Here is a 57671-nt window from a genome sequence, read left to right on the forward strand (position 1 = left end):
GTCCCCGGGGGGGCCCCCGGCCGCGCCCCCGGCCCGGGGGGGGGGGGGGGGCGGGGCCCCCCCCCCCCCCGGGGGCCGGCCCGGCGCCCCCCCCCCCCGCCCCCCCCCGGCCCCCCCCCCCCCCCCCCCCCCACGCCCGTTCGTCTTCCCAGCGACAGAGCCAGAAGGGCATCCACCGGTGCGCAAAGAAGCAGAGTTCACCGCCTTCGCCGAGGGCGGTGCAACCCGTCTGCGGCAGATCGCCTACCTGATGTGCCGGGACTGGCACCTGGCCCAGGACCTCACCCAGACCACCCTCACCAAGATGTACGTGGCGTGGCCCCGGATAACCCGGCGGGACACCGACCCGTTCCTCTACGCCCGCAAGGTGCTGCTGAACAGCCTGCTCGACCACAAGCGGCTGCGCAGCACCGGCGAGGTGGCCACCGACAAGCTGCCGGAGCAGCCGGACACGCCGGACGCCACCGCCGTGCGGCTCACGCTTCTGGACGCCCTCGCGCAGCTCCCGCGCCGCGACCGGGCGATCCTGCTGCTGCGCCACTGGGAGGACCACAGCGTGGAGGTCACCGCCGAGATCCTCGGCGTGAGCACCTCCGTCGTGAAGACCCAGAGCATGCGCGCGCTGGCCGTACTCCGCTCGCACCTGGGCGAGGACCGCGAGCTGCTCTTCTCGTGAGCAGCCCTCGGCCGAACGGCAGTGCGGTCACGATTCGGTATCGCGGGGCTGATTTGCGCGACGTGCGCAGTCTGGCGGTCTAGAACAAGGCCATGTGGCTCGTCTTTCTCGTCCCGGCCTGCGTCGTCGCCGTGGTCTCCTGTCTGCGCCTGATCCGCACCGCCGCAACGGCGGACGCGCTGGCCGGCCCGCAGGACGAGGAACCCGCCGAAGCGGTCGGGATCGGGCTGTACGAGACCGCGTACCTGGCCGGCGGGCCCGAGCGGGTGGTCGACCTGGCACTGGTGCTGATGAGCGGGCGCGGCCGGCTGCACCTGGCGCACACCGGCTGGACGACCGTGGTGGACCCGCAGGGCCGCAGCCGCCTGGAGCGGGCGCTGATCGGTGAGATAGGTCCGGACGGCCAGTGCCTGACCGCGCAGCTGCGCGAGAACCTGGCCGCGCACCGCACGGTGCTGGAGATAGGCAGCCGGCTGGCGCTGGCCGGCCTGGCCACTCCGGCGGCGATCCGGGAGAGCGTCGTCCAGTCGCTGCGCCAGGTCCGGCAGGCGCTGCTGCTCTCGGTGGTGCTGATGGTCGCGGCGATGTCGCTGACTGCGCCCGGGGGCCGCGAGACCACCGCCGCCGCGCTGGCCTGGTTCTCGCTGCCGCTGGTGCTCACCACGGGGACGCTGCTGATGGCCCGGGTGGACGTCCAGCCGTACACCCGGTGGGCGGCGCCGGCCGGGCAGGAGGTGCTGGAGGCGGTCCGGCTGCCGCAGCGCCTGAGCGGGCCGGGCGAGCGGGTGCAGGACGAGAAGCGGCTGCTCACCGCCGTGGCGATGGGCGGTCCCGCCGCCGTCCCGGACGCCCGGCTGCGGGCCGCACTGCGGCCGCTGCGGCGCTGACGGACAGCTGCCGCAGCGGCCGGGCGGGGTGGATCAGACCAGGCCGTTCAGCAGTTCGGCGACCGGCTTGCGGCGCCCGGTGAAGAACGGCACCTCCTCGCGGACGTGCAGCCGCGTCTCGGAGGCGCGCAGGTCGCGCATCAGGTCGACGATGCGGTACAGCTCGTCCGCCTCGAAGGCCAGCAGCCACTCGTAGTCGCCCAGTGCGAACGAGGCGACCGTGTTGGCGCGGACGTCCGGGTAGCCGCGGGCCAGCTGGCCGTGCTCGGAGAGCAGCCGGCGACGCTCGGCGTCCTCCAGCAGGTACCACTCATAGCTGCGGACGAACGGGTAGACGCAGACGTAGCCGCGCGGGGTCTCGTCGGCCAGGAAGGCCGGGATGTGCGACTTGTTGAACTCGGCCGGGCGGTGCAGCGCCATGTTCGACCAGACCGGCTCCAGCCGGCGGCCCAGGCCCGTGCGGCGGAAGCGGTTGTACGCCTCCTGCAGGTCGTCCGAGTTCTCGGCGTGCCACCAGATCATCAGGTCCGCGTCGGCGCGCAGCCCGGAGACGTCGTAGGTGCCGCGCACCGTGACGTCCTTGGCGGCCAGTTGCTCGAACAGCTCCTCGACCTCGGTGGCCAGCGCGCTGCGGTCCTCGGGCAGCGCGTCCTTGAGCTTGAACACCGACCACATGGTGTAGCGGATGACCTGGTTGAGGTCCCGCGCCTTCTTCTTCGCCTGCTCAGCGGTATCGGTCATGCCGACATTGTTCCTTCCGGACGGGATGCGCCGAGCGGCGGGGTCAACAACTCGTTGACCGCACGCCGGGCGCTGGCGATGCAGGCCGGGATGCCCACGCCGTCGAAGGCCGCGCCGGCCAGCGCGAGGCCGCCGACCTGGGCCGCCTGCGCGCGGATCCGGGCCACCCGCTGCGGGTGGCCCACCGGGTACTGCGGCAGGCCGCCGGTCCAGCGGGTGACGGCGGTGTCGTACGGCACGGCGGTCAGGCCGACGGCCGTGCCCAGGTCGACCAGTGAGCGGGCGACCAGCTCCTCGTCGGGCAGCTGGAGGGCCTGCTCCTCGCGGTGGCGGCCGAGCGAGGTCCGCAGCACGACGGTGTCCGGCGCGGAGCGCGCCAGCCAGCCCCACTTGTTGGAGGAGAAGGTGGAAGCCTTGACCGCCCGGCCGTCCACCGGCGGGACCAGGAAGCCGCTGCCGCTCGGCGGCCGGGGCAGGTCGGCCCGCCGGAAGGCCAGCGTGACCAGGGCCATGCTCGCGTACTCGACGGCGGCCAGTTCGGCGGCCGCGCCCGGGGCGGCGTCGCCGAGCAGCCGGGCCGCGACGGGGGCGGGGACGGCCAGCAGCACCGCGTCGGCGCTGATCGTGCGCTCCGCGGTGCGGACCTGCCACCCCTCGGGGGTGCGGCGCAGCCACTGGACGGGGGCGTGCGTGTGCAGCTGCGCCCCGGCGCGTTCGCAGGCGGCGACGAGCGCGGGCGGCAGGGTGCCCACGCCCCCGCGCAGGCCCTGGAAGACCGGTGCGGGCGCGGCGGCCGTGCTCCCGCGGGAGACCAGCTCGTGCACCCCGGCCACCAGCGAGCCGCCGCCCCGGGCGATCGGCAGCAGCTGCGGGACGGCGGCGCCCAGCGAGATCTCGTCGGCGTGCCCGGCGTAGACGCCGCCGAGCAGCGGCTCGACCAGCCGGTCGAGCACCTCGCGGCCGAGCCGGGCTTCGATGTAGCGGCCGATCGCGATGTCCTCGCCGACCTCGACGGGCTCCTCGCGGCCGGCCCGGCGCACCCCCTCGGCGGAGACCACTCCGGAGGCGGCGAGGGCGGCCAGGTCGCCGGGGACGCCCATCAACTGCCCGGCGGGCAGCGGACAGAGGGCGTCCCGGCTCCAGATGGCGGCCTTGGCGGTGGTCGGCGGCTCCAGGAAGTCGGCCAGGCCGACTTCCCGCGCGAGGTCGACGGCCTCGGGACGCCGCGCCAGCATCGCCTCGGCGCCGAGGTCCACCTGGACCCCGCCCACCTCACCGACCCTCAGCTTGCCCCCGAAGCGGTCGCTCGCCTCCAGCAGCGTCACGACGGCCCGCGCCGGCCCGCCGACCGCCCCGCTGAGCAGAGCGGCAGCGGCAAGGCCGGCGATGCCGCCGCCGATCACGACGACCTGCGGTAGTGGTTCAGACATGCTCCACAGTCTCGCAGAACGCGTCAGGACGCCTTGCGCCAGACCAGCGCCGCCGACACCGGGTGCCCGCGGTAGCGCTCCCACTTCGGCTTCACCGCCACCCAGCGGTCGTCCACCACGCCCTCGCGCAGCTCCGCGAGCTGCCAGCCCGCGCCGAGACCGGCCGCGACATGGTCGCTCAGCAGGTGCACGTGGGTGGTGATGGCGACCGGCTCCCCGTCAGCGGCGGTGAAGTGCGTGGGCATCCCGCTCAGCATGATGAAGTGCGAGTGGAAGACCACCAGGACGAAGAGCGCGCCGGGCTCCGCCAGCCGCGCCGCCTCCCGGTAGAGCGGCCGCAGGTCGGCCAGGTGCTCGTCGATCAGCGAGCAGATCACCAGCCCGTACCCGCCGCCCGGCAGCCCGGTCGCGGCGACGTCCGCCTCCACCAGGCGCTCGTGGACGCCCTTCTCACGTGCCAGCGCGAGCATCTGCGGCGTCAGGTCGACCCCGTCCGCCGCCGCGACGCCGGCGCCCCGCAGCCACACCCCGGTGCGCCCGGTGCCGCACCCGAGGTCCGCCGCGCGGCGCACCGACGGCCAGTCGGGGACGGCGAGTTCGTCCAGCAGCGCCAGGTCCATCACGTCCTGCACGGTGTCCTCGTAGTCGGCGACCCACTCGCCGTACCCCGTGCGGACGTCCACCGTCCGATAGCCGCGCCTGTCGAAGTCCTCGAAACGACTCATCCCCCGAGTATCGACAGACACCCGGGGGACGGCGATCCAATTATCAGCGCTGGCTGTTCTCGTGGACGAAGGCGACCAGCCGACTCAGGGCGTCCGGGTCCATGCCGGGCGTAACGCCGTGGCCGAGGTTGAAGATGTGGCCGCTCTCGCCGATCGCGCAGGCGGAGTGCAGCACCTCGCGGGCCTTGGTCTCGATCACCGAGGTCGGCGCGAAGAGCACCGCGGGGTCGAGGTTGCCCTGCAGCGCCTTGCCGGGGCCGACCCGGCGGGCGGCCTCGTGCAGCGGCACCCGCCAGTCGACGCCGACCACGTCGGCACCCGCCTGGCCCATCAGACCGAGCAGCTCGCCCGTCCCGACGCCGAAGTGGATCCGCGGCACGCCGTAGGAGGCGACCGCGTCGAAGACCTTGGTGCTGGCGGGCATCACCGAGCGGCGGTAGTCGTCGGGCGCCAGCGAGCCGACCCAGGAGTCGAAGAGCTGGACGGCCGAGACGCCGGCCTCGATCTGCACCTTGAGGAACCCGGCGGTGATGTCCGCGAGCCGGTCGACCAGCTCGGCCCAGAGCTCGGGCTCGCCGTACATCATGGCCTTGGTGCGCTCGTGGTTCTTGGAGGGACCGCCCTCGACCAGGTAGCTGGCCAGCGTGTAGGGCGCGCCGGCGAAGCCGATCAGCGGGGTGCTGCCCAGCTCCGCCACCAGCAGGCCGATCGCCTCGGTGATGTAGGGGACGTCGTCGGGCTCCAGCGGGCGCAGCCGCTGGAGGTCCTCGCGGGTGCGGATCGGGTCGGCGATCACCGGGCCGATGCCGGGCTTGATGTCGACGTCGATGCCGACCGCCTTCAGCGGCACCACGATGTCGCTGAAGAAGATCGCGGCGTCCACCTTGTGCCGGCGCACCGGCTGCAGGGTGATCTCCTTGACCAGCTCGGGCCGCATGCACGACTCGAGCATCGGGATGCCCTCGCGGATCTTCAGGTACTCGGGCAGCGAGCGGCCCGCCTGGCGCATGAACCACACGGGGGTGTGCGGAACCGGCTCTCGCCGGCAGGCGCGCAGGAACGCGGAGTCGTACGCGGCGCCGCGGCGCGCGGGAGCCTGCTGACCGGTCTGGGCTGCGGTTGTCTCACTCACGCGGCCATCCTCCCACGCGAGTCCTCAAGGACCGCCCGGGGCCACTCGTCAGTTCCTCCAAGGTCAGCCGGTCGGGGCGTACCGGCACAGAACGGGACAGCGGGCCAAGACACAGCGCCACGCGGGCAGCAGTTCCGCGCATCATGGCCGCGCGCCGCCTAGTCTTCAGGTCATGGCAGCGGTCGGCGGGAACCCCGCACAGAGTGGCGGGACGAGCAAGGAATCGGCGCCGATCGAGTTCCGCAGCGCGGTGGAGGCGCTGGCGGGAGCGCGGTTGCGCCCCGAGGTGCAGCTCGCCCCCACCCCGGCGCCGCGCCGGCTGGCGCCGTACAGCTGGGCGGTGACCGCCTCGGTCGAGGTGGACGGCGAGGAGGTGGCCGACGGCCGCCTCGTGCTGCTGTACGACCCGGCGGGCCAGGAGGCCTGGAACGGCGAGTTCCGGATCGTCACCATGACGCGCGCCGAGCTGGAGCACGAGATCGCGGACGACCCGATGCTCTCCGAGGTCGGCTGGGCCTGGCTGACGGACTCGTTGCAGACCCATGGCGCGATCGCGGGCGAGCCGAGCGGCACGGTGTCGCGCAGCTCCTCGCAGTACTTCGGCGCGCTGTCCGACCGGGCCTCCTCCACCGAGATCGAGGTCCGGGCCTCCTGGACGCCCTCGGACGGCCGCTTCGAGCGGCACCTGGCCGCCTGGGCGGACCTGCTCTGCATCTGCGGCGGGCTCCCGCCGTCGATGCCCGCGCCCCTGTCACTGCCTGACGCGCCGTCACTCGGCGGAGTGGTCCCGATGCCTGCCCGTCGCCGGCCGCGCTCACACTGAAGGCTGACGGGCCCTCGCACCCCGCCCACCGCCCCGCGCCGTGCCACCGCACGCACGCGGGGCGTCACCATGCGTCAACTCGGCGCCCCGGCATGTCCGTTTACGACTTTTCGGGACCGATTTCCGCCCGAGTCGCAGGCATGTCGCATCACTCGCCTGCTCGATTTGTCCGTATTGTGACTCACTAGATAGTGATCTTTCGCTAAAGCCGGGCGCGGATGATGCCGAAGCAGTCTGTGACCCTTTCCATACGCGGAACACTCCGACTCCTTCCCCCCTCGGGGTTCCGTCCGCCACTCCCCACAGGAGGCCTGGTGTCGGTCCTTCTCGACCACCCCGCGAACGTGGTTGCCTACCGTCCGACGAAGCCCACCGCCATGGTGGTGATCGCTGACCCCCGGGTCCGCAACACCGTCACGCGGCATCTGTGGGCTCTCGGTGTGCGCGACGTCATCGAGGTGTCCTCCATTGCCGAGGCCCGTCCCCGGGTCGGCACGCCGCGCGACATCTGCGTGGCCGACGTCCACCTCCCGGACGGCTCCGGGCTCACCATCCTGGCCGAGACCCGGGCAGCCGGCTGGCCCAACGGCCTGGCGCTCTCGGCCGCCGACGACATCGGCGCGGTCCGCAGCGCGCTGGCCGGCGGCGTCAAGGGCTACGTGGTGACCGGCACCCGCACCAACGTCGCGATGCCCGGACGCCCCGGGCTGCCGATCGGCGCGGGCGGCCTGGCCGGCCGGATGCGCCGTCCCGGGATGCCCGGCACGCCCGGCCACGGCGGCGCTCCCGGGGCGCCCGGCGCGCCCGGTACGCAGCCGACCACCTACCGCGAGCTCTCCGGGCGCGAGGTCGAGGTCCTGCGGCTGGTCGCGGAGGGCCAGTCGAACAAGGCCATCGGCGTCGCGATGGGCCTCTCCGCCCTGACCGTCAAGAGCCACCTGGCCCGGATCGCCCGCAAGCTGGGCACCGGCGACCGGGCGGGCATGGTCGCCGTCGCCCTGCGGACCGGCATCATCCACTGAGCGGCCGCGCGGCGGTCCGGAGGAACGTTTCCTCCGGACCGCCGTTGGCGTTCCGGCAGGTCCACGGCTGACGATCAGGCTCCCGCCCACGAGGCTCGTCGTACCCTTGGTGAGTGACCGAAGCCATCGATGCCATCGCCGTAGAGACACAGCCGGTCCCGCTCCTCGAACCCCGGGACGGCCTCCCTCCCGTCGTCGCTGACGAAACGGCGCTGGCCGCCGTCGTCGCGGCCTTCGCGGCAGGCACCGGACCGGTGGCCGTCGACGCCGAGCGGGCCTCCGGGTACCGCTACGGCCAGCGTGCCTACCTGATCCAGCTGCGCCGCGCGGGCGCCGGCACCGCGCTGATCGACCCGGCGGCCTGTACCGACCTGAGCGCGCTCGGCGAGGCGCTGGCCGACGCCGAATGGGTGGTGCACGCCGCCACCCAGGACCTGCCGTGCCTCGCCGAGGTCGGAATGAGGCCGCGTCAGCTCTTCGACACCGAACTCGCCGGACGGATCGCCGGGTTCCCCCGGGTGGGCCTGGGCCCGATGACCGAGAGCGTGCTCGGCTACACGCTGGCCAAGGAGCACTCGGCGGTGGACTGGTCCACCCGCCCGCTGCCCGAGCCGTGGCTGCGCTACGCCGCTCTGGACGTCGAGGTGCTGGTCGAGCTGCGGGACGCACTCGAACAGGAGCTGGACGGCCAGGGCAAGCTCGAATGGGCGCTGGAGGAGTTCGCCGCGATCGCGGCCGCACCGCGCGCGACCCCCCGGGTGGACCCCTGGCGCCGCACCTCCGGGCTGCACAAGGTGCGTCGGCGCCGGCAGCTGGCAGCGGTCCGCGAGCTCTGGCAGGCCCGCGACCGGATCGCCCAGGAGCGGGACGTCTCGCCGGGCCGGGTGCTCTCGGACGCCGCGATCGTCGCCGCGGCCCTCGCCATGCCGCTGAACGTGCCGGCCCTGCAGGCCGTCCAGGGCTTCGGCCCGCGGGTGCACCGCCGGCAGCTGGAGCAGTGGATGGCCGCGCTGGAGCGCGCCCGGGCGATCCCGGAGGCGCAGCTGCCGCCGGCCACCGCGCCGCACGAGGGCCCGCCGCCGCCGCGCGCCTGGGCCGAGAAGGACCCGGTGGCCGCCGCCCGGCTCTCCGCGGCGCGCGCCGCGGTGACCGAGCTGGCCGAGCAGAACAACCTGCCGGCCGAGAACCTGATCACGCCCGAGCTGGTCCGCCGGGTCTCCTGGGAGCCGCCGGCCGAGGCCACCGCGGCCACCATCGCCGGCGCGCTGCGCACCCTGGGGGCCCGGCGCTGGCAGGTCGAGCTGGTCGCCCCGGTGCTGGCCACGGCCTTCGAGACGGCTGCGAAGACGCCGCCGAGCGAGTAGCCGCACGCGTTCCCCGGGCGAGCCCTTGGACTCGCCCGGGGACGTGTCGCGGGACACAAGCCCGTGGGGACCCCGGCCCTGGGCAAGTTGGTTACCGACCAGTAGCATGGCGGTGAAGCAGTGCTGCTCGGCCGTCCCCGTGACGGGGTTCCGGTGGCGGCCTGCCACCTGTTCTGTTGGTCCCTGGGAGGAGAGCCCCCGTGCCTCGTACCGCGAGGGACGTCGTCTTCGTCGATGGCGTCCGCACCCCGTTCGGCAAGGCCGGCCCGAAGGGCATCTACCACGAGACCCGGGCGGACGACATGGTCGTCAAGTGCATCCGGGAACTCGTGCGCCGCAACCCGAACCTGCCCGTCGAGCGGATCGACGAGATCGCCATCGCGGCCACCACCCAGATCGGCGACCAGGGCCTGACCATCGGCCGTAGCGTCGGTCTGCTGGCCGGGCTGCCGAAGTCCGTGCCCGGCTACGCGATCGACCGCATGTGCGCCGGCGCGATGACCGCCGTCACCGCCACGGCCGGCGGTATCGCCTTCGGCGCGTACGACGTCGTCCTCGCCGGTGGCGTCGAGCACATGGGCCGCCACCCCATGGGTGAGGGCGTCGACCCGAACCCGCGCTTCATCTCCGAGAAGATCGTCGACGAGTCGGCGCTGTTCATGGGCATGACGGCGGAGAACCTGCACGACCGGCTCCCGCACATCACCAAGGAGCGTTGCGACGCCTACGCGGTGCGCTCGCAGGAGAAGGCCGCCAAGGCGTACGCCAACGGCGACATCCAGCCCGACCTGGTGCCGATCTCGGTGCGGAACACCAACCCCGACGCCGGCGAGACCGGCTGGGGCCTGGCCACCACCGACGAGCCGATGCGCCCGGGCACCACGATGGAGAACCTGGCGGGCCTCAAGACCCCGTTCCGGGTGCACGGCAACATCACCGCGGGCAACGCGGCCGGCCTGAACGACGGCGCCACCGCGTCGCTGCTCGCGGCCGAGGACGTGGCCCTGGAGCTCGGCCTGCCGATCAAGATGCGCATGGTCTCGTTCGCCTACGCGGGCGTCGAGCCCGAGGTCATGGGCATCGGCCCGGTGCCGGCGACCGAGAAGGCGCTGGCCAAGGCCGGTCTGACGATCGACGACATCCAGGCCTTCGAGATCAACGAGGCCTTCGCCGTCCAGGTGCTCTCGCTCCTGGACCACTACGGCATCGCGGACGACGACGAGCGCGTCAACCCGTACGGCGGCGCGATCGCGTACGGCCACCCGCTGGCCTCCACCGGCGTGCGCCTGATGAACCAGCTGGCCCGCCGCTTCGAGCAGCGCCCGGACATCCGGTACGGCCTGACCACCATGTGCATCGGCATGGGCATGGGCGGGACCGTCATCTGGGAGAACCCGCACTTCGAGGGTGGTAAGTGAAGATGAGCACCACTGAGCTTCTCAAGCGTGCCGCCGAGCTGTTCCCCGGCGAGGTCGTCACCACGGCGCACGTCCGCCACCTGGACCTGCCGCTGCAGGCCGGCAAGCTGGCCCTGATCACGCTGGACAACGGCTTCGACCACACCAAGCCGACCACCTTCGGCCCGGGTTCGCTGGCCAAGCTGTCCGAGGCGCTGGACCAGGTCGAGGCCGAGGCCGCCGACGGCAAGGTGGTCGCCGTCGCGATCACCGGTAAGCCGTTCATCTTCGCGGTCGGCGCCGACCTCAAGGGCGTCGAGGTGCTCAAGGAGCACAGCGACGCGCTGGCCATCGGCAAGGGCGGCCACGACGTCTTCAAGCGGATCGCCGCACTGCCGGTGCCGACCTTCACCTTCTACAACGGTGCCGCGATGGGCGGCGGTGTCGAGGTCGGTCTGCACTGCACCTACCGCACCGTCAGCACGGGCGTCCCGGCGTTCTCGCTGCCCGAGGTCTTCCTCGGCCTGGTTCCCGGCTGGGGCGGCTGCACCATCCTGCCGAACCTGGTCGGCCCGGCCAACGCGGTCAAGGTCATCATCGAGAACTCGATGAGCCAGAACAAGCAGCTCAAGGGCAAGGAGGTGTTCGAGCTCGGCATCGCCGACGCGATCTTCGAGCCCGCCGACTTCCTGGAGCAGTCGATCCTGTGGGCCGCCAAGGTCCTCAAGGGCGACACCGTGGTCGAGCGCCCGGAGATCGACCGCGGCGACAACTGGGACCAGTGCATCGCCTGGGGTCGCGCGGTCGCCGACTCCAAGGTGCACGGCGCCGCCCCGGCCGCCTACCGCGCGCTGGACATCATGGCCGCGGCGAAGGACGGAGACTTGCAGAAGGGCTTCGACGCCGAGGACGTGGCGCTGGCCGACCTGATCATGGGTGGCGAGCTGCGCGCCGGTCTGTACGCGTTCAACCTGGTGCAGCGTCGGGCCAAGAAGCCCTTCGGCGCGCCGGACAAGTCGCTGGCCCGCCCGGTCGGCAAGGTCGGCGTGGTCGGCGCCGGTCTGATGGCCTCCCAGCTGGCGCTGCTCTTCGCGCGCCGTCTGGAGGTGCCGGTGGTGCTCACCGACATCGACCAGGAGCGGATCGACAAGGGCGTGGGCTACGTGCACGCCGAGATCGACAAGCTGCTGGCCAAGAAGCGGATCAACCAGGACAAGGCGAACCGCCTCAAGGGCCTGGTCTCCGGCTCGCTGGACAAGGCCGCCGGCTTCGCCGACGCGGACTTCGTCATCGAGGCCGTCTTCGAGGAGATGGGCGTCAAGCAGCAGGTCTTCGCGGACCTGGAGGCGGTCGTCTCGCCCACCTGCGTGCTCGCCACCAACACCTCCTCGCTGTCGGTCACCGAGATGGCCTCCAAGCTGGAGCACCCCGAGCGAGTCGTCGGCTTCCACTTCTTCAACCCTGTCGCGATCCTCCCGCTGCTGGAGATCGTCCGCGGCGAGCAGACCGACGACGCGTCGCTGGCCACCGCGTTCGGTGTCTCGAAGAAGCTGAAGAAGACCGCCGTCCTGGTCAAGGACGCCCCGGCGTTCGTGGTGAACCGGATCCTGACCCGCTTCATGGGCGAGATCCAGGCCATCATCGACGAGGGCACCCCGATCGAGACGGTCGAGCAGGGCGTGCTCCCGCTCGGCCTGCCGATGTCCCCGATCGTGCTCCTGGAGCTGGTCGGCCCGGCCATCGCGCAGCACGTCTCGGAGACCCTGCACCGGGCGTTCCCGGACCGCTTCTCGGTCTCGGAGAACCTCGGCCGGGTGGTCAAGGCCGGCAAGCGCGGCTTCTACATCTGGGTGGACGGCCAGCAGGTGCTGGACCCCGAGGTGCTGGCGCTGCTCCAGTTCGGCGACACCGTGCTGACCGGCGAGCAGGTGCTCGCCCGCTCGCTGGACGCGGTGGCGCAGGAGATCGGACTGATGCTCGACGAGGGCGTCGTCGGCGAGGCGCAGGACATCGACCTGTGCATGATCACCGGCGCCGGATGGCCCTTCCACCTGGGCGGGATCACCCCGTACCTGGACCGTGAGGGTGTCTCCGAGCGGGTGAACGGCAAGAAGTTCCTCGCCCCCGGCCTGGCCAGCATCCCGGCCTAGTCGCGGCACACGCCGAAGGGCGGCACGCTCCCACCGGAGCGTGCCGCCCTTCGGTGTTTCCGGCCGCTCTGGGCCGTGCAGCAATTTAGGACAAAGCGCATAATACGGATAGGCCAAGCACATCGCACCACTTGCACACCCGAAGGAGGCGAGTCGTTATGGCCGACGTCTCACATCACCCCGGTGACCTCTCCACCCACCCGGACATCTCGGAGATGCGGAACCGGTACGCGCGCATGATGGACGGGCCGCAGGGAGTGGCAGTCGACGGACTGGTCTTCCTCGCGGGTCTGTACCTGGCCATCTCGCCCTACGTCGTGCACTTCAGCGCCGCCAGCCACGAGCTGACCCTCGTCAACCTCATCATGGGGCTGTCGATCGCGGCACTGGGACTCGGCCTCACCGTCGCCCCGGCCCGGATGTTCGGGCTCACCTGGGCGATGACGGCAGCGGGCGTCTTCCTGATCATCTCGCCGTGGGTCGTGACCATCGGCCACACCGCGACAAAGGGCATGATCTGGAACAACGTCGTGGTCGGAGGCCTGACCTGCCTCCTCGGTTTCACCGCCGCCGGGATGGTGATGGGCACCCGTCGCACGATCGGCCGTCGTAACACCTGACGACGCAGCACGTCGGTCCTGGTCTACCGGTTCACTTCCTGAGCCGGTAGACCATCGTGTCTCCGAAGGCGCCGACCACGTCGTAGTGGCTGTCCAGCAGGTTCTCGATGACCGGCACCATGGTGGGCTGGTAGGGCGCGTTGCCCGAGTCGTCGACCACGATCTCCGGCAGGCCCTTGGCGTTGATCTCCTGGTCGAAGGTCTGCCAGGCGTCCGGAACGCTGTACTGCTCGCCGACGTCCGCGGTGCCCTTGCCGCCGCTGAAGTTCGTCAGGAAGCCGGCGGTCAGGTAGCGGGTGACCGGCTTGCGGTCGGAGAGGTAGTAGAGCTCCGGATGCATGCCCCAGACCAGGACGGTGTCCTTGGGGGTGCTGCGGGCCGCAACGGCGGTGGCCACCGCCGTGGTCTGGCTCAGCTGCTCGCCCGGCCAGGCCACCGCCAGCACCCAGAAGGCGAACGAGGCCACCATGCTGTACGCCAGCACCGGGCGCCAGCTGATCGCCGAGACCGAGACGGCCCCGACGCCCAGCAGCACCAGCGGCGGCATCAGCTGCAGGTAGTAGTGGCCGAAGAAGTGGAAGCCGGTGGCGACCGCGACCACCGAGGAGAACAGGAAGATCCACAGGTCGCCGGTGGAGCCGCGGGAGGTGCCTGCGGTCGGCAGCTCGCGCCCGACGCGGTAGCGCAGCCAGAGCCGCCGGCCCAGCGGCAGCAGGAAGCCGAGGCCGGCCGCGGCCAGGATCGCCGAGTTGCCCAGCGCCCGGCCGAGCATCTGCCACCAGGCGCCGCCGCCCAGCGATGCGTAGTCGCCGCTGCCGGTGACCACCCAGAAGAGGAAGCCCTTCGGCTTGGTGAGGATCACCGCGACCAGGGCTATCGGCACCGCGAAACCGAAGCCGATCTTGAGCAGCGCGGGCCGCCAGCGCACTCCGCGCCGGCGGGCGTCCTGGAAGAGCATCCAGAGCACCGGCAGCAGCACCGCGCCGCCGGTCTGCTTGGTCAGCGAGCAGATCGCGACCGCTATCCCGGCGGCCAGCCAGCGCCGGCGCTCGGCATAGCGGAAGGCCGCCACCATCGCGGGCAGCATGAAGACCTCGAAGGTCGCCGCCTGGGTGTCCTCCGGGGAGAGCCCGATGGAGAGCAGCAGGTAGAGGGCGCCGGCCGCGCCGCCCGCGCGGTTGCCCCAGCGGCTGCGGGCGATCGAGGCCAGCAGCAGGGCGGTGGCGAGGTGGGCCACGATGGCCAGGGTGCGCAGCGGCCAGAGTGAGAGCGAGCCGAAGACCGAGAAGCAGGCCTCGTAGAGCCAGGGCAGCAGAGGCGGCTTTCGGTCGACCACGGTGTCGTAGAGGACTCCGCCGTCGGCCAGCATCCGGGCCTGGGTGGCGAGGTAGCCCTCGTCCGGGCTCCAGACCGGCCGCAGGAACGAGGGGATGTGCGTGGCGACCGCCAGCACGGTGAGCACCGGGACGACTCTGGTCCAGTACCCCGTCCGTACGCGGTCAGGCAGCCTGGCGTACAGCGCGACGAGGCGCGTGAGGGTCGTGGAGTCGGTCGGCACGAATGACAACCTACCCGGAGGGACCGGCGGGAGTGCCGCCGGTCCCTGCACTATGAGCTGTAAATCATGCAATTCCGGTTCCCTGCAAGGGATCAGGCACGCACCGTGACGGATTCCAGCCGCGAGACCAGCGCGGTGACCTGGCGGGCGATGTCCGGCGCGGTCAGGCCGATCTCGGCGAGGATCTCCTCGCGCTTGGCGTGGTCCAGGAACTCCTGCGGGATGCCGAAGTCGCGCAGCGGCAGGTCCACCTCGGCGTCGCGCAGCGCCTGGGCGACCGCGGAGCCGACGCCGCCGGCCCGGCCGTTGTCCTCGACCGTGACGACCACCCGGTGCTCGGCCGCCAGGCCCGGCAGGGCGGCGTCCACCGGCTTGACCCAGCGCGGGTCGACCACGGTGGAGCTGATGCCCTGGGCGTCCAGCAGCGCGGCCAGGTCCAGGCAGAGCGGGGCCAGCGCGCCGACCGAGACGATCAGTACGTCCGCCCGGTGCTCGCCCTCGGGCAGCTGGTCGGCGGAGCCGTGCAGCACGTCCATGCCGCCGATCCGGCCGACCGAGGCCACCGCCGGGCCGACCGAGCCCTTGGAGTAGCGGACCACGGTCGGGGCGTCGGTGACCTCGACCGCCTCGCGCAGCTGGGCGCGCAGCTGGTCGGCGTCGCGCGGGGCGGCCAGCCGCAGCCCGGGGACGACCTGGAGGATCGACATGTCCCACATGCCGTTGTGCGACGCGCCGTCGGTGCCGGTGACGCCCGCGCGGTCGAGCACGAAGGTGACGCCCAACTTGTGCAGCGCCACGTCCATCAGGACCTGGTCGAAGGCCCGGTTGAGGAAGGTCGCGTAGACCGCGACCACCGGGTGCAGACCGGCCGTCGCCAGGCCGGCGGCCGAGACGGCCGCGTGCTGCTCGGCGATGCCGACGTCGAAGGTCCGCTTCGGGAAGGCCTTGGCGAACGGCGCCAGGCCCACCGGGTGCAGCATCGCGGCGGTGATCGCCACGATGTCCTTGCGCTCGCGGCCGAGTTCGACCATCTCCTCGCCGAAGACCGAGGTCCAGTCCTTGCCGGAGGTCTTCACCGGCAGGCCGGTGTCGGGGTGGATGACGCCGACCGCGTGGAAGCGGTCCTCCTCGTTCTGCAGCGCGGCCTGGTAGCCGCGGCCCTTCTCGGTGATGCAGTGCACGATGACCGGGCCGCCGAAGCCGCGGGCGCGGCGCAGCGCCGACTCCAGGGCGGTGATGTCGTGGCCGTCGATCGGGCCGAGGTACTTGAGGCCGAGGTCCTCGAACATGCCCTGCGGGGCGATGAAGTCCTTGAGGCCCTTCTTGGCGCCGTGCAGCGCCCCGGCCAGCGGCTGGCCGACCACCGGCGTGCGCTGCAGCGCGTCCTTGCCCCAGGTCAGGAAGCGCTCGTAGCCCTGGGTGGTGCGCAGCGTGGTGAGGTGGTTGGCCAGGCCGCCGATGGTCGGCGAGTAGGAGCGCTCGTTGTCGTTGACCACGATGATCACCGGGCGGTCCCTGCCGTCGGCGATGTTGTTCAGCGCCTCCCAGGCCATGCCGCCGGTCAGCGCGCCGTCACCGGTGACCGCGACCACCGGGCAGTCCTTGAGGCCCTGCAACTGGGTGGCCTTGGCGATGCCGTCGGCGTAGCCGAGCACCGTGGAGGCGTGCGAGTTCTCGATCACGTCGTGCTCGGACTCGGCCCGGGACGGGTAGCCGGACAGGCCGCCCTTCATCTTCAACCGGGTGAAGTCCTGCCGACCGGTCAGCAGCTTGTGGACGTAGCTCTGGTGCCCGGTGTCGAAGAGGATCCGCTCGCGCGGGGAGTCGAAGACCCGGTGCAGCGCGATGGTGAGCTCCACCACGCCGAGGTTGGGGCCGAGGTGGCCGCCGGTCTTGGCGACCTCCTCGATCAGGAAGTCCCGGATCTCCTGCGCCAGGTCAGCCAGCTGTCCCGGGGTGAGCCGGTCGAGATCGCGCGGTCCCCGAATGCGGGTCAGCAGGGCCACCCGTTCCTCCTCAGTCAGTACGTGTCCGGGTGAACCCGGTCCCGGGAGCCCCTTCGGACTCGTCCGGCTGGTCGAGTCTAATGTCCACCCGCCGGACAGAGTGCGGGGAGGGCGGCCCCGGCGGGGCGCGCGAAGGCCCGGAACGCGCCCCCTTTGGTGGCGCGTTCCGGGCTTCGGGGTGGTATCAGCCGCGGCCGGCGGACTTCTGGGTGCGGCGGGAGACCGAGTCGAGCACCACGGCACCGAGCAGCACCGCGCCGGTGATCATGTACTGGATCGACTGGCTGATGCCCTCCAGGTCCAGGCCGGTGATGATCGACTGGATCACCAGCGCGCCCAGCAGCGCCGACCAGGTCTTGCCCCGACCGCCGAAGAGGCTGGTCCCGCCGATGACGGCCGCCGCGATGGCGTTCATCAGGACGAAGCCGCTGCCGGTCTGCTTGTCGGCGAATCCGGCCTGCGAGGCCATGAAGAGGCCGCCGACCGACGCCAGGCCGGCCGAGATCATGTAGACCGAGATCCGCAGCCGGGCCACGTTGATACCGGCCCGGCGGGCCGCCTCGACGCCGCCGCCGACCGCGAAGACCTTGCGGCCGTAGGTGGTGCGGCGCAGCACGAAGTCGGTGACGATCACCACACCGAGCAGCACCACCAGGGCCAGCGGCAGGCCGCGGTCCTGGTTGAGGACGTAGGCGGCACCGAAGGCGAGGACGGCCAGCAGGCCGGCGCGCAGCGCGATCTCGCTGACCGGGCGGAACGGCAGTCCGGCCTCGCGGCGGCTCCTGGCGCCCCTCAGCGCGGCCACCAGGTAGCCGGCCACGCTGACCGCGGCCAGGCCGTAGGCGGCGGCGACCGAGTCGAAGAAGTAGTTGTCCAGGTTGGCGATCACGCCGTTCGGGATGTTGTTCAGCGTCCCGGTGTTGCCCATCACATAGCCCTGCAGACCACTCCAGGTCAGCATGCCGGCCAGCGTGACGACGAAGGCCGGCACGCCGATCTTCGCGAAGAAGAAGCCGTGCAGCGCGCCGATCGCCAGCGCCGCCACGATGGCGATCACGATCGCCAGGTACTCGTTGACGCCGTGCTGGATGGAGAGCACCGCGGAGATGGCGGCCGAGACGCCGGCCACCGAGCCGAGCGAGAGGTCGATCTCGCCGAGCAGCAGCACGAAGACGATGCCGACCGAGATCAGGCCCGGGCCCGCGATGTAGAGGGCGATGTTGGAGAGGTTGCCGGCGTTCAGGAAGTTGCCGGTCAGGCCCTGGAAGATGGCGGCGATCAGGATCAGACCGAGCACCACGGGGACCGAACCCAGGTCGCCGCTGCGCAACTTGCTCTTGAACTCGGCCAGGTAGCCGGCGAAGCCGCGCTCGCGCACCAGCAGCCGGGGGTCCACGGCGGGGACGTTCGTCGCTGAAGTCTCGGTCACTGTAATGCCGTTCGTCCGGGAGGCGTTCTGGGTGGTGGAGTGCTTGCTCACTGGTTCGCCCCCGCCACCCGGGCCTGGCGCCGGGTCACCGCGTTGTCGGTGGCGCCGGTGATGGCGGAGATGATCGTCTCGTGGCTGGTGGTCGCGACCGGGAAGACGCCGTTGTTGCGGCCCAGCCGCAGCACCGCGACCTCGTCCGCCACGGCCCGCACGTCCGCCATGTTGTGGCTGATCAGGATCACGCCGAGGCCGCGCTCGCGCAGCCGCTCGACCAGGTCCAGGACCTGGGCGGTCTGCTCGACGCCGAGGGCGGCGGTCGGCTCGTCGAGGATGACGATCTTCGGGTCGCCGACCAGCGCGCGGGCGATCGCCACCACCTGGCGCTGGCCGCCGGAGAGGGCCGCGACCGGGATGCGCACGCTGGGGATCCGGATCGAGAGCGTGTCGAGCAGCTCCTTGGCCCGCTTCTCCATGGCCACCTCGTCCAGGCGGCCGCCGCGCACGAGCTCGCGGCCGAGGAAGAGGTTGGCGACCACGTCGAGGTTGTCGCAGAGCGCGAGGTCCTGGTAGACCGTCGCGACGCCGAGCGCCTGGGCGTCCTGAGGACGGTTCAGGTGGACCGGCTTGCCGGCCCACTCGATGGCGCCCTCGTCGATCGGGTGGACCCCGGCGATGGTCTTGACCAGGGTGGACTTGCCGGCGCCGTTGTCGCCGACCAGCGCGACCACCTGTCCGGCGCGCACCTCCAGGTCGACGCCGGTGAGCACCTGGACGGCACCGAATCGCTTGGAGACCGAGCGCAACGCCAGGATGGGTGCGTCTGTGTGAACCATGGTGTCTGGGCTCCTTCGTGCCCGGGTCCTGGGGGATCTGCCACCGGACCGGGTCAGCCACGCGCCGCCCCGGGCGCGAAGAGGTAGTGCGGGAGACAAGGGGAGGCGTACCCGGCCAAGGCCCGTACGCCGGACGGCGAACAGCCGGCCGGACCCGTCAGGAGGGTCCGGCCGGCCTCGGCCGTTTACTGGATGCCGGCGGCCTTGCAGGCGTCGGCGTACTGGGCGGTGCAGATGTCGCTGGCCTTGTAGAGGCCGTCCGCGATCACGGTGCTCTGGATGTTGGCCTTGGTCACCACGACCGGGGTGAGCAGCAGCGAGGGGATGTTGCTGCTGCCGCTGGCGGTCATCGAGGTGGCCACGCCGGACACGCTCAGGTTGTGCAGCAGGTTGACGGCGATGGTGGCCGCACCCTCGGCCTCCGGCTTGTACGCCTTGTAGATGGTGTACGCCTGGTCACCCGTCAGGATGCGCTGGATGGCGTCCGAGGCGGCGTCCTGGCCACCGACCGGGACGTTGGTGATGCCCTGGGCCTTGAGCGCGGTGATGATGGCGGCGGCCATGCCGTCGTTGGCGGAGTAGACGCCCTGGAAGCCGGTCTTGCCGAGCGCGGTGATCGCGGCGCCGATCTTCTGGCTGGCCACGGTCGGCTGCCACTGGCCGGACTGCTCGTAGGCGATCTTCTTCACGCCGGTGTCGAGCACCTTGTGCGCACCGGCCTTGAACTGACCGGCGTTCGGGTCGGCGTCGTCACCGTTGATCATGACGATGCTGTCGCTGGAGGCGTTCGCGCCGAGCGCGCTGATCAGCGCCTGGCCCTGCAGCTCGCCGACCTTCTCGTTGTCGAAGGAGATGTAGGCGGCGACCGGGCCGGCGGCGAGGCGGTCGTACGCGATGACCTTGACGCCCTTCTTGGCGGCGTCGGTCACCCAGGACTCGGTGCCCTTGGCGTTCACCGCGTCCAGCAGGATCACCTTGACGCCCTGCGAGACCATCGTGTCGAACTGCTGCTTCTGGGTCGCCGCATCGCCGTTGGCGTTGTTGTACTTGACGTCGCAGTCCGAGCAGAGGTCCTTGATCTTGGCCGTGATCAGCGGCTTGTCGAAGGACTCGTAGCGGACCGAGGAGGAGTTCTCCGGCAGGAGCAGGCCAACGGTCTTGGTGTCACCGCTGCTTGCCGAGGTGCCGCCACCGGCCTTGCCACAGGCGGCCATGGTGAGGGCCATCGAGACCGCGGCGGTGCCGATGACGACGCGACGCATCATTGCGTTCATGGTGGGGGGTGCCTCCCTGACGGAGCCGCAACGTCGCGGCAAGGTGGAAGGGAGTCAACCCGTCACTCCACCTTGTCGTCAACAAGTAAACCCAGCGGTGCTGCGATCCAAACCCTTTCGTTATCTTCTCGAAGGCTAAGTTGATACATTTGTACGGTTTGCGGGTCAGCTTCGAGCGGTTGACGAGTGCGCGGAATGTCCGAGTGCGCCCGTTTCGCCCATCTCGCTCATGACCAGCGCGAGCGCTCCCAGCACCTCCGCACGGCCCCCCAGGGTGCCCGGGACGATGGAGAGCTGACGGGCTGCCGAGGGGATCGCATAGCGCGCCACGGAGTCGCGAATCGGGGAAAGTACCAGCTCACCGGCCTCGGCGAGGTCTCCGCCGAGGATCACCCGGCGGGGGTTGAGCAGGTTGCAGAGCATCGCGACACCGGTGCCGATCTGCCGTCCGGCGTCGGCGATCACCCGACGGCACCCCAGATCCCCGTCCTGGGCCAGTTGGACGACCGAGGAGAGGGTCAGCTCGCGTTCATGGCTCGCGTTCAAGAGGTTGAGTAGGTAGCGGGAGCCGACGAAGGTCTCCAGGCACCCCCGGTTGCCGCAGCGGCAGACCGGCCCTGCCTCGTCCAGGGTGATGTGCCCGATCTCACCGGCCGTGCCGCCCGGGCCGCGGTAGATCTGACCGTTGATCACCAGGCCCGAGCCGACGCCGCTGGCCACCTTGATGTAGGCCAGGTCGCTCAGGCCGCGCCCGGCGCCCCAGACCAGCTCGCCCAGTGCGCCGAGGTTGGCGTCGTTGTCGACGTAGACCTCCATGCCCAGCCGGGAGGAGAGTTCACGGCCCGGCGCGATGCCCGTCCAGCCCGGCAGGATCGCGGTGGAGCCGAGCGCGCCGGTCTCCACGTCGATCGGGCCCGGCACTCCGAGGCCGACCCCGATCACCTTGTCAGGCCGGAAGCCGGCCTGCTCCAGCAGCCGCTCCACCAGGGCCTCGGCCCGGTCGAAGCCCTGCGCGGCCGAGACGTCCACGTTCATCGGCTCGCTCTCCTCGGCGAGCACCCGGTGCGCCAGGTTGCCGACCGCCACCCGCAGGTGGGAGTGGCCGAAGTCGACGCCGACCACGATCCCGGCGTCCCCGCTGAGCGAGACCGAGCGCGCCCGGCGCCCGCCCGAGGAGGTGTCGGCGACCACGACGGTGCCGCTCTCCTTCAGCTCCCGGACGATGTTGGAGACCGTCGCCGCCGAGAGACCGGTCCCCCGGGCGATCTCCGCCTGCGTCAGCGACCCCGCCATCCGCACCGCGCGCAGCACCCGCTCCAGGTTGGCGCGGTGCAGCGACGACTGTGAACCCGGCGTGTCCATCGACATGATTTACCCTCCCAGGGGCCCGGAGACCCGACCGTCCCCGCCCCAGGCCGCGCCCTTGCGGCGGAGCTCGTGAATGAGGAGCTGCCACGCCGCGTGCCGCCGACGTTGCAACCAGTGTTCACCTTCAACTTTTGAACTCTATGCTGAGTGGGCCCGGCAATGCGGCTCTGGCGTCGGTGGCGGTCCTGCCACGCCGAACGGGACCTGCCAGGGGCGCCAAATGGAGCACCCTTACGATGTCCTTATCTCAGCCGCCCCACGGGCACCAGAACCGGTCCGGCCGGGCGGCACCCATACAGACATGACGGGGCATCATATGTCAGGGGATCACCCGAACCCGGGCGGCGGGCCGCAGGACTCCACGGCGCCGGACCAGCGAGGCGCAGCGGCCGGCCGACGGCCCGGCGTCGACCCGGCGGCAGTCGCGGACCAGATGACGCAGCTCGACGGAGCACCGATCCCCGCCCAGGCCGCCGGCCCGGTGCCCCCGCAGCCCCCGGCCGCGCCGAGCGGACCGCTCGCGGACGTCAGCTACCAGCCGACCGCACCCGCCTTCCCCGCGCAGGCCCCGGGCGCCCCCGGCCCGGCCCCCGCCAGCTCCCCCGGGTACGGCGCGCCCGTGCCGCCGGGGGCGCCGATCGGCCCCTACGACCCGCCCCAGGCCGCCGCCTCGTACGGCTACCCGCAGCCCATGCCGACCCCGCCGCCCGCCTACAACGCGGCGCAGGGCGGCTACGGCCACCCCGGCCCGGCGCCCGACCAGGGCGGCTACGGCATGCCGCCGCAGTACGGCCAGCAGCAGGTCGGCTACAGCTACCCGGGGCCGGTGCTGCCGGCGCCGGCAGCACCCAAGCAGCGCAACGGGGTGCTGGTCTTCGGCGGGGTCGCCGGCGGCATCCTGGCGATCGGCATCGTGATCGGCCTGATCATCCTCTTCACCCCCGGCCCCGCCCCCAAGCCCAACGCCACGGGCGGCACCAGCGCCGGCGTCACCGGCGGCGGCACCGGAGGGGGCGGCGGCGGGAGCAGCACCGGCAAGCTCAACGTCAGCTGGACGGTGCCGAAGTCCAGCGTCAGCGGCTCCGACTCGCACACCCTGGGCGAGTGGACCACCGACAAGCTGCTGGTGCGCGGCGACGCGACCGCGCTGACGGCCTACAACCTGAGCAACGGCCAGGTGGCCTGGACGCTGACGCCGCCGAGCGGCACCAAGGCGTTCTGCTCGATGTCCGCCAGCACCAACAAGAAGGACGTCGGCGGCGTCACGTTCAACCTCGGCGACGACGACTGCGCCTCGGTCGGCGCGGTGGACGCCACCACCGGCAAGCTGCTGTTCAACGTCGGCAGCTCGCTGCCCAGCAAGAGCTTCGACACCCAGGTCACCGTCACCGACACCACGGTGGCCGCCGCGAGCGGCGCGCTGCTGGGCGGCTTCAACCTCTCGGACGGCAAGTCCGCGTGGAACTACAAGGACCGCGGCGACTACTGCAACGAGAGCTCGGACACCGCCGGTTCGGTCGTCGTGGTCAGCGACTTCTGCCCGGACGCCAACCCGAAGCAGCAGCTGTCGGTGCTCAACGCCGACACCGGCCAGATCACCTCGTCGTTCGCGCTGACCACCGACAACGACCGGCTGACCAACATCGTCTCGACCAAGCCGCTGGTGCTGCAGATCTCCTCCGGCTACGACAACGACTACATGGTGGGCGTCGACGCCTCGGGCAAGACGATGGCCAAGATCCCACTGAAGGTCGCCGGTGAGGACCGGCTCCAGCTCAGCTCCGCCTCCGCCGCGCTGAGCAAGAACATCGTGCTGGGCAACACCCTGTACGTCGAGGTCACCAAGAACGACAAGACCGCGATCCGTGCCATCGACCTGGTCTCCGGCACCACACTGTGGACCGTCGACGGTGGCGCCGAGCAGGGCCTGCGCCTGGTCGACGGCAGCAAGGACGGCAAGCCGCTGGCGATCGCGATCGACGGCTACGGCAAGGGCGCCCGGCTGGTCTCGCTCAGCCCGGCCGACGGCTCGCTCACGGCGGTCTCCTCCTTCAACGTCAAGAGCGACAGCTTCATGCCGTTCCAGGACGCGCAGGTACTGGTGGCGACCGACCTCAGCCAGGTGCTGACCGTCCCGCAGCTGCCGATCGAGGCCACCGCCACGCTCTACAGCAAGGGCTGACCGGGCGTCGGTGCGCGGGCGGAGCAACCGCCCGCGCACCGGGCCGATATCCCTGCGGTGGCGGGGAAGGGTCATGGGAGGATGCCAAGCAACAAGCCTGACGAAGGAGTCCTGCGAGTGCCTGGCACCAACTTGACCCGTGAGGAGGCCCGGACCCGGGCCCAGCTCCTCCACGTGGACGCGTACGACATCGAGCTCGACCTGAGCTCGGCCCGTGACGGCGGCACGTTCCGGTCCACCACCGTGGTCCGGTTCACGGCCGCCGAGCCCGGTGCCGCCACCTTCATCGACCTGGTCGCCCCGGCCATCCACGAGATCGTGCTGAACGGCACGCAGCTGGACCTCGCGGCCTTCGCGGACAGCCGGATCGCGCTGACCGGCCTGGCCGCCGAGAACGAGCTGCGGGTGGTCGCCGACTGCGCGTACACCAACACCGGCGAGGGCCTGCACCGCTTCGTCGACCCGGTCGACGGCGAGACCTACCTCTACACGCAGTTCGAGGTCCCGGACGCCCGCCGGGTGTTCGCCTCGTTCGAGCAGCCCGACCTCAAGGCCGCCTTCACCTTCACGGTGACCGCCCCGCGCGGCTGGGTCGTGGTCTCCAACTCCCCCACCCCGCAGCCCATCGGCGACGGCGACACCCAGGTCTGGAACTTCGCGCCGACCGGCCGGATCTCCACCTACATCACCGCGCTGATCGCCGGCCCGTACGTCGGCGTCTTCGACGAGTACACCGACGGCGCCCAGAGCGTCCCGCTCGGCATCTACTGCCGGCCGTCGCTCAAGGAGTTCCTGGACGCCGACGCGATCTTCGACGTCACCAAGCAGGGCTTCTCGTACTTCCAGGAGAAGTTCGACTACGCATACCCGTTCGAGAAGTACGACCAGCTGTTCGTACCGGAGTTCAACGCCGGCGCGATGGAGAACGCCGGCGCGGTGACCCTGCGCGACCAGTACGTCTTCCGCTCCAAGGTCACCGATGCCTCCTACGAGGCCCGCGCGACCACCATCCTGCACGAGCTCGCCCACATGTGGTTCGGCGACCTGGTCACCATGGAGTGGTGGAACGACCTCTGGCTGAACGAGTCGTTCGCGACCTACGCCGAGATGGTCGCCCTGGTCGAGCCCGAGGGCACCCGCTGGCCGAACGGCTGGACCACCTTCGCCAACCAGATGAAGACCTGGGCGTACCGGCAGGACCAACTGCCGTCCACGCACCCGATCATGGCCGAGATCAACGACCTGGAGGACGTCCAGGTCAACTTCGACGGCATCACCTACGCCAAGGGCGCCTCGGTCCTCAAGCAGCTGGTGGCGTACGTGGGCCAGGACGCGTTCTTCAAGGGCCTGCAGGCCTACTTCAAGCAGCACGCCTGGGGCAACACCACCCTGCCCGACCTGCTCGGCGCCCTGGAGAGGGCCAGCGGCCGCGACCTCAAGTCCTGGTCGAAGGCCTGGCTGGAGACCGCCGGCATCAACATCCTGCGCCCCGAGATCGAGATCGGCGCCGACGGCCTGGTCAGCTCCTTCACCGTCGTCCAGGAGGCCCCCGCGCTGCCCGCCGGCGCCAAGGGCCAGGCCGCCCTGCGCCCCCACCGCATCGCCATCGGCAGCTACCAGCTGACCGACGGCCAACTGGTCCGCACCGACCGGATCGAACTGGACGTCGACGGCGAACGCACCGCCGTCCCGCAGCTGACCGGCCGCCCGCGACCCTCCGTCGTGCTGCTCAACGACGACGACCTCTCCTACGCCAAGCTGCGCCTGGACGCCCACTCGCTGGCCGTCGTCACCGAGCACCTCGGCGCGTTCACCGACACGCTGCCGCGCGCACTGGTCTGGGCCGCCGCCTGGGACATGACCCGCGACGGCGAGATGGCCACCCGCGACTACCTCGCACTCGCCATCGCCGGTCTGCCCCGCGAGTCCGACATCGGCGTCGTCCAGTCCGTCCAGCGCCAGGTCAAGCTCGCCCTCGACGCCTACGCCGACCCCACCTGGCGCACCGAAGGCCAGGCCCGCTGGGCCACCACCGCCGAACAGCAGCTGCGCGCAGCCGCCCCCGGCAGCGACCACCAGCTCGCCTGGGCCCGCACCCTGGCCGGCGCGGCACACTCCGACACACAACTCGACCTGCTGGCAGGGCTGCTGGACGGCTCGGTCGAGATCGAGGGCCTGGCCGTCGACACCGAGCTGCGCTGGGTGCTGCTGAGCAGCCTCGTCGCCGCCGGCCGCGCCGACGAGCAGGCCATCGCGGACGAGCTGGTCCGCGACAACACCGCAGCCGGTAAGGAGCACGCCGCCAGCTGCGGCGCCGCCCGCCCGACCGCCGCCGCCAAGGCCGAGGCCTGGGCCTCGGTGGTGGAGTCGGACGAGCTGACCAACTACGTCCAGGACGCGGTCATCGCCGGTTTCGTCCAGGCCGACCAGCGCGAGCTGCTCAAGCCGTACACCGCGAAGTACTTCGCCGCGGTGCAGGGCATCTGGGAGACCCGCAGCCACGAGATCGCCCAGCAGCTGATCGTCGGCCTGTACCCGGCGATCCAGATCGAGCAGGCCACCCTGGACGCCACCGACGCCTGGCTCGCCGCCAGCGACCCGGCCCCGGCCCTGCGCCGGATGATGATCGAGGCCCGCGCGGGCGTCGAGCGCGCCCTCAAGGCCCAGGCCGCCGACCGGGCCGCCGCGACCCGCTGAGGCTGACCGCACCCGGACAGGCCGTCGACACCGCCCACGCGGTGTCGACGGCCTGTCCGTTTCCCCGCACTACGCTGGAGACACAGATCCCCCGGAGGAGACAGCGCATGGACTACGCCAGGATGCGGGCCGTCGCGGACGAACTCGCCGCCCACGCGCCCGAGGACGTCTGGGCCATCGAGATCAGCGGGGACGAGATCATCATGACGATGAGCCAGGTGAACCTGCACGAACTCATCGTCTACCGCCTCGCCAAACACCTCGACCGCCAGCTGGAGCAGTCAGCGCTGGGACTGATCGCCCACGGCGGGGCCGACGTCGAGGACCCGGCGTCGGGGATCAAGCGCCGACCGGATGTCATGGTGTTCCCCGAGGCCGCCCTGGAATCGGGTGAAGCCGTCCACCCGCGCGACGTCACAGCCGTGGTCGAGGTCGTCTCCAAGTCCAACCCGGAGAACGACTACGAGGGCAAGATGCGCGACTACCCCACCATGGGCATCCCGTACTACCTGATCGTCGACCCGCGCACCGGCACTGGCCTGGTGCTCTCCGCCCCGCACAGCACCCCCGAGGGCCCGCGCTACAGCACCCGCCGCGAGTTCCGCTTCGGCGAGACCGTCCAGCTCGGCGCGTACGAGATCGGGACGGCCGACTTCCCGACCTACTGATCCCCGGGGGTCGACACGCCACGTGCGGGGTGTTCCCCGGGGCGGGGAGTGGGGAGACTGGCGGGGTGGACGACGTGACGGTGACTGGTGTGGATGCGGACTCGGGTGGGCTCGGGGTCCGGTTGAACTGGTTGCGGGCGGGGGTGCTCGGGGCCAATGACGGGGTGGTGTCGACGGCGGGTCTGGTGGTCGGGGTGGCGGGGGCGACGCAGTCCTCGACGGTGCTGCTGGCTTCGGGGCTGGCGGGGCTGCTGGCGGGGGCGCTCTCGATGGCGTCCGGCGAGTACGTGTCGGTCAGCACCCAGCGGGACGCCGAGAAGGCGGCGCTGGAGACCGAGCGGCGGGAGCTGGCGGAGCAGCCGGTCGCGGAACTCGCCGAGCTGGCGGGGATGTTCGAGGAGCGGGGGCTGACGCCGGAGCTGGCCAGGGAGGTGGCCGAGCAGCTGACGGAACGGGACGCGCTCACCGCGCACGCCCGGGTGGAACTGGGGATCGACCCCGAGCAGATCGTCAACCCGTGGCACGCGGCCTGGGCCAGCTGCGCGGCGTTCACGGTCGGGGCGACGCTGCCGCTGCTGGCCATCGTGCTGCCGCCGACCGATGTGCGGGTGCCGGTGACGGTCTGCGCGGTGCTGTGCGCCCTGGTGCTGACGGGCTGGGTGGGCGCGCGGCTGGGTGAGGCGCCGGTGCGGCGGTCGGTGGTGCGCAACGTCGTCGGGGGCGGTCTGGCGATGGCCGTGACGTATGCGGCGGGCTACCTGATCGGATCGGGCTGAGACAGCGCGAAGAACCCCGCCGCCCGGGTGGGCGGCGGGGCGGGAAGAGCCGGTTACTTCTTCTTGCTGACGGTCGACTTGGACCCGACCATCACCAGTCCGGCGATGACCGCGAAGGCGAGCAGCGGGATCCCCACGTACAGCCCGAGCGACTGTGCGACGGTCAGGCCCTTGTACGGGGCGTCCGCGAGCTCACCGGCCTCGGCGAAGGCGGGCGACGACATCAGCATCATCAGCGTGGCCGCTGCGGTGACCGCACCAGCGCGCAAAGCGTTCCTCTTGTCCACGTTTCCTAAGGTAGCGGCCCTTTATCGGGGGCCGCTCGCCGGGGTCGGCCTTCCGGGGGCCGGGGGCGAAGGCAGCAGCGCGGCGAGGGCCAGGGCGCCGGGGGCGGCGGCGAGCTGTTCGAGGGTGACCGGGGTGCCGGCGGCGTCGGCGACCGGCAGGCGCCAGTTCGGGTACTGGTCCCAGGTGCCGGGGAGGTTCTGCGGCCGCGGGTCGCCGACGGTGTCCGGCAGCCAGACGCCGACCAGCTTCGCCGGGGTGGCCTCCAGGAAGCGGTAGAGCGCGGCCGGGTCGAGCGGGGCTCCGGGTGCGAGCAGGCCGATCCTGGTCAGCTCCGCACGCCAGTCGGCCAGTTCGGCGGCGGCCTCGGCCTGTTCGTCGGCCAGCGGCCGGGCCAGCAGGCCGAGCTGGTGGCGCAGCTCCACGTGCTCGCCGGAGAGCCGGGCCGCGGTGCTGGGCAGGTCGTGGGTGGTGAGCGTGGCGAGGCAGGCGGCGCGCCACCGCTCGGGGGGCAGCGGGCTGCCCTTGTCGCCGGCGTCGCCCGCCCAGTCGCGTTCGAACCAGAGCACCGAGGTGCCGAGGATGCCGCGCGCCGCCAGCTCCTCGCGCACGCCGGGCTCGACCGTCCCGAGGTCCTCGCCGATCACGGCGGTGCCCGCCCGGTGCGCCTCCAGGGCGAGCACGCCGAGCATCGCCTCGGCGTCGTAGCGGACGTAGGTGCCCTCGGTGGGCGGGCGGCCTTCCGGCACCCACCAGAGCCGGAAGAGGCCCATCACGTGGTCGATCCGGATCGCGCCGGCGTGCCGGGCCGCCGAGCGCAGCAGCTCCGCGTACGGGGCGTAGCCGGTGGCGGCCAGCGCGTCGGGGCGCCAGGGCGGCAGGCCCCAGTCCTGGCCGTGCGCGTTGAACGCGTCGGGCGGGGCGCCGACCGAGATGCCGGCCGCCAGGACGTCCTGGTGGACCCAGGCGTCGGCGCCGTCCGGGTGGGCACCCACCGCCAGGTCGTGGATCAGGCCGACCGCCATGCCGGCCTGCTCGGCGGCCCGCTGGGCGGCGCCGAGCTGCTCGTCCAGCTGCCAGGCGAGCCAGCGGTGGAACTCCACCGCGTCGGCCAGCTCGGCGCGGGCGGCGGCGACCTGCGGGGTGCCGGGGCGGCGCAGGCCCTTGGGCCACTGGTGCCAGTCGCCGCCGTGCTGCTCGGCCAGCGCGCACCAGGTGGCGTACTGCTCCAACCAGTCGCCCTCGCGCCGGACGTAGGCCCGGTAGGCCTCGGTGCGGCCCGGGCCGCGCGGGACGGCGTGCAGGAGGTGCAGCGCCTCGCGCTTGAGTGACCAGACGGCGTCACGGTCGATCAGTCCGTCGTGCTGGAGCACCTCCTGGCGCAGCCGCTCGGCCTGCCGGGCCAGGGTGTGCAGCCGCTCGCGCGCCTCGGGTGCGGCGTAGGCGTACTCGGGGACGGCCTCGACGCGCAGGTGGACCGGGTCGGCGAAGCGGCGCGAGGAGGGGCGGTAGGGCGAGGGGTCGGAGGGGGTGCCGGGGAGCGCCGCGTGCAGCGGGTTGAGCTGGAGGAAGCCCGCGCCGAGCGCACCCGCCGACCACTGGGCGAGCTCGGCCAGGTCGGCCAGGTCGCCCATGCCCCAGGAGCGTTCGGACAGGACGGAGTAGAGCTGGGCCAGGAAGCCCCAGCCGCGGCCGGCCGGCGCGGTCAGCCGATCGGGGGCGACGATCAGCGGCGCGGACTCGGCGCGCTCGTCCTGTCCGGGCTCGGCCAGCCGCAGGTGCAGGGTGTGCCGGCCGAGCGGGAGGTCGGCCGGCAGCCAGTGCGAACGGCCGGGCGGCAGCTGCCAGTCGGTGCCGTCCTCCAGAGCGATCGTCAGCCGGGCCTCGGCGGGCACGTCCAGGGCGGTGCGCCGGCCTGCGCGGGCGACCAGGCAGAGCGGCAGCAGCCGGGCGGCGGCGCGGGCGCGGTGCTCGGCCAGCGCCCGTTCGACGGCCTGCGGGGTGCTCGCGTCGACGCCCAGCGCGCCGAGCACGGCGACCAGGGTGTGGGCGGAGACCGGGACCGGCCCGGCGCCGGGGTCGTAACTGGTGTCCACCCCGTGGGCGTGGGCCAGTGCCGCCAGCGGCGCGGGCGCCGGCGGGGCATCCTCGGCCGGCGGGGCTCCGAGCGCGGTGCCCGGCGCGGTGGTGGGCTCGACTCCGGACGAGGCGTCGGTCGGGGACGTGGCGGCGTCGGGACGGTTGAGGTATGCGGCCAACACAGGCTCCTGGGGTGGCGGACGGCAGGGGCAACGCGGGGGGACGGCACGGTAAGTGACAGCACCACTCCTACCCGTGCGCGCCCGCCGCGACCCGCACCGGCACGCCGGGAGAGGGAACCGACGAGGGGTCCGGAGGCGTCTGATGATCGACCGTGGAGCACCCGGCGACAGCGGATCGTGACCGAATTGCCAGGCAATGTGGGGTAAACCGGACAGAATGGTGTACCGCGTTGACACTGACGCGCCCAACTGGTGGGCTGGGGCGGCGGCACCCGGTGCGGTCTGGCGGAGAGCCCGGACGGGTTCGCCGCACGCCCTTCGATCACCCCGTTCGGCCGACTGCCCCCGGCCGCGAGGAGGCCCCTGTGCAGACCCGTGTGTCCGCAGCCGCCGGGAGGCGGTTGCGACAGCAGCTCGAACAAAGCCCGGCTCTGCGCGAAGTCCTCGACCACCCGGCCGTCCTGGTCACCCGGCGCGCCACCGCCCGGACCGCCCGCCGGGTCGCGCCGCGCACCGCCGACCGGCTGATCGCCGAACTCAAGGGCACCGAAGCGCTGCTGCCGGAGGTGCGGGTCCTGATGGGCCGGACCACCAGCGGCACCGGCACCCTGACGCACCGTCGGGCCACCCTGCGGATCGCCGCCACGCTCTCCGCCGCCGCCGTGATCGGCACCCTGCTGGTCACCGTCCCGGCCTCGGCCGCGCCGTCGCAGCCGTCGGGCGTCTCGGTCAGCGCACCCTCCCGAACCCCGCTCGGCAATCTGACGAACCCGCAGGTCTTCCCGCGCCCGCAGGAGCAGCACCTGAGCGGCAAGCCGGTCACCGTGCCGGCCTCCGTGACGCTGGTGCTCGCCCCACAGGTGGACCCGGGCGCACTGGACGCCGTGCGCGAGGTGCTGAGCGACGGCGGCGCGACCGGGTTCGCGGCAACGCCCCAGGCACCCGCCGCCGGCTCGCTGGTGGTCTACGTCGGCGGGCCCGGCGAGGAGTCCGACGGCGGCGCCGAGCAGGCCTTGCAGGCCCTCGGCGCGCCCTCCCCCGCCGGACTCCCGGCCGGCGGCTACGTGCTGGCGGCTGGTCAGCTGCCCGCCGCCGGCGGCGGGACGTACGGCGCCGTGGTGCTCTCCGGGGTCGACGGCGAGGGCACCTTCCACGCCGCCCAGAGCCTGCGCCAGCTGCTGACCACCGTCCCGGCGGGCCAGGGGCAGCTGGCGGGCCAGTCGGCCGCGGCCTTCGGGTTCCCCGGCGTCGTGCTGCGCGACTGGCCGTCCGGGGCGCCCGTCCGGGGCGTCGCCGAGTCCTTCTTCGGCACGCCGTGGACCCCCGCCCAGCGCCTGGACCAGATCGACTTCCTGGGACGCACCAAGCAGAACTTCTTCCTCTACGCCCCCGGTGACGACCCGTACCGCCAGGCGCAGTGGCGCGACCCCTACCCCGCCGACCAGCAGTCCCAGCTGCGCGAGCTGGCCGACCGGGCCCGCCTCAACCACGTGACGCTCGGCTACGCGGTCGCCCCCAACCAGACCTTCTGCTACAGCTCCGCCAAGGACGTCGACGCGCTGATCGCCAAGCTCGGCGCGATGCGCGAACTCGGCTTCGAGGCGTTCCAGTTGCAGTTCCAGGACGCCAGTTTCAACGAGTGGCACTGCTCGGCCGACAGTAGTAGGTACGGCACCGGCGCGGCCGCCGCCGCCAAGGCGCAGTCCGACCTGGCGGCCAAGGTGCAGAGCCGGCTGATCGCGGCCAACCCCGACCTGGCGCCGCTGTCGATCGTCCCCACCGAGTACTACCAGGCCGGCCGGAGCATCTACCGCACCGCGCTGTCCGCCGGGCTGCCCGCCGCCGTCCAGGTCGCCTGGACCGGGGTCGGGGTGATCCCGGGGAAGATCACGGCCGCTCAGGCCGCGGACAGCGCCTCGGTCTTCGGCCACCCGCTGGTCACCATGGACAACTACCCGGTCAACGACTCCACGCCCGACCGGCTCTACCTCGGCCCGTACGTCGGCCGCGACCCCGAGGTGGCCACCCACTCGGCCGCCCTGCTGACCTCGGGCATGCAGCAGCCGCTCGCCTCCCGGGTCGCGCTCTCCACCGCCGCCGACTTCGCCTGGAACCCGGCCGGCTACCAGCCCGACGCGTCCCTCCAGTACGCGCTGAGCGCGCTGGCCGCCACCGCCGTGCCCGGCAACCCCGCCGACGCGGGCACCGGCCCGGCGCTCGCCGCGCTCACGGCGCTGGCCGGCAACAGCGCCTCCTCCCCGCTCGCCCCCAAGGAGTCCGGCTACCTGACGCCGCTGCTGACGGCCTTCTGGGCCGCGCTGCAGCCCAGCGGCGGCGGCACGGTGGACCTCGGCAAGCTCCAGCAGGCCGCCGACCCGCTGCGGGCCGCCTTCACCACGATGGCCGGCGCCCAGGCCGCGCTGACCGACCCCGCCGCTTCCGGTGGCGGGCCCCTGGCCGGCGAGATCGCGCCCTGGCTCAGCCGGCTCAGCACGTACGGGCAGGCCGGACAGGCGGCCGTGGACATGCTGGTGGCCCAGCACCACGGCGACGGCGCCGGCGCCTGGCAGGCCCGGGTCAAGCTGCGGCAGCTGCGCGACACCCTCGCGCAGGGCTCGGCGACGGTCGGCGCCGGCGTGCTCGACCCGTTCCTCGACCGGGCGACGCAGGCCTCCGACAGCTGGTCCGGGGTGAGCGCCGGCTCGCTCACCCCCACCACCACGATGGGCACCGCGGACGACCACGCGCCTGCCCTGATGACCGACTCCTCGCCGGACACCTTCTACTGGGGCGCCGCGCCGCCGCAACCCGGCGACAGCTTCGGGGTCAGCCTGGGCGACGGCCGCCCGGTGGACACCGTCACCGTGCGGATGGGCTCGACGGACGGCACCGGCGACCCGGGCAGCGACGCGGCCGCGGCGAAGGACGACTACCTGCACGACGGCGTGCTGGAGTACGCCACCGGCGACGGCAGTTGGAAGCAGCTGCTGAAGGTGCACAACCAGAAGACGGTGGCCGCGAAGCTGCCGGACGGCGCCGTGGTCACCGCGATCCGGCTGCGCGCCACCGCCACCCAGCAGACCGCGGTCGCGGTACGGGACTTCAGCGTCAGCGCGCCCGGCGCGGCGCTGGCCAGCGTCTCCGGCGGCCCGGCCGCGGCGCCCGGCTCCTCGGCCGCGGCGGTCCTGGACGGCGACCCGGACACCGCCTACCGCGCGGCGGCCGCGCCGACCGCCACCGACACCCCGCTCACCGTCGACCTCGGCGGCACCCGTCCGCTGGACCGGATCACCGTGCTGACCGACCCCACGGTCAAGGCCACCGCCACCGTGGAGATCCGCAAGGCGGACGGCAGCTGGGCCCCGATCGGCACTCTGAACCCGGGCTACAACGAGCTGCCGACGGGCGGTCAGCCGGTCGGCGCCGTCCGACTGACCTGGGCACCGGGCGGCGACGCGCCGGTGGTCAACCAGATCGTCCCCTGGTACGCCGACACGCCGATCGCCCGGCTGACCCTCTCCGACCCGGAGCTGGACGTGACCGCCGGTGCGGCCGCGCCCGCGAGCACCCAGGCCGTGGTGGACGCGGTCCGGCCGGAGGGCGCCACCGGCGAGATCCGGGCCGAGCTGCCGGTTGGCGTGCCGGGCCTGACCGTGACGCCGGCGCCCGCACCGGGCACCCCCGGTGCCCCGGTGAGCGTGCCGCGCGGCGGGCGGGCCAGCACCACCGTGCAGGTCTCGGCGGCCGCGACGACGCCGTCCGGGACGTACCAGGTGCCGGTCGACTTCACCACCAACGGGGTGACCATCCACCAGACCCTCCAGGTCCACGTGGTGCCGCCGACCGGCGGTCCCGACCTGGCGCTCACCGCCACCGCCGGCTCCTCCGGCGACGACTCGCCGAAGACCCCGGCCTCGGCGATCACCGACGGCAACGCCGCCACCCGCTGGGCCTCGCCCGCGGTGGACAACGCCTGGGTGCAGCTCAAGCTCGCGCAGCCCACCCGGCTGGGCGAGGCGGTGCTGCACTGGCAGGCGGCCTACGCCTCCGCCTACCAGGTGCAGACCTCGCCGGACGGGGTGACCTGGACGACGGTGGCGACCATGGCCGGCCACGGCGGTACCGAGACGGTGCACTTCGACGCGCCGAACACGCTCTACCTGCGGATGCAGGGGGTCAGCCGGGCCACCAAGTACGGCTACTCGCTCTTCGGCATCGAGGCGTACGCGGTCACCGATCCGGCGTCCCCGCCCACCACCGTGCCGACCCCGCCGACCGCCCCCGCGACGCCGGCTCCCGGCGCGCCCGTGCCGGCGCCCACGACGTCGCCCAGCGGGGTGCCCGCGGCGCCCGGCACGGCGGCGCCCTCGGCCCCGCCGGTGATCGTCCCGACGCCGTCCGGGCAGCCGAGCCCGGGCGCCGGGGCGAGCGCCGGCCCGGCCCAGCCGTCCCCGGGGGCGCAGGCGGAGCAGCGCTGACGCGCCTCGTTCGTGCGGGGGAGCTGCTCCCCCGCACGGGCGAGGCCGCGGGTTCACCGTCGTCGGCGATCTCCCGCGGGCCGTCTCTGAGCAGGATCTTCCCTGTCGCCAGGAAGACTCCCGCAGATCGGACGGATCACCATGACCAGCCGCCTCCACACAACTGCCTACCTCGCCGCGCCGGCCCTGCTCGCCACGTACGGCGTCGTCCGGCTCCTCGACGGGCAGCACGGCCCGGGGCCCGGCTGGACCACCGGGCACCTCGCGCTGCTGGGCTCGCTGCTGATGTTCGGGGTGGTCATGCACGGCCTGTACCGGGCGGCCGCCGCCCGCGGCCCGGTGGCGCCCGGGGTCGCCTTCGGCGCGGGGCTGCTGGGTCTGGGCGCCTCGCTGGGGCAGGTCGGGATCGACCTGTACGTCGGACTGCGGACCGTCGACTCGGCCGGCAAGGACCGGCTCTTCGAGCAGATCCAGAGCCACCCCGGCGTGCTGCCGGTGTTCTACACCGTGCTGCCGCTCTTCTTCTACGTCGGCCTGCTGGGCCTCGCGGGCGTCCTCGCGGTGCGCCGGCTGGTCCCGTTCCGGAGCCCGCTGCTGGTGCTGGCGGCGACCGTGCTGATGGCCGCCTCGCTGGACCTGATGCCGGTGGGCGCGGCGCTGCTGGCCCTCGCGACGGCGCCGCTGGTCGTCCGCCGGGCCGCGCCGGTGCCCGTACCGGCCTGAACACGGCGGGCCGGCGGCGTGCTCTCTGAGGAGCGCGCCGCCGGCCCATGAGGCATACCGTACGGCCAGGCCTTGGTGTGGTCAGGCGGTGAGCGTTTCGGGCTGCTCACCGCGGTGGACGGGACGGGACCGGCCCAGCGGGACCGGTGCGGTTCCCCCGTGGTCGGTATGGTCGTGGTGCTCGAAGTCGCGGAACTGGTCCGTGGCTCCGTAGGGCTCCAGGTAGGGCCGCCAGCGCGGGTCCTTGATCCCGGTTCCGATGATGCGCCAGGCCAGCCCGCTGGGCGGGGCCGGTGGTCGCTTCATCCGCCAGCCCAGTTCGGTCAGGTGGCGATCGGCCTTGACGTGGTTGCAGCGGCGGCAGGCCGCCACCACGTTGTCCCAGCGGTGCTGTCCGCCGCGGCTGCGCGGGATGACGTGGTCGACGCTGGTCGCGGCGGCCCCGCAGTAGACGCAGCGCCCGTGGTCACGGGCGAAGAGTGCGCGGCGGGTGAGAGGTACGGGCCCGCAGAACGGGACCCGGACGAAGCGGGTGAGACGGACGACTGACGGCGCCGTAACGGCGCTGGTGGCGCTGTGCAGGGTGAATTCCGAGTCCTCCAGGCTGACCGCCTTGTGGTTGAGGACGAGGATGAGTGCGCGGCGCATCGATACGACGCCGAGTGGCTCGTAGGACGCGTTGAGGACCAGGACATGCGGCACGGATGCCTCCTTGGACGCCTGCGGCGCGTGGCTCGCGCCGGGACGAGCGGATGACCGCACATCGCTGCGCGATCACCCCCAGTGTCGCCTTACGGGTTTGTACGGCGCCACCATTACCGGATAACGGACCGGGGTGGCTTCTGTCATAGCCCGCTGTGCTTCCTCTATGCCCAGAGGCGTGGTGTGCTGCACTCGAACGGTTCTCGGGCGGCCCCGGCGGATCGCCTGTTCGTATGACGCGACGATTCGGAGGGCGGCCTGACGGGCGATAGGCTCGTCCGAAACGTGCACTCTGCAGGAAGGTTCTCCCCGTGAGTCGGTCCGGATTCCCGGCCCTCCTCCCGCTGGCCTCCGACGGCCACACCTCGACCGGGCTGAATCTGCCCACCAGCGCCGACCAGGTCACCACCAGCACCAAGCAGGCGGCCAGCTGGCTCGACGCCAACTGGCAGAACTGGGTCGAGGGGGCGGTGCGGATCGTCTTCATCCTCGTGCTGGCCCTGGTGCTGCGGGCCGTGGTCCGCAAGCTCATCGCGCAGTTGATAGCGCGGATGACCAAGGAGCACGAGAGCGACTCCAGCGAGACCAGCCGGCTCGGCGGACTGCTGGTCAACACCGAGCGGCGCCACCAGCGCTCCGCGGCGATCGGCTCGGTGCTGCGCAGCGTGGCCTCGTTCAGCATCATGGGCACCGCCGCGCTGATGATCCTGGCCGCCCTCGGGGTGAACCTGGCACCGCTGCTGGCCAGCGCCGGGGTCGCGGGTGTGGCGATCGGCTTCGGCGCGCGCAACCTGGTGACGGACTTCCTGTCCGGGGTCTTCATGATCATGGAGGACCAGTACGGCGTCGGGGACGAGATCGACACCGGCGTCGCCAGCGGCACCGTGCTGGAGGTCGGCCTGCGGGTGACCAAGCTGCGCGGCGCGACCGGCGAGATCTGGTACATCCGCAACGGCGAGGTCAAGCGGATCGCCAACATGAGCCAGGGCTGGTCGACCGCGACCGTGGACGTCCAGGTCGGCTACCGCGAGGACCTCGACCGGGTGGAGGACCTGATCCTGGACACCGCCGAGGCGCTGGCCAAGGAGGCGCCGTGGGACGAGCTGCTCTGGGAGCCGGTGCGGGTGCTCGGGGTGGAGTCGGTGGCCGCCGAGACCGTGGTGCTGCGGGTCGAGGCCAAGACCATGCCCGGCAAGGCGGCGCTGATCACCCGCGGCCTGCGCCAGCGTCTCAAGGCGGCCTTCGACGAGGCCGGGATCAAGCTCCGGGAGGAGCCCACCCCCGCTGCCGCGGCGCCCGCGCCGGTGGACACCCTGCCGCCCTCGGCGCTGTCCGACCCGGCCTCGGCCCGCTCGCTGGCCACCCGGCCGATACCGATGCCGGTGCAGCACCCGAGTGAGGACCCGACGAACCCGGTCAAGACGCCGTAGCCCGTTCCGAAAGCCCCGCCCCCTGAGGACTTCTCCCGGGGGCGGGGCTTTCGCGTTCTCTTGACACCCTCCGGAGGCGGGCCCTACCGTCCTCTCAGCGATTGGAAACTTTACTAACAATCCTGAGTGGCAAGCAGCACGGCCGACGGAGGAGGATTCAGCACGTGACCGACAGCACCCGCCCCGCCGCCACCTCCGCCACCGCCGCCCCGCGCCCCGGCACGCCGAGCCGACTGCGGGCGATCAACGACCGCGCCGCGCTCGACCTGCTGCTGGAGCACGGCCCGCTCTCCCGGACCAGGATCGGCACGCTGACCGGGCTCTCCAAGCCCACCGCCTCCCAGCTGCTGGCCCGGCTGGCGGCGGCCCAGCTGGTGGTTCCGGTCGGCACCACGGCCGGCGGCCCCGGACCCAACGCCCAGCTGTACCAGGTCAATCCGGCCGCCGGGTACGTGGCCGGACTGGACGTCAAGCCCACCCACACGCTGTTCGGGGTGGCCGACATCACCGGCCGCACCCTCGCCGAGCACCTGGTCCCCACTCCGCCCCGGCAGGCCGCCGGGACCATCCAGCGGCTCGCCGACGGCCTCGCCGAGACGGTCCGGCTTGCGGGGCTCGCCCCCGGCAGCCTGAACGAGATCGTGATCGGCACCCCCGGCGCGCTCGACCCGGCCACCGGCAAGCTGCGCTACGCCGCGCACCTGCCCGGCTGGCACTCCCCCCGGCTGCCGGCCGAGCTCCAGGCAGCCCTGGGCGCGCCGGTCTCGATCGAGAACGACGTCAACCTCGCCGCCGTGGCCGAGCGGGTGCTCGGCAGCGCCCGCGGCTGCGAGGACTTCGTGCTGCTCTGGGCCGAGGAGGGCATCGGCGCGGCGATCGTGATCGCCGGGCAGCTGCACCGGGGCTTCACCGGCGGCGCCGGCGAGGTCGGCTACATGCCGGTGCCCGGTGCCCCGCTGATCCGCAACGTCCGCCGGGAGAACTCCGGCGGCTTCCAGGAACTCGCCGGGGCGGACGCGGTGCTCGCACTGGCCAAGGAGCACCGGCTGGCCGGCACCACGGCCGAGGCGGCGATTGAGCAGGCGCTGGCCACCCCGGGGGCCGGCGACGCGTTCCTCGCCGTCCTGGCCAACCGGCTGGCCACCGGGCTGGCCGCGATCGTCGCGGTGATCGACCCCGAGCTGGTCGTCCTCTCCGGCGGCATCCCCACCGCCGGGGGCGAGCGGCTGCGCGAGCTCGTCCAGGAGGAGCTGACCGGGTTGGCCGTGCCGCGCCCGCAGCTGCGCAGCAGCACCGTCCCGGGCTCCCCCGTCCTGCACGGCGCCCTCCAGCGCGCCCTCACCGCCGCGCGGGAGACGGCCTTCACCACCGGCTGACCCCACCCCGCCTCGCACCTCCCTTCCCCCCATTCCGCACCCGGGCCGGCAGGCGATGACGCCTGCCCCGGTGTACCCCCAGGAGGACCTCCGTGCCCAGCACCCGCACCTCTGGACGCACCCGCAGACTGGCTGCCGCCGTGAGCCTGAGCGCCACCGTCGCGCTGCTGGCCGGCGCCTGCACCGGCACCGACTCCACGGGCGGCAGCGACGACTCCGCCGGCGGCAAGGACGTCACCATCACCTTCTGGCACGGCTGGAGCCAGGACAACGAGACCGGCGCGATCAACGCCAACATCGCGAACTTCGAGAAGCTGCACCCGAACATCCACGTCAAGGTGGTCGCCAACATCTCGGACGACAAGAGCGAGCAGGCGCTGCGGGCCGGCGGACCGGACGCGCCGGACGTGGTCTCCTCGTTCACCACCGACAACGTCGGCAAGTTCTGCGACTCCAAGGTCTGGACCGACCTCACGCCCTTCCTGAAGAAGGACGGCATCGACCCGGCCGCGACCTTCCCCGCGCCGATGCTCAAGTACAGCCAGTTCCAGGGCGATCAGTGCTCACTGCCGCTGGAGGGCGACGCGTACGGGCTCTACTACAACAAGACCGCCTTCGCCGCCGCCGGCATCACCGCGCCACCCAAAACGCTGAGCGAATTCGACGCCGACGCCGTCAAGTTGACGATTCCCAAGGGCGACGGCTTCCAGCAGCTCGGCTTCCTGCCGAACTACCACGGCTACGAGTCCGCGCCCTCGCACTACCTCAGCCAGTGGGGCGCCACGTACTTCGGCCCGGACGGCAGGTCGAACATCGCCACCGACCCGTCCGTGACCGCCATGCTGACCTGGCAGAAGAACCTGATCAACCAACTCGGCGGCTTCGACAAGCTGGAGAAGTTCCGCACCTCCTTCGGCGACGAGTTCAGCGCCAAGAACCCGTTCGAGACCGGCCAGCTGGCGATGGCCATCGACGGCGAGTGGCGGACCGCCTCGATCGCCGACGACAAGGCCACCCTCGACTGGGCCACCGCGCCCTTCCCGGTGCCGGACGCGCTCGCCTCGACGTACGGCCGCGGCTACCAGACCGGCACCATCGTCGGGATCGCCCAGGGCAGCACCAAGCAGGCCGCCGCCTGGGAGCTGGTGAAGTACCTGACCACCGACACCGACGCGGTGGTGAGCTTCGCCAACGCGATCCACAACGTGCCCAGCACCATCGCCGCGCTCAACTCGCCCAAGCTGGACGCCGATCCGAACTTCAAGACCTTCCTGGACATCGCCCGCGACCCCAACTCCACCACCACGCCCGCCAGCATCAACGGCGGCGCGTACCAGGTGAGCCTGCAGAACCTCGGCTACGACGTCGAGAGCGGCAAGCAGACCGATCTGGCAGCCGGCCTCGCGGCCACCGCCAAGGAGATCGACGCAGCCGTGAACCAGGCGAAGTGACGGCGGGTGACACGCGCTCATGGCACTCGCACTCGGCTCGCGTAAGGCCGCCGCCACCGCTCCGACCGCCCTGCCCGTCCCGCCGGCGCTGCGCCGCAAGCGCCGCCGGGAGGCGGCCCGCACGCTGGCCTTCCTCTCCCCCTGGCTGATCGGCTTCGGCGTCTTCTTCGCCTACCCGCTGCTGTCCACCGTCTACTTCTCCTTCATGAAGTACGACGGGTTCCGGCCGCCGGTCTTCACCGGGCTGCGGAACTGGACCTACGTCTTCACCGACTACCCGTTCTTCTGGGAGGGGTTGCGCAACACGCTCTGGCTGGTCGTGGTGATGGTGACGCTGCGGGTGGTCTTCGGCCTGGGCATCGGGCTGCTGGTCACGAAGATCAGGAGCGGCCTGGGCTTCTTCCGCACCGCGTTCTACCTGCCCTACCTGGCACCTCCGGTGGCCGCCACGATCGCCTTCGCCTTCCTGCTCAACCCCGGCACCGGCCCGGTGGACCACTACCTCGGCAAGCTGGGCCTGCCGCAACCCGGTTGGTTCAACGACCCGAACTGGTCGAAGCCGGCCCTGACGATGCTGGCCGTGTGGGGCATCGGCGACCTGATGGTGATCTTCATGGCCGCGCTGCTCGACGTGCCCACCGAGCAGTACGAGGCCGCCGAACTCGACGGCGCGGGCCCCTGGCAGCGGTTCCGCTACGTGACCTTCCCCAACATCTCGCCGATCGTGATGTTCGCGGTGGTCACCGGCGTGATCCAGACCATGCAGTACTACACCCAGGCGATCGTGGCCGGGCAGGTCGCCAGCGGCATCATCGGCGGCTCCGGCGAGCAGTTCGAGCCCGGTTACCCGAACGGCTCCACCTGGACCCTGCCGCAGATGGTCTACAACCTCGGCTTCCAGCGCTTCGACACCGGCTCGGCCTGCGTGGTCGCGCTGATCCTGTTCGCCATCTCGATGGCGTTCACGTCGCTGCTGCTGCGCCGGAAATCCGGCTTCATGTCGGTTGAGGACTAGGAGAGTTCACCATGACCGACATCCTCAGCTCGGCGGCCCGGGTGGCCCGCCGCCGTGCGGCACTCCAGTGGGTCGCCGTCCACTCGGTGGCGGTGGTCGCCGCGCTGTTCTTCCTGCTGCCCTTCGTCTTCGTCTTCCTCACCTCGGTGATGACCGACCGCCAGGCGCTCACCTCCGACTTCTGGCCGCAGCACTGGGAATGGGGCAACTACGCCAAGGCCTGGGAGACTCCGGGCTTTCTCACCTGGTGGCGCAACACCCTGGTCTACGCCGGCGCGGGCACCGCGCTGACCGTCGTCTCCAGCGTTCCGGTCGCCTACGCACTGGCCCGATTCCGCTTTCGCGGCCGCAATCTGGCGCTGATGGCGGTCATCTCGATGATGATGCTGCCGCCGCAGGTGACGGTCATTCCGATGTACCTCTTCTGGGCGAAGCAGCTGCATCTCACCGGTACGCTCTGGCCGTTGATCATTCCGATGGCCTTCGGAGACGCCTTCACCATCTTCCTGCTGCGGCAGTTCCTGCTGACGATTCCCAAGGAGTACGTGGAGGCGGCCCGGATCGACGGCTGCGGGGACGTGCGGACCCTGCTCCGAGTGATTCTGCCGATGGCCAAGCCGGCCGTCGCGGCGGTCGCGCTCTTCCAGTTCTTCTACTGCTGGAACGACTACTTCGGGCCGCAGATCTACTCCAGCGAGAACCCCGGGGCCTGGACGCTCTCCTACGGCCTGGAGTCCTTCAAAAGCGCCCATCACACCAACTGGAACCTCACCATGGCAGCAACCCTCCTCGTCATGGCACCCGTCATCGTTCTGTTCTTCTTCGCACAAAAGGCCTTCATCGAAGGCGTGACACTGACAGGGGTCAAGGGCTGATGTCTCTCAAACTCTCCATCGTCGGCGGCGGTTCGACGTATACGCCCGAACTCATCGACGGATTCGCGCGGTTGCGCGACACCCTGCCGATCGCCGAACTGGTCCTGATCGACCCGGCCGCCGAACGCCTGGAACTGATCGGCGCGTTGGCGCGGCGGATCTTCGCCAAGCAGGGCCACCCGGCCAAGGTGACCACCACCACCGACGTGGACGCCGGGGTGCAGGGCGCGCACGCCGTGCTGCTGCAACTGCGGGTCGGCGGGCAGGCAGCGCGCAATCAGGACGAGACCTGGCCGCTGGAGTGCGGCTGCGTGGGCCAGGAGACCACCGGCGCGGGCGGGTTGGCCAAGGCGCTGCGGACCGTGCCGGTCGTGCTGGACATCGCCGAGCGGGTCCGCCGGGCCAACCCCGAGGCGTGGATCGTCGACTTCACCAACCCGGTCGGCATCGTCACCCGGGCCCTGCAGAGCGCCGGCCACAAGGCCGTCGGGCTCTGCAACGTGGCCATCGGGTTCCAGCGGAAGTTCGCCCGACACCTGGGCGTCGCACCGGAGTTGATCCGGCTCGACCATGTCGGCCTGAACCACCTGACCTGGGAGCGCGGGGTCACCCTGCTGGACGCACCGGGCGCGAGCACCGGGCGCGAGGTGCTGCCGGAGCTGCTGGCCGGCTTCGGCCAGGAGATCTCCGAAGATCTGCTGCTGCCGCTGCCGGTGATCCGGCGGCTGGGCGTGGTGCCCTCCTACTACCTGCGCTACTTCTACCAGCACGACCAGGTGGTCGAGGAGTTGAAGGTCAAGGGCTCGCGCGCGGCCGAGGTCAGCGCGATCGAGAAGCAGCTGCTGGAGCTGTACGCGGACCCGACCCTGGACACCAAGCCGGAGCTGCTCGCCAAGCGCGGCGGCGCCTTCTACTCCGAGGCCGCGGTCAACCTGATCGCCTCGCTGCTGGGCACCGACGGCGGCACCAGCGTGCAGGTGGTCAACACCCGCAACGACGGCGTGCTGCCCTTCCTGCCGGACGACGCGGTGATCGAGGTGCCGGCCGAGGTGGACGCGGACGGCGTGCGGCCGCTGCCGCAGCGCCCGGTCGAGCCGCTCTACGCGGGCCTGATCGCCGGCGTCACGGCGTACGAGCAACTCGCCCTGGAAGCAGCCCTCAAGGGCGGCCGCGACCGGGTCTTCGACGCCCTGCTCGCGCACCCGCTGGTCGGCCAACTCGACCTGGCCGACCGGCTGACCGACCGCCTGCTCGCCCACAACCGCGAGCACCTGAGCTGGGCGTGAGAAGAGAACCGATGGACCACCACCACCACCTTCCAGAGCCAACCCTGCCCGGCGTACTGGCCATCGACGCCGGGAACAGCAAGACCGACGTCGCCCTGGTCGGCGCCGACGGCAGTCTGCTGGGCACCGCCCGCGGCGGCGGCTTCGCACCGCAGCTGCTCGGCCCGGAGGCCGCCGTCGCCACGCTGGCCCCGCTCGTCGCGGCGGTCGCGGCGCAGGCCCGCCTGCCGGCCGGCGCGGTACTCGCCGGCCATGTCAGCGCATGCCTGGCCAACGCCGATCTCCCCCTGGAGGAACGGCTGTTGGAGGACGCCATCGCGGCACACGGGTGGGGTCGCAGCAGCGCCGTGGTGAACGACACCTTCGGCCTGCTGCGGGCCGGCACCGACACCCCGCGCGGGGTGGCAGTGGTCTGCGGGGCCGGGATCAACTGCGTCGGCCTGCTGCCGGACGGGCGGACCGCCCGGTTCCCGGCACTCGGACAGCTGACCGGCGACTGGGGCGGCGGCGGCGGCCTGGCCGCCGAGGCGATGTGGCACGCGACCCGGGCGGAGGACGGCCGCGGGCCCGGCACGGCGCTCGCCCCGGCCGTCGCCGCGCACTTCGGCCTGCCCAGCGCCGGGGCGGTCGCCGAGGGGGTCCACCTCGGGCAGCTCGGGGCGGCCCGGCTGCACGAGATCGTCCCGGTGATCTTCCGCTGCGGGGAGGAGGGCGACCCCACCGCGCTGGAGCTGATCGACCGCCAGGCGGACGAGATCGCCCGGATGGCGCGGGTCGCACTCGCCCGGCTCGGCCTGCTGGACGAGCCCGCGCCGCTGGTGCTCGGCGGCGGGGTGCTGGCCGCCCGGCACCCGCTGCTGATGGACAACCTGACCGCGCGGCTGCGGGCGGTAGCCCCGTACGCCGAGCCGCGGATCGTCACCGCGCCGCCGGTCCTGGGCGCGGCCCTGCTGGGCCTGGACCGGCTGGCCCAGGCCGGCCAGGGCGGCGGCCCGGACGCCCAGCGCCGGCTGCGCGAGGCGTACGCGGCTCCGACGGCGGTGGCGGCTTAGACCGACGCTCGAAGTCGCACCAGCACGGGAACGCCCGCGCTCGGACCGTTCGTCAGGTCCGAGCGCGGGCGTTCCCGTGCTGGTTCAGCGAGCCTTGTTCCGTTTCGTCCAACCAAGCGCGAAGAAAACCAGAAAAGCTGTGAAAGCCGCTCCGCCGAGGATGCTGGCATCATTTCGGGTGGAGTCCCACTCCGCGACGAAGGCGACCAGTGCCGCCAATGCCAGGAGTCCGACGACGACTGCGGCGGCTACCTGTTTCATCGAGCCTACCCTTGTCCGATCCGTTGAGTTCGCCCAGGGAAATGCTTACCCAAAGGGGTTGCAGACGAAGCCGCCCGCCCCGATGGTCCCCAGCCAGTAGATGATGGTCCACCCGTCCCGGTGCTGGCAGACCTGGATCCCGCCGGCGATGATGCCGAGCGCGGCGGCAGCGGCCCCGGCGTACGGGCCGCCGCCGAGCGCGGCCGCCAGGCCGGCGACACCTGCGCCGACCCAGAAACCGCCCTCGACCTTGTTGGTCAGCCACGAGTCCAGGCCGACCTCGATGCCGTACCAGTGCGTCTTGATGTAGCCGTCGTGGCTGCGCCAGGTCCCCATCGGGATCGGGTGCAGGCCGCCGCCGGTCGACTGCCCGACGCTCTCCAGGAGCGCATCGGTGGGAACCGCGACGCCGTCCGCCGACATTTCGAGCTTGCCGCTCTTGATGTTGCCGTTGACCTGCGCCAGGAACGACTGAAGCTGCTCCAGCTGCGCGGCGGGCACCTTGTTCAGCACCGACGCCGGGGCGTCGATGGCGTACCCGGACTTGGAGAAGGTGACGTAGCCGTTGAGCACGTGGAGCGGGCTGGACTGCGGAGCAAGCTCGCTGGCCGGGAGAGGGTCACCGGCCCCCGAACCGTGCAGTGCAGCCGCGCCGACCTGGACCTGCTGCGAGTTGGTCGCCGCCGAAGCCGCGGGCGAGATCGTCAGCAGCATGCTGGTGGCCGCGGCCAGCGCCACCGCGCCCAGCGAGGCACGCCTCACAACACTCTTCAATTTAACCCCCATTGACGTTACGCCAACTACTGGTTGGCGCGCCTCAATATTCACACCAACCACATTGCGCTGGCGAGTCAGGGAATCGTCAATTCCTCGAACTGGCGTACCGTGCACCAACGTCGGGCGACCTTCGAGCGGCGACCCCTCAGGACCGGGTGGCGGCTGCCCGGTCGCGCGGGCGGGCGGGGGCAGGGCGGCGGGAGGTGGCCGCCACCCGGTGCCGTCCGGCCGTCGGGCGGCGCGGTGCGCCGATCACCGGGTGCAGCTGCTCGGAGGGCCAGGCGGCCACCGGGTTGCCCGTCCACCGGCTGTCGGCGGGGACCTCCTCGCCGCGCATGACCAGCGAGGACGCCCCCATCGAGGTGCCGTCGCCGACCCGCGAGCCGGGCAGCACGATCGAGTGCGGGCCCAGCGTGGCGCCCGCGCCGACCCGGACCTCGTCCAGGCGCATCAGGCGGTCGTGGAAGAGGTGGGTCTGCACCACGCAGCCCCGGTTGATGCTCGCGCCGTCCTCGATCCGGACCAGGTCGGTCTCCGGCAGCCAGTGCGTCTCGCACCACACGCCGCGCCCGATCCGCGCGCCCAGCGAGCGCAGCCAGATGTTCAGGAACGGCGTCCCGAGCAGCGTCCGGCCCAGCCACGGCATCGCGAGCTCCTCCACGAAGGTGTCGTGCAGCTCGTTGCGCCAGACGAAGCCGGACCAGAGCGGGTGCTCGCCGGTCCGGAAGCGTCCGACCAGCAGCCACTTCGCCACCGTCGAGAGGAGGCACGCGGCGATGCCCGCGCCGATCAGGACCAGTCCGCCGAACGCGGCCCCGGCGGCCAGCCCGCCGGAGTCGACCAGCTGCTGCATGCCGACCACGGCCAGGTCGCCGAGGACCACCGCGAGGATCACCGGCAGCAGCCGGCACAGTTCCACGGCCGCCCGGGCCAGCACCAGCCGGCGGGCAGGCGCATAGGTGCGGCTGAGGTCGCCGGCCTCGGCGACCCGGGGCAGCGGCAGGCCCGGCCGGCCCAGCCAGGACGAACCCGGCTCGGCTCGCTCGGGGGCGTCGGAGAGCACCCCGACCAGCGAGTCGTCCGGCAGCTCGCGGCCCGGTCCGACGATGCCGGAGTTGCCCACGAAGGCCCGTCGGCCGACCCGTGCCGCGCCCAGCCGCAGCCAGCCGCCGCGCACCTCGAAGGGCGCGATCAGCGTGTCGTCGGCGAGGAAGGCGCCGTCGTCCACGGTCATCAGCCCGGGCAGGGTGAGCACGGTGGAGGACTCCACCCGGCGGCCGACCCGCGCGCCGAGCAGGCGCAGCCAGACCGGCGTGAAAAGGCTCGCGTAGAGCGGGAAGAGCGAGCCGCGCGCCGTGTTCATCAGCCGGCTGACCGCCCAGGTGCACCAGGCCGCCCGGCCGTGCGCGGGGTGGAAGCCGGGCCGGATCGGACCGCTCAGCAGCCGGACCAGCAGCACCACCAGAGCCGCGTAACAGGTCATCGAAAGCAGCGCGAGCAGCGGGGAGACCACCAGCAGCTGGGTCAGCACGGCGCCCAGCGAGCGGTCCGTACCGATCAGCGAGAAGACGATCGCGATCGACGGCAGCGCGGCGATCAGCGGCAGCAGGCTCAGCAGCGGCAGCGAGACCGCGTAGGCGAGGTTCCAGCGGCGGGAGCGGCGGTGCTCGGGCGCGGGCCAGTGCGCGGCCGGGTCCACCGCGTCGGCGCGGCGGGCGGGCGAGCCGTGCCAGCTCTCGCCGGCCGGCACCTCGCCGAGCACGCAGGCGCCGGCCGCGACGTCCGCGCCCGCGCCCACCCGGGCGCCGGGCATCAGCATCGCGCGGGTGCCGATCCGCGCGCCGGCGCCGACCTCGACGCCGCCCAGGTGCAGCACGTCGCCGTCCAGCCACCAGCCCGCCAGGTCCGCCTCCGGCTCCACCGAGCAGCCGGCGCCGAACCGGCCGAGCCCGGTGACCGGGGGCATCGCGTGCAGGTCGGCGTCGCGCCCGACCCGGCAGCCGAGCGCCCGGGCGTAGTGCCGGGCCCAGGGCGTGCCGAGCAGCGCGGCCAGGTTGAACAGGGCGACGGCCCGTTCGGCCGTCCACAGGCGCAGGTGCACCGCGCCGCCGCGCGGGTGGCTGCCGGGCCGCAGGCCCAGCGTCAGCAGCCGGGCCGCGGCGGTGCCGAGCACCAGGCGGCCGGCTGCGCTGGAGAGCAGCAGCCAGCCCGCGACGATGATCCACCAGGGCGCGTGCGGCGCCCACGGCAGTCGGCCGGTCAGGTTGTCCACGGCGGCCAGTGCGAGCACCCAGCGCAGGCCGCTGACGGTGAAGCTCGCGGTGAGCACCAGGAGTTGGACCAGTCCGGCGCGCCGCGGCGTCGGGCGCACGGTGCGCGGAGGCAGCGCCTCCGCGGGGGCAGGCCGCAGCTCGTCCAGCCGGGCGGCGAGGTCCAGCAGGCCGGGGCGGCCGTAGACGTCGGTGACCGAGACGCCGGGGTAGTGCTCGCGCAGGACGGAGACCAGCTTCGCGGCGGCCAGGCTGGTGCCGCCGAGGGCGAAGAAGTCGCTGCTGGCGGTCACCGGCAGGCCGAGCAGCTCGCGCCAGGTGGCGGCCAGCTGGGCGGCGGTGCCGGTCAGCGAGTTGTCGTCGGCCGGTTCGGACGCGGCGAGCGGCCAGGGCAGCGCGTTGCGGTCCACCTTGCCGGAGGTCTTGGTCGGCAGGTCGTCGACCAGGGCCAGCACCGGGACCAGTGACTGCGGCAGCCGCTCCAGCAGCAGGGCGCGGGCGGCGGCGGTGTCGAAGGGGGTGTCCGCACGATCGGCCACCAGGTAGCCGACCAGCAGCTCCCCGCCGGCGGCGGTCCTGCGGACGGCCGCGGCGGCGGCCCGGACGCCGGGCAGCGCCTGGAGGGCGGCGTCGATCTCGCCCAGTTCGATCCGGCGGCCGGCCAGCTTGACCTGCTCGTCGGCGCGGCCGACGAAGACCAGGCCCGCCGGGTCGGCCTGCACGAGGTCGCCGCTGCGGTAGACCCGGGGACCGCGCAGCCAGGGGTGCGGCTGGAACTTCTCGGCGTCCTTGGCGGGGTCCAGGTAGCGGGCCGCGCCGACGCCGCCGATCAGCAGCTCGCCGGTCTCGTACCAGGAGACCGGCTTGCCCTCGCTGTTGACGACGGCGATCTCCCAGCCGTCCAGCGGCGCGCCGATCCGCACCGGCTGCCCCGGGGTCAGCAGCGCGGCGCAGGCCACCACGGTGGTCTCGGTGGGGCCGTAGGTGTTCCACAGTTCGCGGTGCGGGGCAGCCAGCCGGTCGACCAGCTCGGCGGGGCAGGCCTCGCCGCCGAGGATCAGCAGCCGGACCCGGTCCAGGCACTCGACGGGCCACAGCGCGACCAGGGTCGGCACGGTGGAGACCGCGGTGATCCCGCGCTCCACCAGCCAGGGCCCGAGGTCGGTCCCGGCCCGGACCAGCGAGCGCGGCGCCGGGACCAGGCAGGCGGTGTGCCGCCAGGCGAGCCAGATCTCCTCGCAGGAGGCGTCGAAGGCCACCGAGAGGCCGGCCAGCACCCGGTCGCCCGGGCCCAGCGGCCTGTGCCGCAGGAAGAGCCCGGCCTCGGCGTCCACGAAGGCGGCCGCCGAGCGGTGGGTGACCGCGACGCCCTTGGGGCGGCCGGTGGTGCCGGAGGTGAAGATGATCCAGGCGTCGTCGTCGGGCGTCGGACGGCCCGGGCGGCCGCCGGGGCGGACGGACGCGCTGGGTGTGAGGGCGAGGCCGGCGCCGATCACCGCGCAGACCGCGGCGTCGGACCAGATCAGCTCGGCCCGCTCGTCCGGGTCGTCCGCGTCCACCGGGACGTACGCGGCGCCGACCCGCAGGACGGCCAGGATGGCGAGGTAGAGGTCGGCGGTGCCGGACGGGACGCGTACGCCGACCCGGTCGCCGCGCCCGATCCCGGCGGCGGCCAGCCGGGCGGCCAGTTCGTCGGCCGCGCGGAGCAGGGAGCGGTAGTCGAGCAGGACGCCGCCCGCGTCGAGCGCGGCGGCCTCGGGACGGAAGCGGGCGGCGGCCTCCAGGATGTCGACCAGGGTCCGGACCGGGCGGGCGGGCGCGACCGGCCACACGGCGCCGGCCCCTGATCCGACGGTCTCCTGGCTGGGTGCGTCCTGGTAGACCGCCTGCTGTTCCACTGCTGTCATCAACCTTGCTCTTGCCGGATGCTGTCTGGCCGGCGTGGAGCGGAAGGGCTGCTCCGCCCCCCGGCCTACCAAGGGAGCGTAGAGAGCAGGAGCTGACAACCTCGACTAAACGGACAATTGTTTAGGAAAGACTCATCACTTCCTCATCTTCTGTTCGAGGCGCGGGTGCCGCAGGCCGCCCGGCAAGGACGACCAGGCTCCGCACGCCCCGGGTGCCCGCCGCTGCCGCCGTCGCCGCCAGCACCAGGAGCGCGCCGACCAGCAGCGTGGCGCGGGTGCCGAACCGGTCCGCCAGCGGCCCGGCCGCCATCTCACCGAGCGGCAGCGCGAGGAACGAGCCGAGCGCGTCGTAGGAGTACACCCGGGCCAGCCGGTCCGCCGGGACGTTCTCCTGGAGCGAGAGGTCCCAGGCCACCGCGAACCACTCCAGCGCGAAGCCGCAGACGAACATCACCGACACCAGCAGCGCCACCCCCGGCCGCTGCGCCAGCGCCAGCAGCGGCAGCGCCTCGGACGCCACCGCGACCACGCCGAGCAGCAGCGCCCGCCGCACCCGAAGCCGCGCCACCAGGCCGCCGGCCACCACCGCGCCCGCCATCTGCGCGGCCAGCGCGAAGCCCCAGGCGGTGCGCCCGATGGTGGCGTCGGCGATGCCCGGGCCGATCACCTGGATCCCGCCGGACACCGCCGCGTTGACCACCATGAACTGCAGCACCACCACCCAGACCCAGCTGCGGGCGATGAACTCCCGCCAGCCGTCGTGCAGTTCGGCGGTCAGGCGGAGCTTCTGCGGGACACCGGACCGGTCGGCGGCGGGGACCCGGACGGCGAGGTAGCAGCCGGCGCCGACCAGGAAGGACACCGCGTCGACGGCCAGCGCCCACCCCGGTCCGGCCGTCGACGCCAGCAGGCCGCCGAGCGAACTCCCGGCGATCGTCCCGACGTTCATTCCCATCCGGGCCAGCGCGTTGGCCTGCCGCAACTCGCCGGCGGGCACCGTCTGCGGGGTCAGCGAGGCCGCCGCGGGCAGCGACAGGGCGGCGAGCAGACCGTTGCACATGCTCAGCACCAGCAGCAGCGGCATCGAGGCGAACCCGAGCAGGACGCTCAGCGCGAGCACGCCCTGCACCACGGCCGACCCGAGCGCCGACCCCTGCAGGATCACCGCCCGCCGCACCCGGTCGGCGAGCACCCCGCCGAAGAGCAGCGCCGCCACGTTCGCCAGCGAGCGCACCCCGACCACCAGCCCGAGATCGCCGAGCGAGCCGGTGAGGTCCAGCACGGCGAACGACAGGGCGACGGGCGCGAGCGAGTTGCCGAAGACGGTGAACGCGCGCCCCGCGGCGAGCTGGCGGAACGCGCGATGCCGCAGGACGGCCCGCACGGGGGCTTGGTCGGTCATGGCAGCAGGATGGTCCGAGCCGCGCCGACTGTCAAAGAGTTATTTGGAGGTCATCCGCTTGCGAGTCAGGAGATCAGGGCCTCGACACGAGCCCTCAGCCGGTCGTCAGCGATACTCGCGATCGGCCGCCACGTGTAGCCGCTGACCACCTCCTCCTGGAGCGTCACAAGCTCGCTCCCCGTCGTGCGGAACACGAAGCGGAAGTCCACGTGGAAGTGGTCCGGTTCACCCTTGGCGGGGTTCTCCGGGATGGGGTGCACGTCGATGTGCACAGGGCCGCCCCCAGCCAGCGTGACGGCGGTGGCGGGGATGCCTGCCTCCTCGGCCAGCTCTCGCAGCGCGGCGCCGCTCAGCGTGGTGTCCTCGGCCTCCAGGTGCCCGCCAGGAGTCAGCCACTTGTCGAGTGCAATGTGACGGATGAAGAGCACGTGTCGGTGCTCGTTGACCAGGACGGCCCCGGCCGTGACATGCCCCCGGAACTCCTTGCGGCTGGCCAGCTCGGCCCCGGAGTCCAGCAACGAGAGCGGCAGCGCCAGACCCGCCATGTCCTCCGGGTGCTCCTCAAGGTAGGTCGCCAGCGTGGCGCGGATGTGGTCGGCCGTGATGGTCATGGGATCACCTGTTGTAGTAGTTGAGCCAGGTAGCCGCGATGGCAGCCCGGTCCTGCGGCGGTACCTCGTGCATTCCGGGGTCGAGGTCACTCCGGGCCAGCATGCGAATGCCTGCCAGGATCTCCGCCTGAACGAGGAAGATGAACGGTCCAACGCTCGCGCCGTGAAGGAAGTTGACGGCGTTCCCATTGTTCATCAGATAGAAGTAGTGCCCCGTGGCGCTGTATCGCGTCACGCTGTCGCCGGAGCCGGTCCGGGTGTATCCGTCCGGCAGGCCGTCGAGTTCCAGCTCGTCCTCACTGCTGGTGACCGTGGCGACGTAGGCCCCGTTCCGGAGCTGCGGGAAGTCCTCCCCACGTAAGGCCAGTGCGCCCGTGGCGCAGAGCACGAGGCCCGCGCGCTGGATGGCCCTCTCGCGGTCCTGCGCGACGGCGAAGCCCTGAGAGAGGGCCTGAGCCCGTCGCACGGGGTCGATGTCGTACACCGTTACCTGAACTCCCTTGGCGTGCAGCAACCTTGCGATGCTCGACCCCAGCTTGCCGAGGCCGATCACCAGTGCCGGCCGACCCGGCAGGATGTCACCCCTCCCGCGCATCAGGGCCTCGGCGCTGAACACGACGGACTGTCCTACCAGGAAGTCCTCGGGATCCTTGAGCGGCGATCGCGCGACCGACAGCACCGGGCAGGCAGGTTTGGGAAGTTCGGCGTACCTCTGATGCCCGTTCTCGGTGTCTTCGACCACGCCGAGAATCCGGCCGGAGAACCGCTCGCACAGCGCATCCAGCGACGGCGCGAAGTACCCGCCCACGTCCAGCAGCACGACGTCTTCGCCGGCTGCCCGACTCTCCAGGTAGGTGACGGCCGTGGCCGGATCGGCGAACAGCTCACGCGACAGCTCGTCCACAGGAGTGCGCTGTTCGATCTCACGGCGGGCCCCGGGGTCGATGCTCTTCGGTTTGGGCAGCACGGCCCGCAGCTCAGCCAGCACGCCGACCGATCGCACGAACGACGGCCGCTCCGGGAGAAGGTGAGTCACCAGGAATGCCGACGGCCGAACCTCCGGGACGAACTGACCAGTGATCTTGGCGAAGTACGTGTCGAGGCGCGCACGATCCGAGGTCTCCACAGGGTTTCCCTCCTTGTCTCCGATGTAATGAGCCGCCCTCCGGCTCACAGCGAGCGCAACCGCGCTGATCAGGGCTGCCGGTCCGGACAGTTCGCCGCACCGCACTCGCACCTGGGGAACCCCGGACTGTCGATGGGCGAAACCATGGTGCATCCCTCCGGATCAGCGTTAACCGTTGTGTGATTCACCAGTACAGACCGGGTCGTCAGCCGCGGACAGCGCACGCATGCCGCATCTGCGCCGCATCCATGCCGCAGACCCGCTGCGCCAGCCACCCTGACCTGGTAGAACGGCAGTCAGGGATTGGGAGGTGGGACGGCAATGAGGCGAGAGAACTTCGCAAAGCGCCGGAAGGCTCTGGGTTTCAGTCAGGAATCACTAGCTCAGGCCGTCGAAGTAGACCGTTCCACGGTGGGCCGCTGGGAAAACGGGGAGACTGAACCCCAGCCGTGGCACCGCCCCGCGCTCTGTCGCGAACTTCGGGTCACGGCTGAAGCCCTGGACGCTCTCCTCATGATTTCGAGCAAGGCCGCACTCGTGCCAGTTGCACCCACGACTCGGATCATCTTGGCAGGTCCGGAATCCGATGATGAGCTGGACGCAATGGAGCTTGCCCGAAGGGTCACCGCAAGCGACGTTGGGAGTGAGACTCTCCTCCGTCTTGAACTGGCGTTTCATGACCTGGCTCGCAAATATCCGTCATCCCCGCCCCAAGATCTCCTGGAGCGTGTCAGGAAGTACGCTCGGTATGTTGCAGGGCTGCTCGACGCGAAGAAGACTCTGTCCGAGCATCGCCAACTACTGGTGCTCGGCGGATGGTTCTCTCTTCTGGGCGCCACTCTGCATATCGACCTCAACCAACAGGACGCAGCTACGGCACGCCTGCGAACGGCCGCGACGCTCGCTCGGGATGCCGAACATGCGGAGATCCAAGCCTGGTGCCATGAAACCGACGCCTGGCGGGTGCTCACCGACGGTGAATATTCCAAAGCCGTGGAGTTGAGCAAGGCAGCACAGGCTCTCGCCCCCAGGGGCAGTTCCATTGAAATACAAGCCACAGCTCAAGAGGGGCGGGCATACGCCAGGCTCAATCAGCCCAAAGAAACCTATGGCGCCATCGCCAGAGTTCACGGACTGGTGTCCCAGATGAAGCAGCCAGACAGCCCTGAGCATCATTTTCAGTACGACCCGGCGAAATCCACCGCCTACACGGCGACGACCCTTGCATGGGTGGGAGACCCGGCAGCCGAGACGTACGCTCGGGAAGTCATTGCGGAACTTGGAGCACCCGACGACGTGTCACGGTGGCCGCGCCGTGTCGCATCGGCAAACATTGATCTGGCGCTGTCACTGGTGGCCTCCGACCACCTTGACGAGGCCGCCAGTGCCGCTCAGCGAGCAATTCTCTCCGGCCGTATCGTTCCCTCGAACCACTGGCGCGCACTTGAGGTAGTGAGGGCCGTCGAAACGCGCAAGCTGTCCGAAGCGAAGGACTTGCGCGAGGCCTACGAAGCCATGAGGCCAGCGCTGGAGCGTTAGGCCGGAGGCCCTCCCGCTCTCCCGCGTCCGGCCCGAACAGCAGAACCGTCGCCGCCACCCGCCACCGCGCCCGGCTGATGCGGAGGCTTGGCGGCGCCGGGCAGCCGAGCACCCAACTCCCGGGCCAGGATGGTCCGAGCCGCGCCGGCTGTCAAAGAGTTATTTGGAGGTTGGGGCCGAAGGGTCCAGCGGGTCAGACCCGGTCCGGGGTGAGGTAGGTGGAGACGAGGGCTTCGGAGCGGCCGAGGCGGTAGGCGACCTGGACCCGGGACTGGGCGTCGAAGGCCTTGAGGATCTTGGCGATATGGGCGCGGCAGGTGCGGACGTTGAGGCTCATCCGGCGGGCGATCGCGTCGTCGGGTTCGCCGTCGACCAGCATCCGCAGGATGGCCTGCTGGACCTCGTTGAGGGCGCCGTCGGCGGAGCTGTCACGGTAGCGGTAGCTGTAGGCGCTGGCGCGCCGCCAGTCCCGCTGGAAGCCGTCGGCCAGGAAGGCGACCAGGGCCGGATGGCGGACCACCAGGGCACGTTTGCTGTCCTGGGAGGTGGAGAGGAAGGCGGTCTTGCGGTCGAAGATCATCAACCGCAGGGGGAGTTCGTCCAGGGTGCGGACCTCGCCACCGAGCGCGGTCACCCTGGCGACGTACTCCCTGGTCGGCTCGCTGAACCGGGCCGGATGCTGGTAGAGGGTGCGGAGTTGGACCCCGCGGGCGAGCAGCACCTCCGCCTTCGCCAGCGCCCGGCCGAGCGCGTCGACCTTGCGGCTGTTGCCGGGCTGGGCGGTGAGGGCCTCCTGCTCGCAGGTGCTCAGGGCCTCCTCGATGGCCGAGTTGATCAGGCCGAGGCCGAGCAGCTCCTGGACCGGGGAGGCGTCCGACCTGGCTGCCGTCCACACCTCGTCGTAGCGGGCCGAGAGCAGCGCTAACTCCCCCACCATGCGCGAGCCGTACTCCTCCAGCCGGGCCGACTGGAGCCGCACCCCCCGCCGCACTCCCGCCGCCACGAGCTGAGGATCGACCGGGACCAGCAGGGACGGGTCCGCCGGGTCCACGGCGAGCAGACCGAGCCCCAGCAGCAGGGCCAGCGCCTCCTCGTCCTCCGGCGACCGCTCGGGCACCACGGACAGCGGTAGGCCGTCGCCGGAAATAGCGCTCTCGTAGACGCGCTTGGCGGCCGGGGTGAGTTGGGGCGTGAGCGTTTCGTTGCTCTCGTGGGACCACTGACTACCTAGTGTCATGCCACCCTCATGATCATGCTGTTCATCAACATGAGCCAGCTCATCGCTTGCTCGGCTCGGCCGGGTCGGCCAATGATGTGTCAGGTAAGCGCGGGATCGCCGCAACATCCCTGGTACAAAAGTGGAGTTGAGGAAATGCTTGACAATCGGACCGACGGGGGACGTCGCTGGATTGCAGGGCTCCTGCTATCCGTGGCCGCGGTCACCGTGGCGGTTGGCACGACGGCGAGCACGGCCGCCGTCCGTACACCCGCCGCAACTTCCCACGTCCTCGCGGACCTCGAGTGGGACGCCGTACCGGCCGGCCACTGAGCCGGACCGAGGGGCGACTGGAGCAGGCCTCGGCAGCCCGTCACCCGGAACGTCGCACCTCGCAGGCCCGGCCTGCTACCCAGGTCGGCGCCCGCCGCCGACGACACAGGGCACCGTGGTGTTCCCCATACATCCCCCAAGCGTGGAGCCCGAGCCATCGGGACCAGTCGAAGAGCCAACCGCCGGTGGCTGAGCAGGAATTCTACAGGAGCCGCCTGATTTGCGCCTGCCGTTAATCAGCACCGTTCGCACACCGCTGGTCCTCGATTCACGCAAACCCACACCGTCATGACGTCGCGTCAACACCCCGGCCCGCCTCTCGCGCCCACCGGTGACCACCCATCCCGGAGGTCCGGCGCACGACCCGGCCCATAGGCGCGACGACCCTTTCCGGCAGCCGCCTCAGCGTCAATCCGCACAGCCGTCCCCCCGCGCCGCAGCCCAGGCATCGCACCACGCCCGGCGCCGGGGCAATGACGCCTGCCCAGTACAGGAGAAAAGTCCGGGTATGAAGAAACTGCTGCTTATCGAAGCCAATGGAATGGTCGGCGGGGATCTGCTCGACGCCGCGGCCGAACTCGGCGTCGAGGTCCATGTCGCCACGCACGAGGCCCTGTTCAAGGACTACCGCGCGGAGCTCAAGCCGAAGATCACCGGCACCGTCTTCACCGATCTCGGCTCGCCCGAGACCGCGCTGCGCGACCTGCTCGCCTTCAGTCGCACGACCGGGATCGACGGGGTCATCACCGGCTGGGAGTTCTTCTCGCCGCTGGTCACCCAGCTGACCTCCGAACTCGGCCTGCCGGGCCACGACGTGGCGAAGGCCGCCGCCTCGCGCAACAAGCGGGTGATGTCGCAGACCTTCGACGCGGCCGGTGTCCCGGCACCGCGCACCGTGGTGGTCGAGAACGCCGACGGCGCACTCGACGCGATCGCCGCCGCCGGTCTCGACTACCCGCTGGTGGTCAAGCCCTGCGAGAACGCCGGCTCGGTCGGGGTCTCGGTGGTGAGGACGGCGCCGGAGCTGCTCGAGGCCGTCACCTTCGCCCAGGGCTGGCCGAACGAGTTCCCGCACGGGACGCCGCTGGAGACCACCGTGCTCATCCAGGAGTACATCGGCGGCAAGGAGTTCAGCATCGAGACGGTGGTCTTCGCCGAGGAGTTCCACCACCTCGCGGTGACCGAGAAGTTCACCACCGACGATGCGAGCCGCGCCGAGATCGGGCACACCGTCCCGGCCGAGCTGGACGCCGAGGCGTACGCGGCCGTCATCGCCACCGTCGAGCAGGGCCTGGGCGCGCTCGGCTTCCGCTACGGGGTCGCGCACACCGAGCTGAAGCTGCTCCCGGACAACTCCGCGCGGATCATCGAGGTCGGCGCCCGTCCGCCCGGTGACCACATCGTCAAGCTGGTCCAGCTCGCGACCGGCGTCAGCGAGGCCCGCGCCTACATCCAGGCCGCGCTGGGCGAGCAGCCCGAGGTCCAGCCCACCGAGAAGTCCGCTGCGGCGATCCGGTTCTTCACGCCGCCGGCGGCG

General features: G+C 71.9%; 43 protein-coding genes (1 of these 43 running past the window's edge). 23 read left to right on the forward strand and 20 right to left on the reverse strand.

Features of this window, described 5'->3' with window-relative positions:
* Nucleotides 1–178 precede the first annotated feature (178 nt).
* Together P3T37_RS25715 and P3T37_RS25720 are read left to right on the forward strand one after the other, a co-directional pair.
* Nucleotides 179–676, forward strand: a complete 498-nt coding sequence (locus P3T37_RS25715) for a SigE family RNA polymerase sigma factor (RefSeq protein ID WP_280726233.1) — start codon at nucleotides 179–181, stop codon at nucleotides 674–676.
* Nucleotides 677–768: 92 nt separating this feature from the next.
* Nucleotides 769–1563, forward strand: coding sequence for a TIGR04222 domain-containing membrane protein (locus tag P3T37_RS25720; RefSeq protein ID WP_280726234.1), 795 nt, complete (start codon nucleotides 769–771; stop codon nucleotides 1561–1563).
* Nucleotides 1564–1596: 33 nt separating this feature from the next.
* On the opposite strand, the gene hemQ is transcribed toward P3T37_RS25720, so the two are convergent.
* Genes hemQ through hemE form a run of 4 tightly spaced genes read right to left on the reverse strand, consistent with a single transcriptional unit; the run spans nucleotide 1597 to nucleotide 5591 of the window.
* Nucleotides 1597–2304: a hydrogen peroxide-dependent heme synthase gene (gene hemQ / locus P3T37_RS25725; RefSeq protein WP_280726235.1), complete on the reverse strand. Its 708-nt coding sequence runs from the start codon at nucleotides 2302–2304 to the stop codon at nucleotides 1597–1599.
* Nucleotides 2301–3734, reverse strand: coding sequence for a protoporphyrinogen oxidase (hemG, locus tag P3T37_RS25730; protein ID WP_280726236.1), 1434 nt, complete (start codon nucleotides 3732–3734; stop codon nucleotides 2301–2303). The genes hemQ and hemG overlap by 4 nt, the downstream gene beginning before the upstream one ends.
* A gap of 23 nt (nucleotides 3735–3757) precedes the next feature.
* Nucleotides 3758–4459, reverse strand: a complete 702-nt coding sequence (locus tag P3T37_RS25735; RefSeq protein ID WP_280726237.1) for a class I SAM-dependent methyltransferase — start codon at nucleotides 4457–4459, stop codon at nucleotides 3758–3760.
* Between the two features lie 43 nt (nucleotides 4460–4502).
* The gene (gene hemE / locus P3T37_RS25740; RefSeq protein ID WP_280726238.1) at nucleotides 4503–5591 is read right to left on the reverse strand and encodes a uroporphyrinogen decarboxylase; all 1089 of its coding nucleotides are present in this window, start codon (nucleotides 5589–5591) and stop codon (nucleotides 4503–4505) included.
* A gap of 172 nt (nucleotides 5592–5763) precedes the next feature.
* Here hemE and P3T37_RS25745 point away from each other — a divergent pair, with 172 nt between their 5' ends.
* From P3T37_RS25745 to P3T37_RS25770, 6 genes are all read left to right on the forward strand, one after another.
* Nucleotides 5764–6414, forward strand: a complete 651-nt coding sequence (locus tag P3T37_RS25745; RefSeq protein ID WP_280726239.1) for a DUF3000 domain-containing protein — start codon at nucleotides 5764–5766, stop codon at nucleotides 6412–6414.
* A gap of 314 nt (nucleotides 6415–6728) precedes the next feature.
* Nucleotides 6729–7436, forward strand: coding sequence for a response regulator transcription factor (locus tag P3T37_RS25750; protein WP_280726240.1), 708 nt, complete (start codon nucleotides 6729–6731; stop codon nucleotides 7434–7436).
* A 113-nt stretch (nucleotides 7437–7549) separates the two neighbouring features.
* Nucleotides 7550–8800 (forward strand): HRDC domain-containing protein, encoded by a 1251-nt coding sequence (locus tag P3T37_RS25755; RefSeq protein WP_280726241.1) that lies wholly within the window; start codon nucleotides 7550–7552, stop codon nucleotides 8798–8800.
* Nucleotides 8801–9000: 200 nt separating this feature from the next.
* Entirely contained in the window at nucleotides 9001–10218 is a 1218-nt protein-coding gene (locus P3T37_RS25760; protein ID WP_280726242.1) for an acetyl-CoA C-acyltransferase, read from the forward strand.
* A 2-nt stretch (nucleotides 10219–10220) separates the two neighbouring features.
* Nucleotides 10221–12347: a 3-hydroxyacyl-CoA dehydrogenase NAD-binding domain-containing protein gene (locus tag P3T37_RS25765; protein ID WP_280726244.1), complete on the forward strand. Its 2127-nt coding sequence runs from the start codon at nucleotides 10221–10223 to the stop codon at nucleotides 12345–12347.
* A 158-nt stretch (nucleotides 12348–12505) separates the two neighbouring features.
* A complete protein-coding gene (locus P3T37_RS25770; protein WP_280726245.1) occupies nucleotides 12506–12967 on the forward strand; it encodes an SPW repeat protein in 462 nt (153 codons plus the stop codon).
* A gap of 31 nt (nucleotides 12968–12998) precedes the next feature.
* Here P3T37_RS25770 and P3T37_RS25775 read toward each other — a convergent pair whose 3' ends face one another.
* From P3T37_RS25775 to P3T37_RS25800, 6 genes are all read right to left on the reverse strand, one after another.
* Complete coding sequence (locus P3T37_RS25775) at nucleotides 12999–14525, reverse strand: glycosyltransferase family 39 protein (protein ID WP_280726246.1); 1527 nt, start codon at nucleotides 14523–14525, stop codon at nucleotides 12999–13001.
* 92 nt (nucleotides 14526–14617) lie between these two features.
* Complete coding sequence (gene dxs / locus P3T37_RS25780; RefSeq protein WP_280726247.1) at nucleotides 14618–16531, reverse strand: 1-deoxy-D-xylulose-5-phosphate synthase; 1914 nt, start codon at nucleotides 16529–16531, stop codon at nucleotides 14618–14620.
* Between the two features lie 184 nt (nucleotides 16532–16715).
* On the reverse strand, nucleotides 16716–17966 hold the full coding sequence (locus P3T37_RS25785) for a sugar ABC transporter permease (RefSeq protein ID WP_280726358.1): 1251 nt from the start codon (nucleotides 17964–17966) through the stop codon (nucleotides 16716–16718).
* 41 nt (nucleotides 17967–18007) lie between these two features.
* Nucleotides 18008–18793 carry an ATP-binding cassette domain-containing protein gene (locus tag P3T37_RS25790; RefSeq protein ID WP_280726248.1) on the reverse strand — a complete coding sequence of 262 codons (786 nt, stop codon included), beginning with the start codon at nucleotides 18791–18793 and terminating at the stop codon, nucleotides 18008–18010.
* Nucleotides 18794–18978: 185 nt separating this feature from the next.
* Nucleotides 18979–20067: a substrate-binding domain-containing protein gene (locus tag P3T37_RS25795; protein WP_280726249.1), complete on the reverse strand. Its 1089-nt coding sequence runs from the start codon at nucleotides 20065–20067 to the stop codon at nucleotides 18979–18981.
* A gap of 165 nt (nucleotides 20068–20232) precedes the next feature.
* On the reverse strand, nucleotides 20233–21429 hold the full coding sequence (locus P3T37_RS25800) for an ROK family transcriptional regulator (RefSeq protein WP_280726360.1): 1197 nt from the start codon (nucleotides 21427–21429) through the stop codon (nucleotides 20233–20235).
* 322 nt (nucleotides 21430–21751) lie between these two features.
* Between P3T37_RS25800 and P3T37_RS25805 the strand changes: the two genes are divergently transcribed.
* The 4 genes from P3T37_RS25805 to P3T37_RS25820 all read left to right on the forward strand — a co-directional run bounded on the left by P3T37_RS25805 (nucleotide 21752) and on the right by P3T37_RS25820 (nucleotide 27758).
* The gene (locus tag P3T37_RS25805) at nucleotides 21752–23617 is read left to right on the forward strand and encodes a PQQ-binding-like beta-propeller repeat protein (protein ID WP_280726250.1); all 1866 of its coding nucleotides are present in this window, start codon (nucleotides 21752–21754) and stop codon (nucleotides 23615–23617) included.
* Nucleotides 23618–23734: 117 nt separating this feature from the next.
* On the forward strand, nucleotides 23735–26314 hold the full coding sequence (gene pepN / locus P3T37_RS25810) for an aminopeptidase N (RefSeq protein WP_280726251.1): 2580 nt from the start codon (nucleotides 23735–23737) through the stop codon (nucleotides 26312–26314).
* A 107-nt stretch (nucleotides 26315–26421) separates the two neighbouring features.
* The gene (locus P3T37_RS25815; RefSeq protein ID WP_280726252.1) at nucleotides 26422–26982 is read left to right on the forward strand and encodes a Uma2 family endonuclease; all 561 of its coding nucleotides are present in this window, start codon (nucleotides 26422–26424) and stop codon (nucleotides 26980–26982) included.
* Nucleotides 26983–27056: 74 nt separating this feature from the next.
* Nucleotides 27057–27758, forward strand: coding sequence for a VIT family protein (locus P3T37_RS25820; protein WP_280726253.1), 702 nt, complete (start codon nucleotides 27057–27059; stop codon nucleotides 27756–27758).
* Between the two features lie 53 nt (nucleotides 27759–27811).
* Here the strand turns inward: P3T37_RS25820 and P3T37_RS25825 are convergent, their stop codons facing one another.
* Both P3T37_RS25825 and malQ read right to left on the reverse strand, forming a co-directional pair.
* Nucleotides 27812–28045, reverse strand: a complete 234-nt coding sequence (locus P3T37_RS25825) for a hypothetical protein (protein WP_280726254.1) — start codon at nucleotides 28043–28045, stop codon at nucleotides 27812–27814.
* 21 nt (nucleotides 28046–28066) lie between these two features.
* Nucleotides 28067–30166: a 4-alpha-glucanotransferase gene (gene malQ, locus P3T37_RS25830; protein WP_280726361.1), complete on the reverse strand. Its 2100-nt coding sequence runs from the start codon at nucleotides 30164–30166 to the stop codon at nucleotides 28067–28069.
* Between the two features lie 503 nt (nucleotides 30167–30669).
* Between malQ and P3T37_RS25835 the strand changes: the two genes are divergently transcribed.
* On the forward strand, nucleotides 30670–34782 hold the full coding sequence (locus P3T37_RS25835) for a beta-N-acetylglucosaminidase domain-containing protein (RefSeq protein ID WP_280726255.1): 4113 nt from the start codon (nucleotides 30670–30672) through the stop codon (nucleotides 34780–34782).
* 141 nt (nucleotides 34783–34923) lie between these two features.
* Nucleotides 34924–35505, forward strand: coding sequence for a hypothetical protein (locus tag P3T37_RS25840; protein WP_280726256.1), 582 nt, complete (start codon nucleotides 34924–34926; stop codon nucleotides 35503–35505).
* Nucleotides 35506–35586: 81 nt separating this feature from the next.
* Here the strand turns inward: P3T37_RS25840 and P3T37_RS25845 are convergent, their stop codons facing one another.
* On the reverse strand, nucleotides 35587–36207 hold the full coding sequence (locus tag P3T37_RS25845; protein ID WP_280726257.1) for an HNH endonuclease: 621 nt from the start codon (nucleotides 36205–36207) through the stop codon (nucleotides 35587–35589).
* 374 nt (nucleotides 36208–36581) lie between these two features.
* Here P3T37_RS25845 and P3T37_RS25850 point away from each other — a divergent pair, with 374 nt between their 5' ends.
* The 7 genes from P3T37_RS25850 to P3T37_RS25880 all read left to right on the forward strand — a co-directional run bounded on the left by P3T37_RS25850 (nucleotide 36582) and on the right by P3T37_RS25880 (nucleotide 44692).
* Nucleotides 36582–37637 (forward strand): mechanosensitive ion channel family protein, encoded by a 1056-nt coding sequence (locus P3T37_RS25850; RefSeq protein ID WP_280726362.1) that lies wholly within the window; start codon nucleotides 36582–36584, stop codon nucleotides 37635–37637.
* A 164-nt stretch (nucleotides 37638–37801) separates the two neighbouring features.
* Complete coding sequence (locus P3T37_RS25855) at nucleotides 37802–39013, forward strand: ROK family protein (protein WP_280726258.1); 1212 nt, start codon at nucleotides 37802–37804, stop codon at nucleotides 39011–39013.
* A 92-nt stretch (nucleotides 39014–39105) separates the two neighbouring features.
* Nucleotides 39106–40464 (forward strand): extracellular solute-binding protein, encoded by a 1359-nt coding sequence (locus P3T37_RS25860; RefSeq protein ID WP_280726259.1) that lies wholly within the window; start codon nucleotides 39106–39108, stop codon nucleotides 40462–40464.
* A gap of 19 nt (nucleotides 40465–40483) precedes the next feature.
* Nucleotides 40484–41479 (forward strand): sugar ABC transporter permease, encoded by a 996-nt coding sequence (locus P3T37_RS25865; protein WP_280726260.1) that lies wholly within the window; start codon nucleotides 40484–40486, stop codon nucleotides 41477–41479.
* Nucleotides 41480–41490: 11 nt separating this feature from the next.
* On the forward strand, nucleotides 41491–42354 hold the full coding sequence (locus tag P3T37_RS25870) for a carbohydrate ABC transporter permease (RefSeq protein WP_280726261.1): 864 nt from the start codon (nucleotides 41491–41493) through the stop codon (nucleotides 42352–42354).
* A complete protein-coding gene (locus tag P3T37_RS25875) occupies nucleotides 42354–43640 on the forward strand; it encodes a 6-phospho-beta-glucosidase (RefSeq protein ID WP_280726262.1) in 1287 nt (428 codons plus the stop codon). Before P3T37_RS25870 ends, P3T37_RS25875 begins: the two co-directional genes overlap by 1 nt.
* 11 nt (nucleotides 43641–43651) lie before the next feature.
* Nucleotides 43652–44692, forward strand: a complete 1041-nt coding sequence (locus tag P3T37_RS25880; protein ID WP_280726263.1) for a BadF/BadG/BcrA/BcrD ATPase family protein — start codon at nucleotides 43652–43654, stop codon at nucleotides 44690–44692.
* Between the two features lie 84 nt (nucleotides 44693–44776).
* Here P3T37_RS25880 and P3T37_RS25885 read toward each other — a convergent pair whose 3' ends face one another.
* From P3T37_RS25885 to P3T37_RS25910, 6 genes are all read right to left on the reverse strand, one after another.
* Nucleotides 44777–44953 carry a hypothetical protein gene (locus P3T37_RS25885; RefSeq protein WP_280726264.1) on the reverse strand — a complete coding sequence of 59 codons (177 nt, stop codon included), beginning with the start codon at nucleotides 44951–44953 and terminating at the stop codon, nucleotides 44777–44779.
* Nucleotides 44954–44998: 45 nt separating this feature from the next.
* Complete coding sequence (locus P3T37_RS25890; protein ID WP_280726265.1) at nucleotides 44999–45727, reverse strand: hypothetical protein; 729 nt, start codon at nucleotides 45725–45727, stop codon at nucleotides 44999–45001.
* 148 nt (nucleotides 45728–45875) lie between these two features.
* Nucleotides 45876–49907, reverse strand: a complete 4032-nt coding sequence (locus P3T37_RS25895) for a Pls/PosA family non-ribosomal peptide synthetase (protein ID WP_280726266.1) — start codon at nucleotides 49905–49907, stop codon at nucleotides 45876–45878.
* Nucleotides 49908–50028: 121 nt separating this feature from the next.
* Nucleotides 50029–51309, reverse strand: a complete 1281-nt coding sequence (locus P3T37_RS25900; RefSeq protein WP_280726267.1) for an MFS transporter — start codon at nucleotides 51307–51309, stop codon at nucleotides 50029–50031.
* A gap of 65 nt (nucleotides 51310–51374) precedes the next feature.
* Nucleotides 51375–51920, reverse strand: coding sequence for an NUDIX domain-containing protein (locus tag P3T37_RS25905; RefSeq protein WP_280726268.1), 546 nt, complete (start codon nucleotides 51918–51920; stop codon nucleotides 51375–51377).
* A gap of 4 nt (nucleotides 51921–51924) precedes the next feature.
* Nucleotides 51925–53046 (reverse strand): adenosylhomocysteinase, encoded by a 1122-nt coding sequence (locus tag P3T37_RS25910; protein WP_280726269.1) that lies wholly within the window; start codon nucleotides 53044–53046, stop codon nucleotides 51925–51927.
* 321 nt (nucleotides 53047–53367) lie between these two features.
* Between P3T37_RS25910 and P3T37_RS25915 the strand changes: the two genes are divergently transcribed.
* Complete coding sequence (locus P3T37_RS25915; RefSeq protein WP_280726270.1) at nucleotides 53368–54585, forward strand: helix-turn-helix transcriptional regulator; 1218 nt, start codon at nucleotides 53368–53370, stop codon at nucleotides 54583–54585.
* 193 nt (nucleotides 54586–54778) lie between these two features.
* Here the strand turns inward: P3T37_RS25915 and P3T37_RS25920 are convergent, their stop codons facing one another.
* Entirely contained in the window at nucleotides 54779–55822 is a 1044-nt protein-coding gene (locus tag P3T37_RS25920) for a LuxR C-terminal-related transcriptional regulator (RefSeq protein ID WP_280726271.1), read from the reverse strand.
* An 820-nt stretch (nucleotides 55823–56642) separates the two neighbouring features.
* On the opposite strand from P3T37_RS25920, the gene P3T37_RS25925 reads away from it, so the two are divergent.
* Nucleotides 56643–57671, forward strand: the 5' portion of a protein-coding gene (locus P3T37_RS25925) for an ATP-grasp domain-containing protein (RefSeq protein WP_280726272.1). It continues 204 nt past the right edge of the window; the window shows 1029 of its 1233 coding nt (coding positions 1–1029); it begins with the start codon at nucleotides 56643–56645; its stop codon lies off the right edge, out of view.

The sequence above is a fragment of the Kitasatospora sp. MAA4 genome, from assembly GCF_029893355.1.
GTDB lineage: Bacteria > Actinomycetota > Actinomycetes > Streptomycetales > Streptomycetaceae > Kitasatospora.

Excerpts from the sequence above, each read along its gene's own strand:
- P3T37_RS25795 (WP_280726249.1), bottom strand. The coding sequence starts at position 20,067 with ATGAACGCAATGATGCGTCGCGTCGTCATCGGCACCGCCGCGGTCTCG.
- P3T37_RS25790 (WP_280726248.1), bottom strand. The coding sequence starts at position 18,793 with ATGGTTCACACAGACGCACCCATCCTGGCGTTGCGCTCGGTCTCCAAG.
- P3T37_RS25720 (WP_280726234.1), top strand. The coding sequence starts at position 769 with ATGTGGCTCGTCTTTCTCGTCCCGGCCTGCGTCGTCGCCGTGGTCTCC.
- P3T37_RS25905 (WP_280726268.1), bottom strand. The coding sequence starts at position 51,920 with ATGACCATCACGGCCGACCACATCCGCGCCACGCTGGCGACCTACCTT.
- hemQ (WP_280726235.1), bottom strand. The coding sequence starts at position 2,304 with ATGACCGATACCGCTGAGCAGGCGAAGAAGAAGGCGCGGGACCTCAAC.
- hemG (WP_280726236.1), bottom strand. The coding sequence starts at position 3,734 with ATGTCTGAACCACTACCGCAGGTCGTCGTGATCGGCGGCGGCATCGCC.
- P3T37_RS25920 (WP_280726271.1), bottom strand. The coding sequence starts at position 55,822 with ATGACACTAGGTAGTCAGTGGTCCCACGAGAGCAACGAAACGCTCACG.
- P3T37_RS25840 (WP_280726256.1), top strand. The coding sequence starts at position 34,924 with ATGACCAGCCGCCTCCACACAACTGCCTACCTCGCCGCGCCGGCCCTG.
- P3T37_RS25870 (WP_280726261.1), top strand. The coding sequence starts at position 41,491 with ATGACCGACATCCTCAGCTCGGCGGCCCGGGTGGCCCGCCGCCGTGCG.
- P3T37_RS25885 (WP_280726264.1), bottom strand. The coding sequence starts at position 44,953 with ATGAAACAGGTAGCCGCCGCAGTCGTCGTCGGACTCCTGGCATTGGCG.
- P3T37_RS25805 (WP_280726250.1), top strand. The coding sequence starts at position 21,752 with ATGTCAGGGGATCACCCGAACCCGGGCGGCGGGCCGCAGGACTCCACG.
- P3T37_RS25745 (WP_280726239.1), top strand. The coding sequence starts at position 5,764 with ATGGCAGCGGTCGGCGGGAACCCCGCACAGAGTGGCGGGACGAGCAAG.
- P3T37_RS25770 (WP_280726245.1), top strand. The coding sequence starts at position 12,506 with ATGGCCGACGTCTCACATCACCCCGGTGACCTCTCCACCCACCCGGAC.
- P3T37_RS25900 (WP_280726267.1), bottom strand. The coding sequence starts at position 51,309 with ATGACCGACCAAGCCCCCGTGCGGGCCGTCCTGCGGCATCGCGCGTTC.
- P3T37_RS25815 (WP_280726252.1), top strand. The coding sequence starts at position 26,422 with ATGGACTACGCCAGGATGCGGGCCGTCGCGGACGAACTCGCCGCCCAC.
- P3T37_RS25800 (WP_280726360.1), bottom strand. The coding sequence starts at position 21,429 with ATGGACACGCCGGGTTCACAGTCGTCGCTGCACCGCGCCAACCTGGAG.
- P3T37_RS25765 (WP_280726244.1), top strand. The coding sequence starts at position 10,221 with ATGAGCACCACTGAGCTTCTCAAGCGTGCCGCCGAGCTGTTCCCCGGC.
- P3T37_RS25915 (WP_280726270.1), top strand. The coding sequence starts at position 53,368 with ATGAGGCGAGAGAACTTCGCAAAGCGCCGGAAGGCTCTGGGTTTCAGT.
- P3T37_RS25735 (WP_280726237.1), bottom strand. The coding sequence starts at position 4,459 with ATGAGTCGTTTCGAGGACTTCGACAGGCGCGGCTATCGGACGGTGGAC.
- P3T37_RS25865 (WP_280726260.1), top strand. The coding sequence starts at position 40,484 with ATGGCACTCGCACTCGGCTCGCGTAAGGCCGCCGCCACCGCTCCGACC.
- P3T37_RS25880 (WP_280726263.1), top strand. The coding sequence starts at position 43,652 with ATGGACCACCACCACCACCTTCCAGAGCCAACCCTGCCCGGCGTACTG.
- P3T37_RS25875 (WP_280726262.1), top strand. The coding sequence starts at position 42,354 with ATGTCTCTCAAACTCTCCATCGTCGGCGGCGGTTCGACGTATACGCCC.
- P3T37_RS25895 (WP_280726266.1), bottom strand. The coding sequence starts at position 49,907 with ATGACAGCAGTGGAACAGCAGGCGGTCTACCAGGACGCACCCAGCCAG.